The sequence below is a fragment of the Streptomyces sp. NPDC027189 genome (genome assembly GCF_055566975.1).
Window position 1 is genome coordinate 47,430 of sequence record NZ_JBVHRI010000029.1, and the last position, 56,480, is coordinate 103,909.

General features: G+C 70.5%; 49 protein-coding genes and 4 pseudogenes (1 of these 53 only partly in view). 35 read left to right on the forward strand and 18 right to left on the reverse strand.

The genetic code is table 11. The features are described 5' to 3' along the window. Positions 1-174 precede the first annotated feature (174 nt). Positions 175-924, forward strand: coding sequence for an ArsR/SmtB family transcription factor (locus ACZ4RZ_RS41880; RefSeq protein ID WP_467752804.1), 750 nt, complete (start codon positions 175-177; stop codon positions 922-924). 54 nt (positions 925-978) lie between these two features. Beyond that, on the forward strand, positions 979-1,680 hold the full coding sequence (locus tag ACZ4RZ_RS41885) for a ribonuclease H family protein (protein ID WP_467752805.1): 702 nt from the start codon (positions 979-981) through the stop codon (positions 1,678-1,680). Positions 1,681-1,695: 15 nt separating this feature from the next. Here ACZ4RZ_RS41885 and ACZ4RZ_RS41890 read toward each other — a convergent pair whose 3' ends face one another. The 3 genes from ACZ4RZ_RS41890 to melC1 all read right to left on the reverse strand — a co-directional run bounded on the left by ACZ4RZ_RS41890 (position 1,696) and on the right by melC1 (position 3,700). Then, positions 1,696-2,334 (reverse strand): hypothetical protein, encoded by a 639-nt coding sequence (locus ACZ4RZ_RS41890; RefSeq protein WP_467752806.1) that lies wholly within the window; start codon positions 2,332-2,334, stop codon positions 1,696-1,698. Between the two features lie 121 nt (positions 2,335-2,455). Then, positions 2,456-3,280, reverse strand: a complete 825-nt coding sequence (gene melC2 / locus ACZ4RZ_RS41895; protein ID WP_467752807.1) for a tyrosinase MelC2 — start codon at positions 3,278-3,280, stop codon at positions 2,456-2,458. Positions 3,281-3,313: 33 nt separating this feature from the next. Then, entirely contained in the window at positions 3,314-3,700 is a 387-nt protein-coding gene (gene melC1 / locus ACZ4RZ_RS41900) for an apotyrosinase chaperone MelC1 (protein ID WP_467752808.1), read from the reverse strand. A 338-nt stretch (positions 3,701-4,038) separates the two neighbouring features. On the opposite strand from melC1, the pseudogene ACZ4RZ_RS41905 reads away from it, so the two are divergent. The 3 genes and pseudogenes from ACZ4RZ_RS41905 to ACZ4RZ_RS41915 all read left to right on the forward strand — a co-directional run bounded on the left by ACZ4RZ_RS41905 (position 4,039) and on the right by ACZ4RZ_RS41915 (position 6,882). Further along, positions 4,039-4,746: pseudogene (locus ACZ4RZ_RS41905) on the forward strand (hypothetical protein). 100 nt (positions 4,747-4,846) lie between these two features. Beyond that, complete coding sequence (locus ACZ4RZ_RS41910; RefSeq protein WP_467752809.1) at positions 4,847-6,286, forward strand: MFS transporter; 1,440 nt, start codon at positions 4,847-4,849, stop codon at positions 6,284-6,286. Then, the gene (locus ACZ4RZ_RS41915; protein WP_467752810.1) at positions 6,283-6,882 is read left to right on the forward strand and encodes a TetR/AcrR family transcriptional regulator; all 600 of its coding nucleotides are present in this window, start codon (positions 6,283-6,285) and stop codon (positions 6,880-6,882) included. The genes ACZ4RZ_RS41910 and ACZ4RZ_RS41915 overlap by 4 nt, the downstream gene beginning before the upstream one ends. A gap of 44 nt (positions 6,883-6,926) precedes the next feature. On the opposite strand, the gene ACZ4RZ_RS41920 is transcribed toward ACZ4RZ_RS41915, so the two are convergent. Further along, the gene (locus tag ACZ4RZ_RS41920; protein WP_467752811.1) at positions 6,927-7,553 is read right to left on the reverse strand and encodes an alpha-ketoglutarate-dependent dioxygenase AlkB; all 627 of its coding nucleotides are present in this window, start codon (positions 7,551-7,553) and stop codon (positions 6,927-6,929) included. A 57-nt stretch (positions 7,554-7,610) separates the two neighbouring features. Then, on the reverse strand, positions 7,611-8,318 hold the full coding sequence (locus tag ACZ4RZ_RS41925; RefSeq protein WP_467752812.1) for an SDR family oxidoreductase: 708 nt from the start codon (positions 8,316-8,318) through the stop codon (positions 7,611-7,613). A 101-nt stretch (positions 8,319-8,419) separates the two neighbouring features. Here ACZ4RZ_RS41925 and ACZ4RZ_RS41930 point away from each other — a divergent pair, with 101 nt between their 5' ends. Then, the gene (locus ACZ4RZ_RS41930; protein ID WP_467752813.1) at positions 8,420-9,262 is read left to right on the forward strand and encodes a helix-turn-helix transcriptional regulator; all 843 of its coding nucleotides are present in this window, start codon (positions 8,420-8,422) and stop codon (positions 9,260-9,262) included. On the opposite strand, the gene ACZ4RZ_RS41935 is transcribed toward ACZ4RZ_RS41930, so the two are convergent. Beyond that, complete coding sequence (locus tag ACZ4RZ_RS41935; protein WP_467752814.1) at positions 9,259-10,149, reverse strand: aminoglycoside phosphotransferase family protein; 891 nt, start codon at positions 10,147-10,149, stop codon at positions 9,259-9,261. The genes ACZ4RZ_RS41930 and ACZ4RZ_RS41935 overlap by 4 nt on opposite strands. A gap of 334 nt (positions 10,150-10,483) precedes the next feature. On the opposite strand from ACZ4RZ_RS41935, the gene ACZ4RZ_RS41940 reads away from it, so the two are divergent. The 3 genes from ACZ4RZ_RS41940 (at position 10,484) to ACZ4RZ_RS41950 (ending at position 14,697) form a co-directional block, all read left to right on the forward strand. After that, positions 10,484-11,545, forward strand: a complete 1,062-nt coding sequence (locus tag ACZ4RZ_RS41940) for a tetratricopeptide repeat protein (protein WP_467752815.1) — start codon at positions 10,484-10,486, stop codon at positions 11,543-11,545. Then, positions 11,542-12,591: a polyprenyl synthetase family protein gene (locus ACZ4RZ_RS41945; protein WP_467752816.1), complete on the forward strand. Its 1,050-nt coding sequence runs from the start codon at positions 11,542-11,544 to the stop codon at positions 12,589-12,591. The genes ACZ4RZ_RS41940 and ACZ4RZ_RS41945 overlap by 4 nt, the downstream gene beginning before the upstream one ends. Before the next feature lie 327 nt (positions 12,592-12,918). Beyond that, positions 12,919-14,697 (forward strand): M4 family metallopeptidase, encoded by a 1,779-nt coding sequence (locus ACZ4RZ_RS41950; protein ID WP_467752817.1) that lies wholly within the window; start codon positions 12,919-12,921, stop codon positions 14,695-14,697. Between the two features lie 150 nt (positions 14,698-14,847). Here ACZ4RZ_RS41950 and ACZ4RZ_RS41955 read toward each other — a convergent pair whose 3' ends face one another. Then, a complete protein-coding gene (locus tag ACZ4RZ_RS41955; protein ID WP_467752818.1) occupies positions 14,848-15,525 on the reverse strand; it encodes an AIM24 family protein in 678 nt (225 codons plus the stop codon). Positions 15,526-15,673: 148 nt separating this feature from the next. Continuing rightward, positions 15,674-16,237, reverse strand: a complete 564-nt coding sequence (locus tag ACZ4RZ_RS41960) for an NADPH-dependent FMN reductase (protein WP_467752819.1) — start codon at positions 16,235-16,237, stop codon at positions 15,674-15,676. A gap of 118 nt (positions 16,238-16,355) precedes the next feature. Between ACZ4RZ_RS41960 and ACZ4RZ_RS41965 the strand changes: the two genes are divergently transcribed. Together ACZ4RZ_RS41965 and ACZ4RZ_RS41970 are read left to right on the forward strand one after the other, a co-directional pair. Beyond that, positions 16,356-17,015, forward strand: a complete 660-nt coding sequence (locus ACZ4RZ_RS41965; protein WP_467752820.1) for a TetR/AcrR family transcriptional regulator — start codon at positions 16,356-16,358, stop codon at positions 17,013-17,015. A gap of 32 nt (positions 17,016-17,047) precedes the next feature. Continuing rightward, on the forward strand, positions 17,048-18,175 hold the full coding sequence (locus ACZ4RZ_RS41970) for a sulfite oxidase (protein WP_467752821.1): 1,128 nt from the start codon (positions 17,048-17,050) through the stop codon (positions 18,173-18,175). A gap of 37 nt (positions 18,176-18,212) precedes the next feature. Here the strand turns inward: ACZ4RZ_RS41970 and ACZ4RZ_RS41975 are convergent, their stop codons facing one another. Together ACZ4RZ_RS41975 and ACZ4RZ_RS41980 are read right to left on the reverse strand one after the other, a co-directional pair. Beyond that, complete coding sequence (locus ACZ4RZ_RS41975) at positions 18,213-19,418, reverse strand: glycoside hydrolase family 64 protein (RefSeq protein ID WP_467752822.1); 1,206 nt, start codon at positions 19,416-19,418, stop codon at positions 18,213-18,215. Between the two features lie 552 nt (positions 19,419-19,970). Then, positions 19,971-20,216 carry a response regulator transcription factor gene (locus ACZ4RZ_RS41980; protein WP_467752823.1) on the reverse strand — a complete coding sequence of 82 codons (246 nt, stop codon included), beginning with the start codon at positions 20,214-20,216 and terminating at the stop codon, positions 19,971-19,973. Positions 20,217-20,306: 90 nt separating this feature from the next. On the opposite strand from ACZ4RZ_RS41980, the gene ACZ4RZ_RS41985 reads away from it, so the two are divergent. The 5 genes from ACZ4RZ_RS41985 (at position 20,307) to ACZ4RZ_RS42005 (ending at position 25,515) form a co-directional block, all read left to right on the forward strand. After that, positions 20,307-20,993 (forward strand): FadR/GntR family transcriptional regulator, encoded by a 687-nt coding sequence (locus ACZ4RZ_RS41985; protein ID WP_467752824.1) that lies wholly within the window; start codon positions 20,307-20,309, stop codon positions 20,991-20,993. After that, positions 20,990-22,372: a hypothetical protein gene (locus ACZ4RZ_RS41990; protein ID WP_467752825.1), complete on the forward strand. Its 1,383-nt coding sequence runs from the start codon at positions 20,990-20,992 to the stop codon at positions 22,370-22,372. The genes ACZ4RZ_RS41985 and ACZ4RZ_RS41990 overlap by 4 nt, the downstream gene beginning before the upstream one ends. Further along, entirely contained in the window at positions 22,369-24,219 is a 1,851-nt protein-coding gene (locus ACZ4RZ_RS41995; protein WP_467752826.1) for a GMC family oxidoreductase, read from the forward strand. Before ACZ4RZ_RS41990 ends, ACZ4RZ_RS41995 begins: the two co-directional genes overlap by 4 nt. Before the next feature lie 90 nt (positions 24,220-24,309). After that, positions 24,310-24,948, forward strand: coding sequence for a hypothetical protein (locus ACZ4RZ_RS42000; RefSeq protein ID WP_467752827.1), 639 nt, complete (start codon positions 24,310-24,312; stop codon positions 24,946-24,948). Positions 24,949-25,380: 432 nt separating this feature from the next. Continuing rightward, complete coding sequence (locus tag ACZ4RZ_RS42005) at positions 25,381-25,515, forward strand: hypothetical protein (protein ID WP_467752859.1); 135 nt, start codon at positions 25,381-25,383, stop codon at positions 25,513-25,515. 15 nt (positions 25,516-25,530) lie between these two features. Here ACZ4RZ_RS42005 and ACZ4RZ_RS42010 read toward each other — a convergent pair whose 3' ends face one another. Further along, on the reverse strand, positions 25,531-27,630 hold the full coding sequence (locus ACZ4RZ_RS42010; protein ID WP_467752828.1) for an alpha-galactosidase: 2,100 nt from the start codon (positions 27,628-27,630) through the stop codon (positions 25,531-25,533). 184 nt (positions 27,631-27,814) lie between these two features. Here ACZ4RZ_RS42010 and ACZ4RZ_RS42015 point away from each other — a divergent pair, with 184 nt between their 5' ends. From ACZ4RZ_RS42015 to ACZ4RZ_RS42045, 7 genes are all read left to right on the forward strand, one after another. Next, positions 27,815-28,993 carry an ROK family protein gene (locus ACZ4RZ_RS42015; protein ID WP_467752829.1) on the forward strand — a complete coding sequence of 393 codons (1,179 nt, stop codon included), beginning with the start codon at positions 27,815-27,817 and terminating at the stop codon, positions 28,991-28,993. Positions 28,994-29,011: 18 nt separating this feature from the next. After that, positions 29,012-30,325, forward strand: coding sequence for an ABC transporter substrate-binding protein (locus tag ACZ4RZ_RS42020; RefSeq protein WP_467752830.1), 1,314 nt, complete (start codon positions 29,012-29,014; stop codon positions 30,323-30,325). A 26-nt stretch (positions 30,326-30,351) separates the two neighbouring features. Continuing rightward, positions 30,352-31,272, forward strand: a complete 921-nt coding sequence (locus ACZ4RZ_RS42025; RefSeq protein WP_467752831.1) for a carbohydrate ABC transporter permease — start codon at positions 30,352-30,354, stop codon at positions 31,270-31,272. Continuing rightward, complete coding sequence (locus ACZ4RZ_RS42030; protein WP_467752832.1) at positions 31,269-32,186, forward strand: carbohydrate ABC transporter permease; 918 nt, start codon at positions 31,269-31,271, stop codon at positions 32,184-32,186. The genes ACZ4RZ_RS42025 and ACZ4RZ_RS42030 overlap by 4 nt, the downstream gene beginning before the upstream one ends. Before the next feature lie 78 nt (positions 32,187-32,264). Continuing rightward, positions 32,265-34,109, forward strand: a complete 1,845-nt coding sequence (locus tag ACZ4RZ_RS42035) for an alpha-galactosidase D (RefSeq protein WP_467752833.1) — start codon at positions 32,265-32,267, stop codon at positions 34,107-34,109. A gap of 149 nt (positions 34,110-34,258) precedes the next feature. Then, on the forward strand, positions 34,259-36,685 hold the full coding sequence (locus tag ACZ4RZ_RS42040; protein ID WP_467752857.1) for a glycosyl hydrolase family 95 catalytic domain-containing protein: 2,427 nt from the start codon (positions 34,259-34,261) through the stop codon (positions 36,683-36,685). Continuing rightward, positions 36,682-37,959 (forward strand): SGNH/GDSL hydrolase family protein, encoded by a 1,278-nt coding sequence (locus tag ACZ4RZ_RS42045; protein WP_467752834.1) that lies wholly within the window; start codon positions 36,682-36,684, stop codon positions 37,957-37,959. Before ACZ4RZ_RS42040 ends, ACZ4RZ_RS42045 begins: the two co-directional genes overlap by 4 nt. Positions 37,960-37,981: 22 nt before the next feature. Here the strand turns inward: ACZ4RZ_RS42045 and ACZ4RZ_RS42050 are convergent, their stop codons facing one another. Beyond that, a complete protein-coding gene (locus tag ACZ4RZ_RS42050) occupies positions 37,982-39,781 on the reverse strand; it encodes a coagulation factor 5/8 type domain-containing protein (protein ID WP_467752835.1) in 1,800 nt (599 codons plus the stop codon). Positions 39,782-40,155: 374 nt separating this feature from the next. On the opposite strand from ACZ4RZ_RS42050, the gene ACZ4RZ_RS42055 reads away from it, so the two are divergent. The 3 genes and pseudogenes from ACZ4RZ_RS42055 to ACZ4RZ_RS42065 all read left to right on the forward strand — a co-directional run. After that, a complete protein-coding gene (locus ACZ4RZ_RS42055) occupies positions 40,156-41,196 on the forward strand; it encodes a LacI family DNA-binding transcriptional regulator (RefSeq protein ID WP_467752836.1) in 1,041 nt (346 codons plus the stop codon). A 108-nt stretch (positions 41,197-41,304) separates the two neighbouring features. After that, complete coding sequence (locus ACZ4RZ_RS42060; RefSeq protein WP_467752837.1) at positions 41,305-42,177, forward strand: universal stress protein; 873 nt, start codon at positions 41,305-41,307, stop codon at positions 42,175-42,177. A 134-nt stretch (positions 42,178-42,311) separates the two neighbouring features. Continuing rightward, positions 42,312-42,743: pseudogene (locus tag ACZ4RZ_RS42065) on the forward strand (glycoside hydrolase family 16 protein); the annotation flags it as partial. A gap of 35 nt (positions 42,744-42,778) precedes the next feature. Here ACZ4RZ_RS42065 and ACZ4RZ_RS42070 read toward each other — a convergent pair. Beyond that, positions 42,779-43,132: a hypothetical protein gene (locus ACZ4RZ_RS42070; protein ID WP_467752838.1), complete on the reverse strand. Its 354-nt coding sequence runs from the start codon at positions 43,130-43,132 to the stop codon at positions 42,779-42,781. 94 nt (positions 43,133-43,226) lie between these two features. After that, a pseudogene (locus tag ACZ4RZ_RS42075) lies at positions 43,227-43,514 on the reverse strand (zinc ribbon domain-containing protein); the annotation flags it as partial. Between the two features lie 26 nt (positions 43,515-43,540). Between ACZ4RZ_RS42075 and ACZ4RZ_RS42080 the strand changes: the two are divergent. The 3 genes and pseudogenes from ACZ4RZ_RS42080 to ACZ4RZ_RS42090 all read left to right on the forward strand — a co-directional run. Beyond that, a pseudogene (locus ACZ4RZ_RS42080) lies at positions 43,541-43,657 on the forward strand (IS200/IS605 family transposase); the annotation flags it as partial. Positions 43,658-43,801: 144 nt separating this feature from the next. Further along, positions 43,802-44,467 (forward strand): NUDIX domain-containing protein, encoded by a 666-nt coding sequence (locus tag ACZ4RZ_RS42085; RefSeq protein ID WP_467752839.1) that lies wholly within the window; start codon positions 43,802-43,804, stop codon positions 44,465-44,467. Between the two features lie 71 nt (positions 44,468-44,538). After that, complete coding sequence (locus ACZ4RZ_RS42090; RefSeq protein ID WP_467752840.1) at positions 44,539-45,525, forward strand: aldo/keto reductase; 987 nt, start codon at positions 44,539-44,541, stop codon at positions 45,523-45,525. A 31-nt stretch (positions 45,526-45,556) separates the two neighbouring features. On the opposite strand, the gene ACZ4RZ_RS42095 is transcribed toward ACZ4RZ_RS42090, so the two are convergent. Continuing rightward, positions 45,557-48,085 (reverse strand): SpoIIE family protein phosphatase, encoded by a 2,529-nt coding sequence (locus ACZ4RZ_RS42095; RefSeq protein ID WP_467752841.1) that lies wholly within the window; start codon positions 48,083-48,085, stop codon positions 45,557-45,559. Between the two features lie 192 nt (positions 48,086-48,277). Further along, complete coding sequence (locus ACZ4RZ_RS42100; RefSeq protein WP_467752842.1) at positions 48,278-49,204, reverse strand: LysR family transcriptional regulator ArgP; 927 nt, start codon at positions 49,202-49,204, stop codon at positions 48,278-48,280. Positions 49,205-49,273: 69 nt separating this feature from the next. Between ACZ4RZ_RS42100 and ACZ4RZ_RS42105 the strand changes: the two genes are divergently transcribed. From ACZ4RZ_RS42105 to ACZ4RZ_RS42120, 4 genes are all read left to right on the forward strand, one after another. Then, the gene (locus ACZ4RZ_RS42105) at positions 49,274-49,885 is read left to right on the forward strand and encodes a LysE/ArgO family amino acid transporter (protein WP_467752843.1); all 612 of its coding nucleotides are present in this window, start codon (positions 49,274-49,276) and stop codon (positions 49,883-49,885) included. Between the two features lie 190 nt (positions 49,886-50,075). Further along, positions 50,076-51,386 carry an MFS transporter gene (locus ACZ4RZ_RS42110; RefSeq protein ID WP_467752844.1) on the forward strand — a complete coding sequence of 437 codons (1,311 nt, stop codon included), beginning with the start codon at positions 50,076-50,078 and terminating at the stop codon, positions 51,384-51,386. Positions 51,387-51,423: 37 nt separating this feature from the next. After that, a complete protein-coding gene (locus ACZ4RZ_RS42115) occupies positions 51,424-52,242 on the forward strand; it encodes a methyltransferase domain-containing protein (RefSeq protein ID WP_467752845.1) in 819 nt (272 codons plus the stop codon). 78 nt (positions 52,243-52,320) lie between these two features. Then, on the forward strand, positions 52,321-52,689 hold the full coding sequence (locus ACZ4RZ_RS42120; protein ID WP_467752846.1) for a DUF6479 family protein: 369 nt from the start codon (positions 52,321-52,323) through the stop codon (positions 52,687-52,689). 55 nt (positions 52,690-52,744) lie between these two features. Here ACZ4RZ_RS42120 and ACZ4RZ_RS42125 read toward each other — a convergent pair whose 3' ends face one another. Both ACZ4RZ_RS42125 and ACZ4RZ_RS42130 read right to left on the reverse strand, forming a co-directional pair. Beyond that, a complete protein-coding gene (locus ACZ4RZ_RS42125; protein ID WP_467752847.1) occupies positions 52,745-53,710 on the reverse strand; it encodes an ATP-dependent DNA ligase in 966 nt (321 codons plus the stop codon). Positions 53,711-53,795: 85 nt separating this feature from the next. Beyond that, positions 53,796-54,689, reverse strand: coding sequence for a Gfo/Idh/MocA family protein (locus tag ACZ4RZ_RS42130; protein WP_467752848.1), 894 nt, complete (start codon positions 54,687-54,689; stop codon positions 53,796-53,798). Positions 54,690-54,932: 243 nt separating this feature from the next. Here ACZ4RZ_RS42130 and ACZ4RZ_RS42135 point away from each other — a divergent pair, with 243 nt between their 5' ends. Beyond that, entirely contained in the window at positions 54,933-55,613 is a 681-nt protein-coding gene (locus ACZ4RZ_RS42135; RefSeq protein WP_467752849.1) for a class I SAM-dependent methyltransferase, read from the forward strand. A 134-nt stretch (positions 55,614-55,747) separates the two neighbouring features. Then, positions 55,748-56,480 carry the 5' portion of a M1 family metallopeptidase gene (locus tag ACZ4RZ_RS42140; protein ID WP_467752850.1) on the forward strand. 695 nt of this gene lie beyond the right edge of the window, so only the first 733 of its 1,428 coding nucleotides appear in the window; it begins with the start codon at positions 55,748-55,750; its stop codon lies off the right edge, out of view.

Genomic DNA, 56,480 nt, shown 5'->3' on the forward strand with positions numbered 1-56,480 from the left:
GTGGTGGGGGTGGTGTGAGGGGGAAAAGGAGGGAGGGACTGGGTGGGTTAAGAAACGTGATGGCCCACCCCACCCCCTTCCCCCCCCGAAAACCCCCCCCCCCCCCCCCCGCTGCGCCCCCTGCGGGCCCTGATTCCCGCTGCCGGCTACATCCCGGACTTCCTCACACCGCCCGTGACGGGCGGCGGCTTGTCGGCCGGCCTCGACCAGCTGCGGCGCACTCCCCGCGCACGGCTGGTCCGGGAGCTGACGCGGCTGGCCGAGTCGCGCCCCGTGCCGAACTGGACGACCTCGCTGGGCCGACCCGGCAGCGACGCGCTCAAGTCCCTGGCGGGAGCCCTCGGGATCTACTTCCGCGCCCTGCTCGAACCGTACTGGCCGCACATCCGAACGGCCGTCGGCAACGATGTCGAGCTGCGCTCCCGCGCTCTCCTCGACGGCGGCACCCAGGCGCTGCTCGACGGGCTGCGCCCGCTGGCCCGCTGGAGGGCTCCCGTGCTCGAAGTGGACTACCCCACCGAGCGCGACCTGTACCTGGAGGGTCGGGGCCTGCTTCTCGTCCCGTCCTATTTCTGCTGGCGCCGTCCGACCGCGCTGGCGGACCCGGGCCTCGATCCGGTGCTCGTCTACCCGGTCGAGAAGGCGCCCCTCGCCGTCGCGCACGGCACGGACGACGGCCTCGAACGTCTGCTGGGCCGCACCAGGGCGGCTGTACTGACGGCGGTGGCGAGCCGCACCGCCCGCACCACCTCCGAAGTCGCCCTGGCCCTGGGGATCGCGCTGCCCAGCGCCAGCTACCAGATCGGCGTCCTGCGCGACGGGGGACTCGTGACCAGCCACCGCGAGGGCAAGTACGTCCTGCACGTGGCCACTCCGCTGGGAGTGCGACTCCTTGGCGCGGGCAGTTTCTCCGGTGCCCGGTGAATCCGCGGCGGAGACCGGTGAACCCGCGGCGCCAGGCTCTGGGCGGAGCGTGGCATGATCGGGGCCATGCCTGAACGCGTTGTGGCCGCCTGTGACGGGGCTTCGAAGGGAAACCCGGGACCCGCCGGATGGGCCTGGGTCGTCGCCGACGGGGACGAGTCCCCCACCCGCTGGGAGGCCGGCCCGCTGGGCACGGCGACCAACAACGTCGCCGAACTCACCGCGCTGGAGCGCCTGTTGACGGCGATCGCGCCGGACGTGCCGCTGGAGATCCGGATGGACTCCCAGTACGCGATGAAGGCCGTCACGACCTGGCTGCCCGGCTGGAAGCGCAAGGGCTGGAAGACGGCCGCCGGAAAGCCCGTCGCCAACCAGGAACTGGTCGCCCGCATCGACGAACTCCTCGACGGCCGCACCGTGGAGTTCCGCTACGTCCCCGCCCACCAGGTCGACGGCGACCGTCTCAACGACTTCGCCGACCGCGCCGCGAGCCAGGCCGCCACCGTCCAGCAGCCCGCGGGCAGCGACCTCGGGTCCCCGGAGCCGCCGCCCTCTCCCGACACCCCGGGGCCCGCCCGCCGCCGCAATTCCACGAAGGCCGCGGCGCGGCCGAGCACGTCGAGCCGCACCATCAAGGCCAAGTTCCCCGGCCGCTGCGTCTGCGGCCGCTCATACGCCGCTGGCGAGCCCATCGCCAAGAACGGCCAGGGGTGGGGGCACCCGGAGTGCCGTACCGTCGAGACGAGCAACGCGTAGGCGCGCCCTCCCGCGTCAGGAGACTTCGCGCAGAGAGGCGCTCACGGCCAGGTCTTCGTCGAGCTTCGCCACGACCTGAGCGGCGAGCGCAGCCGGGAAGTCCCGGACCGCCCACCCCGCGACGAGGCCCAGGAACCCGGCCAGCGCGCTCCGCACGGATTCGAGCAGCGCCGGAAGCTCGCTCAAGGCCAGTTCGATGGGCAGGCCGGCCGGGCGTTCCGCGTCCGGCCACAGCCGGACGAGCGTTCCGGAGCGCTCGACGCCAGGCGTGGGGTCGTGGCCGAGCCAGGGCGTTTCGCTGTCCAGCAGCCCCTGCCAGTCCCGCCAGTTCTCCAGACCGACGCAGCAGCCGGGCGGCACGGCGACTCCGGTGGCGGAGTCCTGGACCCACAAGCCGCCCGGAGCGATGACGGATTCGACCGACACCAGACGGCGCAGCATCGCGAGGCCGTCCGCGGGGCCGGGGTCATGTCGCTTGCGCCGCGTCTTGTTGTAGCCGGCCAGGACCGCCATCGCGGTACCGACCTCGAGCGGCGACAGGTCGCCGGAGAGGACGAGCAACCGGTCCGCGGGCCGGCCGGCGGTGGGCCACAGCGTGAAGTCGGCGGCTTCGTAGGTCTCCAGTACGGGGTCCATGATCAGCACGCCTCTCATCCTGCCGATCGGCGCGGATGAGCGCCGTTCCTTTTCCGAAGGTCCAGGAAGCCCCTCGCGATGTCCGAAGATCCCGGAAGCCCCTTGCGCGAGGAGCCCCCGGGGCGGGAACCGGCCCTGATCAGGCGGCGTCGAACGTGTAGTACGCGGTGTGATCCAGCAGATCCGCCGGCCGTACGTCGTTCCAGGGCTTCATCGTCTCGCCGAGGTCGACGACGTCGGGTGTACCGGCCGTCGGCAGATAGCCCGAGTCGGGGTGGCGGCGCTGCCAGTCGGCCCACAGCTTGTCTATGTAGGCGTGGTGGAGCCAGAAGACCGGGTCGTTGGGGGAGACGCCGGTGGCCATCTGCCCGCCGACCCAGACATGGACCCGGTTGTGCAGATTGACGCCGCGCCAACCTTCGAGGTGATTGCGGAAGCCGTCCGAGGCGCTGTTCCACGGCGCCATGTCGTATGTGGCCATGGCGAGCACGGACTCCACCTCGGCGCGGGTCGGCAGCTCCCGGGCGCCGCTGCCGAGCGACCTGCGCAGGTACGTACGGCTGTCGACGCGCACGTTGATCGGCCAGTTGCCCGACGAGGCCGCGAACGGGCCGTCCATCACCCGGCCGTCCAGGCTGCGCCCGGTTCCGCCGAGGAAGTCGGGCGCCCACAGCGACGAGCGCGACGAGCGGTCGGCGCTCCAGTCCCAGTACGGCAGCGCGACGGAGGAGTCGACGGACTGCAGTGCCTGCTCGAACTCGATGAGGAATCTGCGGTGCCAGGGCAGGAACGACGGTGAACGGTGGCCCGTGCGCTCGCCGTTGTCCGTGTCACCCATGATGAAGGCATTGTGTGTCGTGACGAAGGCGTCGTACCGGCCACTTCGCTTGAGCTGCACGAGCGCGTCGACGAAACGCCGCTTCTCGTCGGCGGTCAGGCTCGCCTGGTTCTTGCGTACGGTCATGTGCGGGACTCCACGATCTGCTTGCGGGTTCGGTCAGTTGGCGTTGAAGGGGACGAGCGGTGCCCCCTGCAGCTCCACGACCGCGGCGCGGGCGGCGGCGCGCGGGGTGGGCACAGGGGCGTAGTGGCTGACGACACTGATCCAGCTGCCGTCGGCGTTCCGCATCACATGCAGCTCCACGCCGTCGACGAACACGGCGTAGCCGGCGCCGTGGTGGTGGCCGCCCCCGCTGGCGGGGCGGCCCTCTATGCGGCGGCCGCGGTAGACCTCGTCGAAGGCATCCGGCCCGCCGTGGTGGTGTTCGCCGGTCGACACCCTCGGTGCGGCGGACACAGAGGATGCGGTGACGGCCTGGGTACCAGCCACAGCGGCCAGTGCGGCCGCAGCCCCGAGGGCACGACGACGAGTGAGTTCCGGCATGCGAAGACCTCCTGCAATCAGTCCTGTTGACGACTCGGTATGCCTATCGGGTCGTCAAAGAGCGGGAGAAATCGCCGGATGTCGGTTGGCTGTGATCCAGACAATTAAGTAAATGTCGTGCAAGCTTGAACGAAGATGATCTTGCTGTCGAGGGCGGTCGTGACCCACCGGAACGTGCAATTCCTCCCGTTGGGCGCCCCGCTGTTGATGATCTTGCTGAGGCGGCCCGTCGCGAGTGGTGTGGCTCACCCCCGCAAGGTGACGTGAAATCCGGGGGTTGTACCGACTGCTGATCTTCGTGATCAATTGACCGCTTTGTGCGACAAGGGGGAGTGCGCGTGGAGATCGCGCGCGTCGGCGGCGGACCCACAAGCCTGCACTTCTCGATCCTGATGAAGCGCCAGGACCCGTCCCATGACATCGCCGTCCATGAGCGGAACCCGGCCGGATCGACGTACGGCTGGGGGTGACCTACTGGGCGGGCCTGCTCGACAAGCTGCGCGAGGGCGACCCGGAATCCGCGCTCGCCGTCAGCGAGAACTCGGTGCGCTGGAGCGACGGGGCCGCACACGTGGGCGATCGCACGACGGTGCACCAGGGGGACGAGGGATTCGGCATCGGCCGTCGCCGCATGCTCGACCTGCTCGCCGAGCGTGCGGCGTCGCTCGGCGTACTCGATCGGCGCGGGCGCCACCCTCGCCCTGGAGGACGCCCTCTCCCTGGCCGGAGCGCTGCGCGAGCAGCCGGAACTCGAATGCGCTCTCACGCATGACGAGCGGACCCGCAGATCCGCGCTCCTGCCGGTCCAGAGCGCGGCCCGCCACAGCGCCCAGTGGTACGAGAACCTCCCGCGCTACATCCACCTCCCACCGGCGCAGATGTTCGCCCTGCTCGGGCAGCGCCACTCTCCGCTGGTTCCGTACGTCCCGCCGCAGCTGTACCACCGGATCGACCGCGCGGCCGGACAACTGGAGGCGCTGCGCCGGTTCAAGCGCTGGCTGGGGCCACGAGTGGCCGGTACGGTGCACGCCCGCTCCCACCGGTAGCCGCGCGGCGACGAGTCGACCGCCCTTGGGGTGAATGGCGATTCACCGATATGGTGAATTGTCATTCACCTACTTTTTCGCGTCTACTTCTGGAGCATCCATGGCGGCCCTGCGTGACCGGCTGGCGGTCCCTGTCCTGGCGTTCGGCGGGATCCTCATGGCCGTCATGCAGACCGTCGTGGTGCCGTTGCTGCCGGACCTGCCACGGCTGACGGGCGCCTCGGCGAGCGCGGTCTCCTGGATGGTGACGGCGACACTGCTGTCCGGAGCGGTGCTGACGCCCGTGCTGGGCCGCGCCGGAGACATGTACGGCAAGCGGCGCGTGCTGCTGATGGCGCTCGGGATGATGACGGTGGGGTCGCTCCTGTGCGCCATCACGTCGGACATCGGCGTGCTCATCGCGGCGCGGGCCCTGCAGGGGGCCGCGGCCGCCGTCGTACCGCTGTCGATCAGCATCCTGCGGGACGAACTGCCTCCGCAACGCACGGGTTCCGCCGTGGCGCTCATGAGCTCCACCGTGGGCATCGGCGCCGCCCTCGGCCTGCCGCTCGCCGCGCTGATCGTCCAGTACGCCGACTGGCACGTCATGTTCTGGGCGACGACCGCACTCGGCGCCTGCGGACTGACGCTGGCCTGGTGGGCGGTGCGCGAGTCGCCCGTCCGCGAGCCCGGCCGCTTCGACACGCTGGGCGCGGTGGGTCTGGCGGCGGGACTCGTATGCCTGCTGCTGGGGGTGTCGCAAGGCGGCACCTGGGGCTGGGGCAGCGCCCGGATCCTGGGCCTGTTCGTGGCTTGCGTTCTCATCATGACCCTGTGGTGGATACAGCAGCGGCGTACCGAACGGCCGCTGGTCGACCTGAAGCTGGCCGCCCGCCCGCGGGTCGCCCTGCCGCACGTCGCCGCGCTCCTGACGGGCTTCGCCTTCTACGGGAACTCCCTGGTGACGGCGCAGCTGGTGCAGGCGCCGAAGGAGACCGGTTACGGGCTCGGCCTGTCCATCGTGGCGACCGGCCTGTGTCTGCTGCCCGGTGGCGTCACCATGCTGTTGCTCTCGCCCGTCTCGGCGCGCATCTCGGCCGCCCGCGGCCCCCGCGTGACGCTGGCCCTCGGGACCGCGATCATCGCCCTCGGCTATGTCATCCGCATCATGGACAGCCGCGACCTGTGGCTGATCATCCTGGGCGCCACGGTCTGCGCGATCGGCACGACCTTCGCCTACTCGGCCCTGCCCACCCTGATCCTGCGCGCCGTGCCCGCCGGACAGACTGCGTCCGCCAACGGTGTCAACGTCCTGATGCGCACCATCGGGCAGGCCGTGTGCAGCGCCGCCGTGGCCGCCGTCCTGGTCCACCACACGAGCCTCGTCGGCGGCGCCCCGCTACCCACGCTGCACGGCTATCTGCTGGCCTTCGCCATGGCGGGTACGGTCGCATTGGTGGCCTGCGCCGCCGCCCTCGCCATACCCGCCTCCTCCGGGGACACCCGAAGGAGCCGCGGCCGTACCGGAGCGCCCCGCGACGAGGCCCTCGAAGGAGCATGAGCACCGTGACCAGCCCGCACCCCGGTCTCACGGCACCGCCTGCCGCCCCGCCGCGCCGTGACGCCGAGGCGACGAAGGCGGCCATCCTGCGCGCGGCCCGCCATCTGCTGGCCCGGCACGCCCATGGGGACATCACGCTCAAGGCAGTCGCCGACCGGGCGGGGGTGAGTGCGCCGCTGATCCTGAAGTACTTCGGCAACAAGGACGCGCTGTTCGCGCGGGTCATGTCCTTCGAGTCCGATGCCGAGGCTCTGCTGGACGCGCCCCTGGAGGATCTCGGCCGCCACATGGTCCGCCATCTGCTGGAGGGCCAGACCCAGCGCGGCGCCGATCCCATCCTGCGGATCGTCTTCGCCCCGATCCAGGGCGAGCAGGGCGACATCCTGCGCACCAACTTCCGTATCCAGGTCAGCGACCGCCTCGCCGAGCGCCTCGGCGGCCCCGACGCGGGCCTGCGCGCCGAACTCGCCGTCGGCACCCTGCTCGGCCTCGGCGTGATGTACGGCATCGCCCGCGGCACCCGCCTGCGCGCCACCGCGATCGAGGACATCGTCGACCGGTACGCCCCGACGGTGCAGGCCCAGCTCACGCCTTGAGCCGAGGAGAGCGCGACTGACGGCTCCCGAACGCCGGTCCGGACTCAGTTCACCCCGTACGGCCGGAACTGAATGCTGATCCGCGGTCCCGCTGCCCGCGCCGACTTGGGGATGGCGTGCTCCCAGGTGCGCTGGCAGGAGCCGCCCATCACGATCAGGTCGCCGTGCCCGAGGGGGCGCCGCACAGTGTCGCCCCCTCGGCGCGGGCGCAGCAGCAGGTCGCGCGGGGCGCCGACCGACAGGATGGCGACCATGGTGTCCTCGCGCGCGCCCCGGCCGATCCGGTCCCCGTGCCAGGCCACGCTGTCCCGGCCGTCCCGGTAGTAGCAGAGCCCTGCCGTGGTGAACGGTTCGCCGAGCTCGGCGGCGTAGTGCGCGGACAGCGCGTCCCTTGCCTCGTCCAGGACCGGATGCGGCAGCGGATCACCGGCGCGGTAATAGGCGAGCAGCCGCGGTACGTCCACCGTGTGCTCGTACATCTGCCGCCGCTCCGCCCGCCACGGCACGTCGGCCGCGAGCCGGGCGAAGAGCGCGTCGGCCCCGCCGAGCCACCCGGGCAACAGGTCGATCCAGGCCCCGTCGCCCAGCACGGTGCGGCGCATCCCGTTCAGCGGACCGAGACGGAGCTCGTCGGTCTGGTCGAAGAGCGAACCCTGGAGGTGCATGGCCATGCGACCAGCTTATCCCTGTAATCGAATACGTGTTCCATACCTGGGTGGTCGCCTCGCTCACCAGGGGAGCCGCCCGTCGGCGTCGAAGTAGCCTCCCGTGGGTCCGTCCGGGCCGATCTGCGCCATCCGGACGATGATCTCGGCGCCCTCCTCGACGGACTGGGTGCCCGTGCGACCGTTCAGGTCGGTCGCCGTGTATCCGGGCTCGACCGCGTTGATCCGCATGGCCGGGAACGCCTTCGCGTACTGCACGGTGATCATGTTGACCGTGGTCTTCGACGCCGGATAGGCGACGCCTGGGTAGGCGTACGCCGGGGCGGCGGGGTCGGTGACGTGGGCCATCGAACCCAGGCCGCTGCTGACGTTCACCACGACCGGGGCGGCGGACCGCTGCAGCAGCGGCAGGAACGCGTGGGTGACGCGGACGACGCCGAAGACGTTCGTCTCGAACAGGTCCCGCATCATCTCGGCGGTCACGTCCGCCGCGCCGATCACGGTGTTCCCCGCACCGCGCTGTTCGACGCCGGCATTGTTGATCAGTACGTCGAGCCCACCTTCGGCCTCGACGGTCTTCGCCGCGGCGGCGACGGACGCGTCGTCGGTGACGTCGAGGACGACCAGCCGCGCCCCCAGCTGTTCGGCGGCCCGCCGCCCGCGCTCCGGGTCCCGGCTGCCCAGGTAGACGGTGTGGCCCGCCGCGATGAGTCGGCGTGCGGTCTCGAAGCCGAGACCCTTGTTCGCTCCGGTGATCAGTGTCGTAGTCATGTCTCCAGGCTCCGCACCGATGGCGTGGTCTGCCAGGAGTCCCGTCTTCCTGGGACTGTCAGTACCAGGCATGTCCGCGCCGGGCCGTGCACAGTGGTGGCATGGCGAGCACGGAGTTCGGGCGGACGGTACGGCGGTGGCGCGACCGGGTCGCTCCGGAAGCGGCCGGGTTGCCCGCGGGCGGCCACCGGCGCGCGGCCGGGCTGCGCCGCGAGGAGCTGGCCCTGCTGGCCGGGATATCGGTCGACTACATCACCCGCCTCGAACAGGGCCGGGCGACCAACCCGTCGGAGCAGGTCGTCGAGGCGCTCGGCCGTGCCCTGCGGCTGTCGGCGCCCGAGCGTGAACATCTCTTCCATGTCGCCGGGCTCGTCCCGCCGGGACGGGACTCGGTGCCCGCCCACATCACGCCGAGCGTCCAACGGCTGCTGGACAGGCTGGCCGGAACACCCGTCGCGGTCTACGACGCGGCCTGGACGCTGCTGCTGGTCAACCCGATGTACGCGGCATTGATGGACGATCCGTCCAGTTGGCGCGGCAACGAGCGCAACGGGGTGTGGCGCAATTTCGTCGGCCCGGGCAGCCGCGTCCGTCGCTCTCCCGAGGCCCAGCGCGCGTTCGAGGCCGCCCTCGTCGCCGACCTGCGCGCGACCTCGAGCCAGTATCCGGCGGACCAGCGGTTGCGGCGCCTGATCGCGGAACTGCGGGCGAACAGCGACCGGTTCGCCGAGCTGTGGGATTCCGGAGCCGTGGGCCGGCACGAGGCGTCGCGCAAGACCGTTCACCACCCGCGGGTGGGCCCCTTGACGCTCGACTGCGACGTGCTCAGCGTCGCCGGCAGTGACCTGCGCATCATGATCTACACCGCCGAGCCCGACACGGAGGACGCCGAACGCCTTGAGCTGCTCGGCGTACTCGGCACTCAGGCACTCGTGGAGCGCTAGCCGACGTCGTCGAGCACCTCGCGGATCACGTGCTCGGCGTTGGCCGCGATCACGGGGTTCGTCGTTCGGTAGTAGGGGAGTTGGGTCAGCGCCATGGACAGGGCCCAGCCGCGGCCGCGTGCCCACGTCGCGTCGTCGGCGCCCGCGGCCTGCCGGAAGGCGGGCCTCGCCTCGGCGGGGAGGAGGTTCCAGGCGGCGATGAGGTCGCAGGCGGGGTCGCCGATGCCCACGGTGGCGAAGTCGAGGACGGCACCGAGGCGGCCCTGGCGGGTGAGGAGGTTCATGGGCATCAGGTCGGAGTGGAGCCAGACGGGCGGGCCGGTCCACAAGGGCGCCGCGAGTGCCGCTTCCCAGGCCGCCGTCGCCGCCGACGTATCGATCGTGCCGTGGAGTTCGGCGATCGCGGAGCGCGTCTCGTCGTCGGCGGTCGCCAGCGGCCCGCCCCGGTAGGCGGCTGGCCCGCCGGGCAGGTCGACCTGCCGCATCGCGGAGACGAAACCGCCGAGGTCGGCGGCCAGCGCACCCGGGTCCGTGAGGCGGCCGGGGACAGGGAGCTCGCCGTCAAGCCAGCGGAGCACGCTCCAGGGCCACGGATATCCCTCTCCGGACACACCGACGGCGAGGACCTCGGGAATCGCGCAGGGCAGCAGAGGCGTGAGCCGCGGCAACCAATCCCCCTCCTTCTCCACATCACCGGCGCCCTCCGGGATGCGGGGAAGGCGCACGGCCATGTCGTCGCCGAGCCGGTAGAGGGCGTTGACGGTGCCGGCCGACTCGACGCGCTTCAGCGGCAGTTCGGCCCAGTTCGGGAACTGCGCGGCCAGCAGCCGTCGGACGAGCGCGTCGTCGATCGGCACCTCATGGGCGTGCATCGGGCCTGACGGCATGGGCGCCTGCTTCCTGTGGGGGAGGTCAACTTTCGCCATCCTGAGCCTCGTTCGGGCTTCCGCGCACCGCATTTTGGCCTCCTCGTCACTCCAGGCAACCTTGCGGGCGCCGCCGTCGTCTTGATCGGCAACGGGTGGGCAGCGCGTGCGCCGTGGTGAACCAGGGATTTCCAGTTGGAAATCCGGCGCACTATACCCTCCGCGTATACATGTCGTGTATACGCGGAGGGTATAGCCGGATCGTCACGCGCCGCCGACCAGCAGGAACCAGGAACGGCGCGCACCGGCGGCCGACGCGTGACCGCGGCCGACGGTGGCATACGGAAAGGCACACATGTACGGCAAGGCCTTCGCCCCGGAGTACCAGGGCGCTTTGACCACCCTGTCCGTGAACTCCTCGCTGACCGACGTCCTCGCGGCCGGCGCCGAGCAACTGCGCGCCGCCGAGCGCTCGGGGGCGCGGGCCGAGGCGGCCCGTTCAGGTCTCGCGGTTGCAGAGGCACACCGTCGCCTCGGGCAGGTGGCGGACGCCGACCGGGCATGGAAGGCGAGCTATCGCACGGCCCGCGAGGCCGGGGACAGCGGGGCGATGGCGTGGGCGCTGTGGAGCGGCGGCACGCTGGCCCGGCAGCGCGGCGCGTTCCCGCTGGCGTGGCGGCTGCTGCGCCTCGCCGCCGAACTCGGCGGACAGGCCGGCGATGTGGTCGTCCGCGGCTACTCCCTGGCGGGGATGGCGGAGACCGGCCGCATCCAGGGCGACTACGCGGCCGTGACCGCCCTGCACGAACAGCTCCTGGCCGAGGCCCGCAAGCGCGGCGAGGCCCGGCACACCGTGTGGGCCCTGGAGGGCATCGCGCAGATACACCGCAACACCGGTGCCTACGACACGGCGTACGCCATGTTCGAGGAGGCGGCCGAGATCGCCGCGCGCGCCGAGGACCGGCGCGGCCACGCCTGGGCCCTGCGCGGCCTCGCGGACATCCTCTCCGTACGCGACCAGGACGTGGACCGCGCGCTGGATCTGCTGAGCGAGGCGGAGGTGTCCTGCCGCGCGATGAACCTGTCCGGCGCGCTCGCCTACAACCACAAGATGCGCGGCAACGTTCTCTACCGGGCCGGGCGTTACGAACAGGCCCGCGAGGTCTATGCGCAGGCTCTCGCGGAGTTCGAGGCGATGAGCGAGCCGCGCGGCAGGGCGCTGTCCCGGCTCGGACTCGTCAAGTCCCTGGCGCGCCTCGGCCGTGACCGCGCCGAGACCGCCGCCGACTTGGTCGAACTGGCCCGCGTACTGGAGGGCATCGGGCTGCGCCACGCCCGGCAGATGGTCGACCGAGCGCGGACGGAGCTCGGCTTGACGCCGGAGCCCGAGGGTGCCCGCGCGGAGGCCGCCCGATGAACTCCACGGCCCTGCAGTCACCGCCCACCGCGCCTCAGATCCTGCGCCGCTGCCGTGAACTGGTCGCCCCGGCCCTCGCGGAGGCGATCGGCGGACTGCACCCCTGGGTGGCGGAAATGGCCGGATACGCGCTGGGCCGCTGTGAGGTCGGCGGCGCCCCCGCGACCCACAGTCAGGGCAAGGGCGTACGGCAGGCGCTGGCCGTACTGGGCGCGGAGGTGGCCGGAGGTCCCGGTGAGGCGGGCGTGCCGGGTGCTGTCGCGGTGGAACTCGTGCACACCTTCTCGCTGCTCCACGACGACATCATGGACGGCGACGCGCTGCGCCGCGGCCGCCCCGCGCTCTGGAAGGCGTACGGCACCGGCCCCGCCGTACTCGCCGGCGACGCCCTCTTCGCCCTGGCCGTGGAGACCCTCACCGCGGCGCCCGCGACTCCGCACGCCGCGGCGGCCGTACGGCATCTGACCACGGCCCTGCGCGACCTGGTCCGCGGCCAGGCGGACGACCTGCTGTTCGCGGACCGCCCCTGGACCGGGCCCGGGGCGGTCGGCGTGGGGGAGTACGAGACGATGGCCGAGCACAAGACCGGCGCCCTGCTCGGCTGCGCGCTGGCCCTGGGCGCCCAACTGGCGGGAGCGCCGTGGGAGACCGCCACCGCACTGGACCGTGCCGGGCGTCATCTCGGAGTGGCCTTCCAGATCGCCGACGACCTTCTGGGCATCTGGGGTGAGCCGGCCGTCACGGGCAAACCGGTCCACAGCGACCTGCGCCAGGGAAAGAAGACCCTCCCGGTCCTCGTCGCCCTGAACGCGCCCGGCCATCCCGCCCTCGCCGAACTCCTCGCCTCCCCAACCGCCCTCGACGACACCGGCGTACGCAAGGCGGCGGCCCTCGTCGAGCGGGCCGGCGGTCGTACAGCGGCTCTGCGTGAGGCCGGCGGTCATCTCGCCGCGGCGGACGCGCTGCTGGCGACGGCGTCGCTCGCGCCGCGTCCGGCCGAGGAACTGCGCTCCCTGCTGTCCTCCCTCGCCCACCGGACGATCTGACACCTCCGTGCCTCCGGACCCGTCCGCTCCGGGCCGGAGGCGCTGCGACATCCGTCACATGTACGGGTCGGCAGGCCTCGCCAGGCAACCGCCTCATCCCCCCTCACATCTGTCCGGGCGACGCGCAGTTGGTCACCTGTTGATCACCGAGAAGTGAACTTTCGTAAAGAGATCGCCCGGAAATCAATAAAAGGGATCTTTCGTCTTTACATGGACATGGCGAATCGGTGAGGGTGTCGCATCGGGGCCCCAAAGCCCCCATGGCGCCCAACAGCGCTGTGCCTCATGGCAGTTGGTGATCCCGGCTGCCCTGCTCGAAGGAATTCAGTGCGTAGACCCCACATACGCCGCGTGGCGATCGCCGTCGCGGTGACGACGGCCGCCACGCTCCCGGCGGGCCCCGTCTTCGCGGCCGCGCCCGACTCGCCCGCTCTCCAGGCGACTTCGGCCTCCTCGACGGTCGACGCCGCCCGTGCGGCCGCCTTCGCGCACGCGTCGGCGACCGGTGTCACCCAGGGCGACACCCTGCGGGCCAAGGACGTCATGACGGACCCGGACGGCAAGCGGCACGTCCGCTTCGTCCGCACCCACCAGGGCCTTACGGTCCTCGGCGGCGACATGGTCGTCCACCTCAGCAAGCAGTTGGCCTACCTCGGTGTGACCCGGGCCGCCGACCACGCGGTCAAGCCGGCCACCACCGAGGCGAAGCTCACGCCCCAGCAGGCCGAGCAGAAGGCCGCCGCGGTCGCCAAGGGCGACGCGAGCAGCGCGGAACTCGTGGTGGACGCCCGCGACGGCGCGGCCGCCCTCGCCTACCAGGTGCGCGTGACGGACAGCGAGACCGCGGAGGCCGGCGGCTCCAGCACGGTCGTCGTCGACGCCCAGACCGGCAAGATACGCAGCAACACCCCCGACAGCGACGAGTTCATCTCGCCGTCCCTCGAGGAGACGCTGCGCAAGCGGGGCGAGCAGGCGACCCCCGAGACGGGCGCGGCCACCCAGTCGTCCGGCCTGGTCGGCGCGACGGGAGCCACCCACTACCCGGTCACCGCCACCGGGAGCGGAAAGTCCCTCTTCGTCGGCACGGTCACGCTGAAGACCACCCAGACCGCGCGCACCAGCTTCCTCCTCAAGGACCCCACCCGGTGGAACACGGAGACCCGGGACGCCAGGGGGCAGGAGCTGGAGGCCTTCTCGCGCGGCAAGAAGTTCACCGACGGTGACAACAAGTGGGGCACCGGCACCACCTCCAGCCGGACCACGGCGGCGGTCGACGCCCAGTACGGCATCACCAAGACGCTGGACTTCTACAAGAAGACGTTCGGCCGCAAGGGCATCAAGAACAACAGCGCCGGTGCCCGCGCGATGGTCCACTTCGGCAACAAGGTCGGCAACGCCTTCTGGGACTCGACCTGCGGCTGCATGCTGTACGGCGACGGTGACGGCGATCTGTTCAAGAAGCCGCTGGTCGTCCTGGACGTCACCGGCCACGAGCTGACCCACGGCGTCGTCGACGCCACCGCCGCCCTCGAACCCACCCGCGTGGACCAGGACGGCAACCAGTTCGGGGAGCCCGGCGCCCTCAACGAGTCGCTCGCCGACATCTTCGGCTCGAACGTCGAGTTCGCCACCAACAACCCGAACAACCCGCCGAACTACCTCGTGGGCGAGAAGCTGGGCCTCGCGCAGAAGTTCCTGCGCCGCCTGGACCGTCCCTCCCTCGACCAGCTCGAAGGCACGATCGACTACTGGTCGCCCGCGGCCTACGACACCGAGGTGCACGCGGGTTCCGGCGTCTCCTCGCACGCGTACTACCTGCTCGCCGAGGGCAGCGGTCGCAAGACGATCGGTGGCGTGCAGTACGACTCGCCGACGTACGACGGTTCGCAGGTGACCGGCATCGGACGCGCCAAGGCCACCGCGATCTTCTACCGGGCGCTCACCCGCTACATGGTCTCCACGACCGATTTCCACGACGCGCGGAAGGCCACCCTCAAGGCCGCCGCCGACATCTACGGGGCGAACAGCACCGAGTACAAGACGGTGGACAAGGCCTGGGCCGCGGTCAACGTCACGACCGCCAACACGCCCGCCGCCGGTCGCTGACCGCCAACACGCCCGCCGCCGGTCGCTGACCGGCGACACGTCCGGGCACCGACCCGTGACGCATCCGGGCACCGGAGGGTGACAGTCCCGGGTGCCGAGGGAAGAAGGGTGCCCTGCCGTACGGCAGGGCACCCTTCGTCGTCGCTGAACTCAGTGCTGCTGCGCCTTCTGCGGCGTCGCCTCGCTGGGACGTACGACGACGTACCCCTCGCCCTCCAGCTTCAACTGCACGGCCTCGCCGGAGCCGCCGCGGATCATCGAGCCGATCGACTGCGAGCGGTGCAGCGAGGTGTGCAGGTGGGCGGTCCAGCCGACGACCGCGTCCGTGTCGACGTACACCGGCTGCTGCTGCGAGACGGGGATGACCAGCGGGTTGCCCTCGCAGATCAGCCCGAGGCCGCCATGGCCGGTGAAGACGCTGTTGAAGAGGCCGCCGCCGGTGATCCCCGCGCCCTTCACGGTCTTTATCTCGTACGACAACGTGGCGTCGAAGCACAGGACGTTGCGGCCGTTCACGGTGAACACGTCGCCCGGCTCGATGCCGACGATGAAACAGTTCTGCGCCTCGTGCGCGAACCAGACCTCACCCTGCCCGCGGACGGTCATCAGCGGGAGTCCCTCACCGGTGACCGCCCGCTTGAGCATGCCGCCGACGCCCTGGCCCTTGCGCTCGAACTGCAGATTCCCCCGGTAGGCGATCATCGCCCCCTGCCGCGCGAACATCTCGCCGTTGACGGCGTACTTGATGGACTTGGCGTTCTGGATGGTCATGCCCGGCGCGAGAGCGGGCTGCACCATGTGGTCACTGGAAAAGAGATCACCCTTCATGCGGGCATCTTGGCCCGGAGGATTTCGTTCCGCCAAGATCGTGCAGGCCATCGTGCGGACCTGAGACATTCGACGGCGATCTTGTGACAGGCGAATGACAGGCGAAAGGGCCGGTCCGGGTGAACCGGACCGGCCTTCACGGCAGTTGTCAGGCGGCGTCGGCCGCGCCGACCTGGCTGTGCAGGCGGCTGACGACCTCCGTGAGCTGCGCGGCGACCTCGGCGTCGTCGACGGGGTGAGTCTCGGCGAAGCGGGTCACGGAGCCGGGGATGGAGAGCTTGACGTCCTCCAGGACGGTGCCGCCGGCGATGCCCACGGCCTTGCGGGCCTCGTCCTGTGCCCAGACGCCGCCGAACTGGCCGAACGCGGTACCGATCACGGCGACCGGCTTTCCGGTGAAGGCGCCGGCGCCGTAGGGGCGGGACAGCCAGTCGATGGCGTTCTTCAGCACGGCCGGGATCGTGCCGTTGTACTCGGGCGAGAAGAGCAGGAAGGCGTCGGCGCGGCCGGCGGCCTCACGCAGCCGGACGGCGGTGGCGGGCACGCCGCCCTCGATGTCGATGTCCTCGTTGTAGAAGGGGACCTCGGCCAGGCCCTCGAACAGCTCGACCTCCGCGCCCTCCGGGGCGAGCTTGACGGCCGCCTCGGCGAGCTGACGGTTGTGGGAGCCGGCGCGCAGGCTGCCGACGAGCGCGAGGATACGTACGGACATGGTGATCTCCCGAAGCTGAAACATTGCCGCAATAAAACGGACCGAGGTCCGGTTAAATATGTGTACCACTAAACCGGACCACGGTCCAGTTGTCCTCGAATGCGGCTACGCTGGGTGCATGTCCACTCCACTCCCGCCGTTCCCGAAGCGACAGGAACCGTCCGACGAACCCGTGCTGATGGAGCTCACCGGCCCCGGCGAGGCCCCCCAGCTGCGCGCCGACGCCGCACGCAACCGCGCGCGTCTGCTGGAGGCCGCCGCCCGCCTGGTGGAGGAGCACGGGGTGGCCAAGGTGACGATGGATGCCGTCGCCGCCGCGGCATCAGTGGGCAAGGGGACCGTCTTCCGGCGATTCGGCGACCGCACCGGCCTGCTGATGGCGCTCCTCGACCACACCGAGCAGCGGTTCCAGGCCGCCTACATCAGCGGTCCACCCCCGCTCGGCCCCGGCGCGTCACCGGTGGAGCGCTTGCACGCCTTCGGCTGTCGCGCCCTCCGTCAGACTTCCGAGCAGCTCGACCTCTACCTCGCCGCCGAGCCGGACCCCTTCCGCCGCTTCAACTCGGCCCCGTACCGTGTCCGCTTCATGCACGTCTGCATGCTGCTGCGCCAGACCGACCCGACCACGGACATCGAACTCGTCGCCCAATCCCTGATGGGATACCTGGAACCCGCCCTGGTCCACCACCTGACCCGCCAGCGCGGCATGTCCCTGGAGCGCTTGGAGTCGGGCTGGCACGACATGGTGGAGCGGAGTACGCGTCCGGCGACCGCCTAGCGCCCCTGGGCCTCAAGGCGGACAATGCGGGCATGGGTCACCGCCTCGATGATGTGAGCGCACCCGCTCGGCTGGCCGGGCCGGAAGAAGGCATCAGTCAGGAGGAGCTGGCGCTGGCCGCACGGAATCATGGGATGCCGTTGGAGGCGCTGCGGTACGAGGTGACGCCGCCGGGGCTGCACTATGTGCTGACGCACTACGACATCCCGTATGGGGAAGAGGGGGCGTGGCAGCTCGTCGTCGGGGGCGGGGTGCGGCAGCCGCTGGTGCTCGGGATGGATGAGCTGAGGGCGTATCCCGCGGTCACGCGGCGGGTGACGCTGGAGTGTGCGGGCAATGGGCGGGCCCTGTTGACGCCCCGGCCGGTGAGTCAGCCGTGGCTGGTGGAGGCGGTCGGTACCGCGGAGTGGACCGGTGTGCCGTTGCGGGTGCTGCTTGACGCGGCCGGGGTCGAACCCGGGGCGGTGGACGTGGTGTTCACCGGCGCCGATCATGGGGTCGAGCGCGGTGTCGAGCAGGACTACCAGCGGGCCCTTCCGCTCGACGTGGCCATGGGCGGCGAGCCCGAGGTGTTCGTGGCGTACGAGATGAATGGCGGTCCGCTGCCGCCGCAGCACGGACATCCGGTGCGGCTGGTGGTGCCCGGCTGGTACGGCATGGCGCATGTGAAGTGGCTGCGCGAGATCAGCGTGACGGACAGGCCGTTCACGGGATTCCAGCAGGCCGTGGCCTATCGGCTTCGGCAGGACGCCGGGGACGAGGGTCGACCGGTCACCCGGATCGCCCCGCGCGCCCTGCTGATCCCGCCCGGATTCCCGGACTTCATGTCCAGGACGCGGGTGGTCCGGCCGGGTGTCGTGGCGCTGGAGGGACGCGCCTGGTCGGGGCGCGCGCCGGTGACCGGGGTCGAGGTCAGCACGGACGAGGGGCGTTCCTGGTACGCGGCCGATCTCGACGGGAGCGGTGACCACCGCTGGGCCTGGCGCCCCTGGCGCTTCGTCTGGACGGCCACCCCCGGCCCTCATGTGCTCAGCGCGCGGGCCACCGATGCCGAGGGGCACACCCAGCCGCTGGACCAGCCGTGGAACCGGGGCGGCTTCGCGAACAACCTGGTCCAGCGGGTCCCGGTACTCTGCCTGGACTTCGAGGATGCCGGGTGAGCGGGCGGCCGGAGCCCCGGCCGCCCTGGACCACCCGTCAGTTGAACGGGTCCAGCGTGACGTACGCCTGTTGCGGATTGCCGTCGTGGACGAGCGACTCGTAGTTCCCGACGTCGTCGAACGCGAACGCGTAGGCCTTCCCGTCGGCCATCTGCGCATGGATCTTGCGGGCGTAGTGGTTGGTCACCGTGTCCTGGTAGAAGTTCGCCGAGCCGGTGTCCGGCTGGTTGGGGTTGACCAGGAGCGTGGAGCGGTTGAAGCCCGCGCACAGGGTGCGTGAAATGGGGCCCCGCACCAGGTCGTTGGGCGCGTCGAGCCGTTTGTAGCAGCCGAAGATGCTGTCGGAGTCGGGCTTCTGGAAGCTGGTGACGACGGCTCCGGCGCTGTTGGTGAAGTTCATGACGTCGCCGGAGACCCGGCCGAAGTACTTCGTGTTCGGCTGGTCGGCGAAGGGCGTCACCGTCAGCGTCGACGTACGGTACTTCTGCCACACCCGGTTGACGTAGTCGTCCATGACCGTGCTGGGCAGCGCGCCCGCCTCGATGCCGTGACCAGGGGCGAGGGCCCGCAGCACGGTGCCGTCGGACCGGGTCTGGATCAGGTTGGCCCAGCCGCCGGGCTGACCCCGAAGGGCGTTGAAGAAGCCGTTGTATCCGCCCGCCTTGAGGTGGCCGGTGTTCTTCGTCGTGCCGTCGGCGAGCTGGACTCCGACGGCGTACGGTGCCGAGAACATATCGACCTGTGTGCTGTTGATCCACAGACCGGAGTCATTGAGTGTGTACTCGGACCAGTTGAAGAGGATATTGCGGTTGGGGTCACTCGGGTTCTGCACGGCCGGCTGCACGAGACCGCCGGTCGTCAGCCGGAAGTCGAGCTTCTGCCCGTACGAGAAGTAGATCCGTCCGGAGAACTTGGGGATCCGGATCGTCTTCGACTGCCCGTTCGCCGGACCCACGATCGACGCGTCGGGCGCGGGCGTCGGCGGATTGCCGCCCGCGGGCCAGGCGTGGAACGTGCCGTTCGCGTCGGCCCAGCCCTGCTGGCCCGTCGACAGCAGCGTTCCGAGGTCGTAGATGTACACCGGGTCGCTGCGGCCGGAGTTGTTCGTGAACTTCAGCGGGATGGTCGTCGGGACGGCCGCGTTCGCGTCGGAGGGGGCGCCGAACGTGAGAAGCGCCGTGGTGGCGGTGGCCGCAGCCACCACCAGGGCATGCCATTTGAGACTCCTGAGCCTTCTGGGCACTCGCTCTCTCCTTGGGTGGGGGGATTCCAACGAGGTCGATTCCGGCGGAGTGGAGCCGTCCGGTTCTCGTTGAGAGCGCTCTCAGAATTGCGGCGGGTGACGTACATGTCAACGATTCGGACCAGATTGGTCTGGTCCAACTCGGCCTGGGGTGGCGTCACATGGTGATGTCCGAGGCGGTTCTGACGGGCAGCCGGCGGAAGTGGTCACGATTGCCGTGGGAGGGCGGCTGAGCTGCTCGTCGATGGCCGCGCGGCCCTCGTCGTGAACTGCATCGGACGTTCCCAGCAGGACATCGGCGACGGCCGGAAGGACTGGATGGAGGGGACTCGCTTTGGGGAAATGCGCGGGGGCTGAGGGGCGGTCCCAGGGAAACGGCCCCAACAGAAAACGGCCCTGAGGGATCACACGGCGGGCTCGCGCTGCAGGGCGAGCTGCCTTCCGGCCCAGCCCGTCATGGTCGTGCACGGCGTGCGCATGGCTCATTCCCATCGTCCACCGGCTCGGTCTCTCCACTCGTCGGAGGGCATCGTGGAAACGTGATCCGGCAATTCAGGACGTGCGCGTGCGGCCGGCCGGCAGCCCGGGGCTGACGAGTCCGCTCTCGTAGGCAATGGTGACCAGGTGGGCGCGGGAGGAAGCGCCGAGCTTCCGCAGGATCTGGTTCAGATGGGACTTGACCGTGGTTGCGCCCGGCGGCGTACATGTCAACGATTCGGACAGGGTTGGTCTGGTCCAATCGTGCTCGGGTCGTGGCCGGTGACCGCTGGCGAATCGAGGACTTCGACCTCGTGCCAACGGCCGTCTCCCGGCGAAGGGTTGACCGGGGAAGGGCCTCGCTGGTTCAGTGGATCAGCCACTCATCCACTTGCCCTGGAGGGGAGAACCGTGGAGGCACTGCCCCGCGAGACCATCGTGGACGTCCTGGAGGACCGGCTGCGCACGGACATACTCGACGGCCGTCATCCCGCGGGGAGTTATCTGCCCGCGGAGCGCCAACTCGCCGACGGCTACGGAGTCACCCGCACCACGCTCAAGCACGCCTTCGGCCGACTCGTCCAGGCGGGCCTGCTCGAAACCCGGCACGGAATCGGGACCAGGGTGCGCGACTACGCGCGGCTGGGCGGGGCGGACCTGCTGCCCATGCTCGTGCGGCACGACGCGAAATGGGTCCACGAGGTCTTCGAAGTGCGGCGCGGTGTCGGCGCGTTGATCGCCGAGCGGGCCGCGTCGAGGGCCACCCGCAAGCAGTGCGGGGAACTCCACGCGCTGCTGGAGGCCGTACGGGAGGCCGACGACGCCGACGCGGTGCAGCTGGCCGACGTCGAGGTGCACCGCGCACTCGCCAGGGCCACCGGCAACCGCGTCTACGTCCTGCTGACGAACACGCTCTTCAACGCCTACCTGCCCGTCCGCTCCCTGCTCAAGGGGCCCTTCACCGACCCCGCGGTGGCCTACGAACGGCTGGCGCCGGTGGTCGCGGCGGTGACGGCCCAGGACGCCCGGCAGGCGCACGCGGCGGCCGATGCCTATCTGCGGGCCACCGAGCGCATCATGCTGGAGGGTCTCGCATGAGGGGCACGGCGTTCACGGAGACGATGCTGGGCACGGTCCGGCTCGACGCCGAGACACGGGAGCGCCGCATACGCCTCGACCTGCGCGCCGAAGCCGACGGCATACTGCGCCCGCACCGCACGACACCGGCACGCCTGACCGGCCGGGTGCGGATCGCCGGGTTCGCCGACGACCCGTGCGCCGAGGGCGAGTTGGAGGTGTCACCGCTCGCACGCCGCCGCATCCGCTATCAACTCGCGTTCACGGCCGACGGCCGCCGCCTCACCCTGGACGGCTGGAAGTCCGTGACCGCGCGCCGACCGGTCGAGTCGATGACCGTCCTGCCGTTCGCGCTGTACGAGGGCGACGCGCGGGTCGGCGAAGGAGTGCTCCGCTTCCCGCTGGCGACCGGCCTCGCGCCGTTCCTCCTCAGCTTCCGCTTCCCGCGCCGTGAGAGCGGTGCGGAGCACTTCCCACCGCGCTGGAACGGCGCACCGGGCCGCACCGAAGTCTGGTACACCACGCTGACCGATCCGGCGAGCGGCACCGGCGTCTGGCTGCACCACGAAGTGACCGCGCCCGCCGACGGATCCGAGCCGTTCGCCCACGGATGGGTCGCGGCGTTTCCCCGCGAGGGCGCGGTGCGCCATGCCCGCTTCGGGCCCGTTCCCTGGACCCGGCCGGCGGACGGCTTCGCGGGAGACAACGTCACGGTCACCCCGGGCCAACTGACAGGAAGCGCCGGTGACTTCCACTGGAAGCTCACCGAATGCCCCCATGGGGCACCGCTGTTCACCTTCCCGCGCTGGTCCTGGCGTCGGCCGCTGCTGCCCGCCGCCCAGATGCTCCCGGCGGTGCGGGCCACGTACGAGGGAGAATTCTCGTACGGTGAACAGACCTTGACCCTGCGCGGCGCCCCCGGCGCCTCGGCCCGCATCTACGGGCACGGCAACGCACACCGGTGGACCTGGCTGCACGCGGAGTTGGGCGGCGGCGACGTCCTGGAGATCGTGGCGGCCGTGTCCACCCGGCCGGGCCTGCGGCGGCTTCCTCCGCTGGTCTTCCTGCGCCTGCGCCGGCGGGGCCGGACCTGGCCGCGCCGGGCGGAGCGGTCGGCGGTCGGCTGGCTGGGCGTGGGACGGTTCCGGGCCGTGTTCGGTCTGCCCAAGTGGTCGGTGACCGGCCGGACGGCACTGCGCCGCATCCGCGTCGAGGTGGACCAGCCCGCCGAGCGAACCCTCACCCTGGAGTACCGCGACCCGGACGGAGCCCGTGCCGTGTGCCGCAACAGCGAGTCCGCCGACGCCCACATCGTGCTGGAACGCTGGTGGGGCCGCTGGCGCCCGGAGGCCACCTGGCTCCTGGACGGCACCGCGCACGCCGAGGCGGGCGAGCGGTGACCGCCGACGGGTTCGTCGCGGCGCTGCTGGCCGACACCGGCGACGAGGACTGGCCGTCCCGCGTACCGAACCGGCTGGACACGGTGCTCGCCGCGCTGCCCCGGCCCGCCCGAGCCGGGGTGCACACCGCCGTCGCGGCCCTGGACACCTACGCCGTCCTGCGCACCGGCAGACGCCTGGCGGCACTCCACCCCGACGAACGCGAGAGCGTGCTCGGCTCGCTGGCCGCACGACCCCGGCTTGTCCCGCTGCTCGACGTCCTCAAGGTGCCCGTGATGCTCGCGGCGGGCACCGAGAGGATGCCGGCCGCGCCCGTTCCTGTGCAGGCTCCGGAGGACCCGCCCCTCGACTGCACTCCCGCGCAGGAGTGGCCCACACGCTCCTCCGCCGACGTGGTGGTCGTCGGATCCGGCGCGGGCGGCGCCGTGGCCGCCCGGACGTTCGCGCTGGCCGGACTGAGCGTGGTCGTCCTGGAGGAGGGCGAACACCACTCGACGGCTTCCTTCGGCCGCCGGGCGCCGCTCGACAGATTCACCGAGCTGTACCGGGACGGCGGCGCCACGGTGGCCGTCGGCAACCCGCCGCTCCTGCTGCCGTCCGGCCGCGCCGTCGGCGGCACCACCGTGGTCAACTCCGGTACCTGTTACCGGACTCCGGACCATGTGCTGGCCCGGTGGAGCCAGGAGTACGGGTTCGGCCTCGCCGAGAGCCTCGGGCCCCGGCTGGACGAGATCGAGCGCACCCTGCGCGTGGCCACCCAGCCGCTCGACGTGCTGGGCAACAACGGGCGGCTCGCCCTAGCGGGGGCCGACCGGCTCGGCTGGCGGTCCGGACCACTGCGCCGCAACGCGCCCGGCTGCAAGGGCTCGTGCCAGTGCGTGGTCGGCTGTCCCACCGGCGCCAAGCAGAGCGTGCAGCTGTCCGTGCTGCCGGACGCGTGCGCCGCGGGAGCCCGGATCGTCACGGGCGCGCGGGTCCGCCGCGTCCTGCTGGACCACGACGCACCGGGAGCGCCGCGCGCCGCCGGAGTACAGGCGCGCCGGCCGGACGGCAGCGAACTGGAGATCCTCGCCCCACTCGTCGTGACGGCGGCCGGAGCGCTGCAGACACCGCCCTTGCTGCGCCGCTCGGGCCTCGGCGGACATCCACGCCTGGGCCGCAACCTCAGCGTGCACCCGGCCACGAGCGTCGCGGGACGCTTCGCCGAGCCGGTCACCGCGTGGCAGGGCGTGCTGCAGAGCGTCGGGGTCGAGGAACTGCACGCCCGCGGCGTCCTCATCGAGGCGACCGCGAGCCCGCCCGGCATGGGAAGTTTCGTCCTCCCCGGCCTGGGCCGCGAGCTGCGCCGCGAGCTGGAGGACACGGACCACCTCGCGACCCTCGGCGCCATGATCGCCGACCGGCCCTCCGGCCGGGTCCAGGGCCGGGAGCGCACCCTCGTCCGCTACGACCTGGACCCCGGTGACGGCAACCTGCTCATGACGGCCGTACGGGCCATGGGCAGGCTGCTCTTCGCGGCGGGCGCCGAGGAGGTCCTCACCGGAGTCCCGTCCGCCCCGCGCGCCCGATCGCTCCACGAACTCGACGCACTGCTCACCTCGGTGAACGCTCGGAACCTGCACCTCTCGGCCTTCCACCCGACCGGCACGGCGGCCGCGGGCGCCGATGCGCAGCGGGCACCGGCCGACCCGGAGGGCAGGCTGCGCGGCGTCCACGGAGTCCTGGTCGCGGACGGCTCGGTGCTGCCCGGCTGCCCCGAGGTCAACCCGCAGCTGAGCATCATGGCGGCCGCCCTGGCGATCGCGGAGACCTGCCTCGAGAGGGAGGGCGGCCCGGCCGCGCGCTGAGTCACTCAGATGGTCCGCGCCGTTCGCCCACCCCGGGACCGGCGCGGAGCATGAGGGGAGTCCCGTACGCCAGGAAGAGGACGAGCCCTCATGAGCACACGCATTTCCGACGGCCGAGACCGGTCGAGCCGACCACGCCGGATCGCCGTTCTCCTGGCCGTGGTCGCGTGCGGGTCCGTGCTGGTCTCGTGCGGCACGGACAGCAACAACGACAGCGGCGCCTCCACCTTCAGCCCGCGCCCGACCCCGCCGAACAAGTCCGACTTCAGCGGTACACCGGCGTCCGCCCTGTCCTCGGCCGCCTCCTCGATCATCGGCTCCGCGCGCGCCTCGGCGTCGGCGGCGGCCTCTTCCGCCTCCGCCGCGGCATCGGCATTCGAGGCGTCGGTCTCGGCCGACACGGCGCGCGCCTCCGCGGCCGCGGAGAAGGAGCTGAAGGACGTGAAGGGCAGCGGCAACGCGCTGTCCGACGTCGCCATGACGGGCCTGCCCAGGGCAGAGACCGGCGGGCTGCTCGCCGTGCTCGTCACCATCACCAACAAGACCGACAACAAGGCCTCGTACGCCGTGCAGATCGACTTCAAGAATTCCGACGGCAAGGTCGTGGAGACCAGGTTCGTCGGAGCGGAGAACCTCGACCCGGGGAAGCGGGCCCAGCCCATCGCCATCAGCAGGCAGCCCGCCGAACCCGTACTGACCCCGCGGCTGACCAAGGCGCAGCGCTACTGACGCCGTCGCCGGCCCACGCGCCCGCACTCCGGGTGGCAGCTCCGCCCCGGCCACCGATTCGAACCGCCCCTGGTCCACGCTCGGCCGGATGATCGACGACGGCCACCGCCTCGTCGTCTTCAAGGAGCGGGCCGACGGCCCGGCACCCTGGTACCGGAACTCCTGCCAGTAGGGCATGGAAACCGTTCCCAGGGACTGAGCGGTAGTGCGTCCTGTTGCCAGGACTGCTGCTCAGCCGCGTGCTCCGAACGGTGTTGGGCACGCTGTCGCCCGCTTTCGCGCCGCTACCGGGCGGCACGCATCTGGTGCTGGTCCGGGAATGCGGGGGCGGGGTCCCTCACGCCGCCGGGTCTCCGGTCCGGCATGGGCGCTCCGATGCCCGTAACGATCGCTCTGGTCGTTGCGGGGCGGAGCCGTCCGTCGCCGGATCGGATGCCTGAGGGCACGTCGGAGTACGAGCGGGAACGCGGCCGTCCGGTCAACTTTGTCGCCGTGGACTGCACGACGATCGGGGACACGCGGGGTGCGGTGGACGCGCTCAATGCCGAGCGGCGGCAGGGGCGTTGACCGGCGGCGGACTTCTCACTCACGTACCAGGTGCACCACCGTGCTCGCCCAGTCGCCCGGCGGCAGGTCGAGGTGGAGACCGTACTCGCGGAGCACGGTGGCGTGATGGACGGTGCCGGTGCGGGTGTCGCGGTAGCGGGAACCCGGGGTGAGGGCGCGCAGACGGACCGGTGGCTGGGGTGCTCCGTGGCGGGTGACACGGCGGTACGCGAGAAGGAGGGCTTCAGAGGCGTCCGGTGCCGTGTACTGCACCACCGAGACGGAGTCCTCGGCAGGCGCCGACAGGCGGTCCAGCCTGCCGTGCTGCACGAGATGGCGCACCTTCTTGTACTCGGCCACCAGGGCGGCTCCCTCCCGCAGTTCCTCCTCGGACCAGCGTGTGAGATCGCCCCCGATGCCGAGCGCTCCGGCCATCGCGACATGGAAGCGGAAGCGCAGCGGGACCGTGCGGCCGGTGAGCTGGTTGGGTACGTCCGTGACCCACGAGCCCATGGTGCGCGCGGGATAGACCTGGCCGTAGCCGTGCTGGATCCACATACGGTCGGCGGCATCTGTGTTGTCCGACGCCCACGCCTGGTCCGTGCGGGACAGGATGCCCAGGTCGACCCGGCCGCCCCCGCCACTGCACGACTCGATCCGCAGCGCCGGGTGGTCGGCGCGGAGTCGGTCGATGACGTCGTACAGATTGCTCACGTACTGCGGTCCGAGGCGGTCGGCGCCGTCCTGCCGGCCCGGCCAGCCGGCCTCGCTGAACGCCCGGTTCATGTCCCACTTGAGGAAGTCGATGCCGTGGTCGCCGACCAGCCGGGTCAGCCAGCCGTAGGCCCAGTCGGCGACGTCGCGGCGGGCGAAGTTGAGGACGAGCTGGTTACGCAGCTCGGAGCGGGGGCGGTCCGGGAAGTGCAGGACCCAGTCCGGGTGTTGGCGGTAGAGGTCGCTGTCCGGGTTCACCATCTCGGGCTCCACCCACAGGCCGAAGCCCATCCCGAGCCGGTGCACCGCCTCGACCAGCGGTGCCAGCCCCTCGGGGAAGCGGTCGGGGGCGGGCGTCCAGTCGCCGAGGCCGGCCCGGTCGCTGCGGCGCGCCCCGAACCAGCCGTCGTCGACGACGTACAGCTCGACCCCGAGCTCCGCCGCGCGCTCGGCGAGCGCCTTCTGGCCGACCTCGTCGACGTCGAAGCCCGTGGCCTCCCAGGAGTTGTAGAGCACCGGCGCGAGCTCGTGCGGGTGCGGCAGGACATGGGCCAGGGTGTACGCGTGCCAGGCACGACTGGCCGCCCCGAAGCCGCCGTCGCTGCACAGGCCCGCGAACGGGGGAGAGGTGAACTCCTCGCCGGGCGAGAGCGGCACGTTCGTACCGTCGTGGCCCACGCCTGCGGTGAATCCCGCGCGGCCGTCCGGGGTGCGCTGCGCGGTGATCCGCCAACTCCCGCTCCACGCGAGGGCGGCGCTCCACACCCGGCCGTGCTCCTCCGTCGCCTCGCCCGAGTCCAGCATCACCCAAGGGTTCGCGTGGTGGCTGGTGATCCCACGGCGGCTCGTCAACACGGTCTCGCCGTACGGGAGTTGGCCGCGCCGCAGTCGGCTCTCGGCGGACCACTGTCCGGTGACATGGCTGAGCCGGTAGTCCCGGAGCGGGGGCAGGGTCCACGCGGCCGAGTCGGTGCGCAGCAGGGTGACGGGCTCGTCGCCGGCGTTGCGGACCACGGTCCAGCGCTCGATGACGTCCGTGTCGCCCCGTACGCGGTAGTGGAGCGCCACATGCAGGGGGTAGCGGCGGTCGCGGAACGCCAGTTCCAGCTCGCCTTCGTCGACACGATGGCCGGTCGGCTGCCACTCGAAGGCGCGGGATCCGTCCGCGAACCGGACTTGCAGCGACGGCGGCCCGTAGCGCGTGCCGCCGTCCACCGGAAGTTCCTCCCCGACGGGGGGTCTTCCCTCGAAGCTGCTGGTCGAGGCGGGCCGGGGCACGGCGAGTTCCTCGGCCTCGGCGAGCGTCAGGCGTGGGCCCCAGGCGAGGTGGCAGGGCGCGCCGGTCTCGTCGACGCGCAGCGCGTACGACGTGTGCGGTGTGGCCAGCAGCCAGACCCCGGTGTCCGGGGCGAAGGAGATCATCGACAGGGATCCTCACGTTCCGGTAGTGCCACGAGATGGTCGAAAGCCAACCGCGACCTTCGATCACATGTCAACACTTCGCGTGTATCTGCCATTTGCAGGCTGCGTGCCCATCAGTAGAGGCCCTCAAGTTAATCCTGCTTCTTTCATTGACAGCAGAAAATAAGGGACTTAGGTTCCGGCCATGCGCTCGACCTCTCATGCCGAGGCGTTCCCGGCCCATACGCCGGCCGCCTCCCAGATCTTCACCACCGTGCTGTCGCACGGCCCGCTCACCCGCTCGGAGATCGCCGCACGGACGCGGCTGTCGGCGGCGGCGGTCACCAAGGCGGTGCGGCCGCTGATCGAGGCCGGTTACCTCCTGGAGGACGTCGACGAGGACACCCGGCAGCCGTCCCTCGGGCGGCCCGCCAACCCGGTGCTGGTCGACGGAGGCAGGGCGCTGTTCATCGGCGTCAAGATGACGGGCGACGAACTGATCGCCGTGCTCACGGACTTGTGCTGTCGCATCAGGGTGGCCCGGCACGTACCGCTCACCACCCACGACCCCAAAGCGGTGCTGGCCTCCACCGCCGCCCTCGTCCAGGAGCTGATGACCGAGGCCGACGGCTTCGGAGTGCGGGTCCAGGGACTGGGCATCGCGGTGTCCGGCGACGTGGACCGTGCGGCCGGCGTGGTGCGCTACTCGCCGTTCCTGGAGTGGCACGACGTTCCGCTCGCCGAACTGGCCGCGATGACCACCGGGTTGCCGGTCACCGTCGACAACGACGTCAGGGCGCTGACCGTCGCCGAGCAGTGGTTCGGCGCCGGAGTGGGCCTGTCCGACTTCGCGGTGGTGACCGTCGGCGCGGGCATCGGCTGCGGCCTGGTGGTGCACGGGCAGGTCGTGTCGGGGGCGCACGGCGTGGCCGGCGAGATCGGGCACGTCGCCATCGACCCGGCCGGTCCTCTCTGCCACTGCGGCAACCGGGGCTGTGTCGAGGCGATCGCCGCGGACTCGGCGATCGTCGGCAAGGTCCGTGAGGTGACCGGCGTCCAAGTCGCCGATGCCGCCGCGGCTTTGGACCTGGCCCACGAAGGCGACCCCGGAGCGCGGGAGGTGTACGCGCGAGCGGGGGAGGCGATCGGGCGCGGCATCGCGACCGTGGCCAACCTGCTCGGCCCCGAGCGGGTGATCATCTCGGGCGAGGGCCTGGCCGCCTACGACCTGTTCGCCGAGCAGATCCGTGACGCGTTCGCCGCGGCCGCCTTCGGATCGGCCGCACGGTGCGACGTACAGACCCGCCCGCTGCCTTTCGAGGAGTGGGCGCGCGGGGCCGCGGCCACCGCGATCCAGTCCTTCATCAGATCAGACACGTACTAGTACGCACGAGGAGTAACGATGACGCAGCAGAGCCGCCATCACCTGGCTGCGCGTGGCCCGGGTCGGCGCAGCGTGGTCGGTGGGCTGTTCGGACTCGGTGCGGCCGCGCTGGGGGCACCCGTCCTGAGTGCCTGCGGCAGCGGGGCGGGCGCCGACCCGAAGACGGTGACCTTCGGGTCCAACGGCGCCGACGCCACCCCCAAGAAGGCCTACGCCGCCCTGACCGGGGCGTTCGCCAAGGACAGCGGTCTGAAGGTGAAGACCAACACCGTCGACCACGACACCTTCCAGAAGAGCATCTCCACCTATCTGCAGGGCACCCCGGACGACGTCTTCACCTGGTTCGCGGGCTACCGCATGCAGTACTTCGCCAAGAAGAATCTGTGCAGCCCCCTCGACGACGTGTGGGACAAGATCGGCGCGGGCTTCAGCGACGCCACCAAGCAGCTCTCGCGCGGCGAGGACGGCAAGTACTACTTCGTACCGCTGTACAACTACCCGTGGGCCGTCTTCTACCGCAAGAGCCTCTTCAAGGAGCGCGGCTACCAAGTCCCGCAGAAGTGGAGCGAGTTCATCGCGCTCGCCAAGCAGATGAAGAAGGACGGCCTCGCCCCGATCGCCTCCGGCTACGGCGGCGGCGACAGCTGGAGCATCCTCGGCGCCTTCGACTACCTCGACCTGCGGGCCAACGGCTACGACTTCCACATGTCCCTGATGCGGGGCAAGGTCTCGTGGACCGACAAGCGCACCGTCGCGATCCTCGACCTGTGGCGTGAGCTGACCCCCTACTACCAGCCGAGCGCCGGCGGCCGCTCCTGGCAGGACGCCGCCCAGTCCCTGCTGGACAAGAAGTCCGGCATGGCCGTCATCGGACTCTTCCTCGGCCAGCAGATCACCGACGAGACGATACGCGCCGACATCGATTTCTTCCCCTTCCCCGAGATCGACGGCACCCATGGACAGGACGCCGTCGAGGCGCCGACCGACGGCTTCATGCTCAGCCGCAGGCCCAAGAACGAGGACGGCGCCAAGAAGCTCCTCGAATTCCTCGGCGGCGCCCACGCCGAAGAGCTGTACATGGGCGTCGACCCGAGCAACCTCGCCGTCAACGAACAGGCCAAGACGGACTCGTACAACGCACTCCAGAAGAAGTCCGCCGAACTCATCGCCTCCGCCAAGCACATCAGCCAGTTCGCGGACCGCGACAGCGACCCGGGCTTCATCTCCACCGTCGTCCTGCCGGGCCTGACCGAATGGCTCGGCCACCCCGACGACGGCTCCGGCACGCTGAAGAAGATCGAGTCGCAGCGCTCGCGTTTCTTCACGGCCTGACCAGGACCGGAAAGGCCGCACTCACCGTGTCCTCCGCCACGCCCCGGACTCGCCCCCGCCGTCTCGGCCCAGGCGACCGGATCTTTCTCACCGTCATCATCGGCATCCCGCTCGCCGCCCTGCTCTTCTTTGTCTGGCTCCCCGCACTGGCCTCCCTGGGGCTCTCCTTCACCACCTGGGACGGCATCGACCTGGCCGACATCCACTGGATCGGCCTCGACAACTACCAGGAGATCTTCAACAACTACCCGCCGTTCTGGCCCGCGGTGCGGCACAACGTGATCTGGCTGCTGTTCACGGCCGTGCTGCCCACACCGTTCGGCATCTTCCTCGCCTACCAGCTCGACCGGAAGATCCGCTTCACGAGGATCTACCAGACCGCGATCTTCCTGCCGATGGTGCTCTCCCTGGCCGTCGTCGGTTTCATCTGGGAGATCATCTACAACCCGGACACCGGACTCCTCAACGGCATCCTGAACGCGGCCGGTTCGGGCCACCACATCGACTGGCTCGGCAACCCCGACCTCAACCTGTGGGCGGTCCTCGTCGCCTCCGGCTGGCGGCACACCGGCTACATCATGATCCTCTACCTGGCAGGGCTGAAGGGCTTCGACCCGGCGCTGAAGGAAGCCGCCGCGCTCGACGGCGCCAACGGCCGCCAGACCTTCCTGCGCGTGGTCTTCCCGGCGCTGAAACCGGTCAACATCATCATCCTCGTCGTCACGGTCATGGAGTCCTTGCGCGCCTTCGACATCGTGTACGTCCTCGGCGGCGGTGTCGGCAGCAAGCCCGGCATGGAGCTGCTCTCCCTCCTCATCACCGACAACATCATCGGCGAGTCCAGTCACATCGGTTACGGCTCCGCCCTGGCGGTCGTCCTGCTCCTGGTCTCCCTGGCCGCCATCGGGACCTTCCTCGTCCAGACCTTCCGCAAGGAGGACCAGTGACCACCACGGTGACGCGGCCCGCCTCCCGGGTGCGTGAGTCCCAGACGCGGAACACCCCTTCGGCGCCCCGGCGCCAGACCGGCCGCCATCTGATGCTCGCCGGCATTGCCCTGCTCTGGCTCGTCCCGCTCCTGTGGGCCGTGTACACCTCGCTGCGCCCCTACTCGGACACGGCCAAGCACGGCTATCTGTCCTGGCCGCGCAGCCTGGGCCTCGGCAACTTCACGGACGCCTGGAACCAGTCCGGGATGCCGCACTTCTTCTGGAACTCCGTTCTCATCACCGTCCCTTCGGTCCTCGGCACACAGCTGTTCTCGGCCGCCGTCGCCTTCTTCGTCTCCCGCTTCGACTTCCGCTGGAACATCGTCCTGCTGATGCTCTTCACCGCGGGCAACCTGCTCCCGGCGCAGGTCCTCATCACCCCCCTGTACCGGCTCTACCTCCTCATCCCGCTGCCGCAGTGGATGAGCGACTCGCTTCTCCTCTACAACTCGGCCTGGGGCATCATCGCGATCCACATCGCCTACCAGTCCGGGTTCTGCACCTTCGTCCTCAGCAACTACATGAAGACCATCCCCAAGGAGATCTCCGAGGCGGCACTCGTCGACGGGGCCCCCGTCTGGCGGCAGTTCTTCCAGATCATCCTGCCGCTGTGCCGCCCGGCGTTCGCCGCCCTCGCGACACTCGAATCGATCTGGATCTACAACGACTTCTTCTGGCCGCTCGCGCTGATCGAGAGCGGCGACAAGCGCCCCATCACCTCCGCCCTGGCCAACCTCCAGGGCGCGTACTTCACCAATCCCAACCTCATCGCGGCCGGTGCCTTGATGACCGCGATCCCCACGCTGCTGGTGTACTTCGCGCTCCAGCGCCAGTTCATCAGCGGACTCACCATCGGCTCGGGCAAGGGCTGAGCCGCCGCAACGCCGGAGCACGAGCCGCCCCCCGCGCCTTCACCGCCCCCGCTGACACCGTCCCAGGAGGTCCGACCCATGCGGTCATCCTCGTACATCGCCATGCCCGGAGCCGCCCCGCGCTCCGGCCGTCGCTCCATAAGAGCCGTGCTCGTCCTCGCTCTCACCGCGGGCGTCGCGACGGCCGTCCCGGCCGCCCAGGCCGACACCACCGCCCCGGCCGTCCAGGCCGACACCACCGCCGCTCCGGTCGCCGCCAAGCCGTACATGGGCTGGTCGAGTTGGAGCATGCAGTCGTCGAAGTACCCGGGGCTCAACCCGGACGGCGACTACAGCTACCTCACCGAGGCGAACGTCCTCAAGCAGACGGACGCCCTCGCCGCAAAGCTGAAGAAGTACGGCTACGACCACGTCAACATCGACGCCGGCTGGTGGATGGACAAGAGCTGGAAGACCGGGTTCGACCAGTACGGCCGGCAGACGCCGGACCCGGTCCGCTTTCCGCACGGCATGAAGTCGGTCGCCGACCACATCCATTCCAAGGGCCTCAAGGCCGGCATCTACCTGCCCGTCGGCCTGGAGAAGGGCGCGTACGGCGACGGCAAGGTGCCGATCTGGAACGCCGCCGGCTGCACCACCGCCGACGTCGTCTACTCGGACCTGCGTACCACCAACGGCTGGGACAACGCCTACAAGCTGAACTTCGACAACCCCTGTGCGCAGAAGTACATCGACTCGCAGGCGCAGCAGTTTGCCGACTGGGGCTACGACTTCCTCAAGCTGGACGGTGTGGGACCGGGCTCGTTCAAGTCCGGTGACAACTACAACAACGTCCTCGACGTAGCCGCCTGGCAGAAGGCCATCGCCGCCGCAGGTCGCCCCATCCACCTCGAACTCTCCTGGTCGCTGGACATCGGTCACGCGGCCGACTGGAAGAAGTACTCCAACGGCTGGCGCATCGACACCGATGTCGAGTGCTACTGCAACACCCTTGTCACCTGGGAGAACTCGGTCAACGACCGCTGGGACGACGCCCCCGCGTGGAGCCGCAAGGCAGGTCCGGGAGGATGGAACGACCTCGACGCCATCGACGTCGGCAACGGTGAGATGGACGGTCTCACCAAGGCCGAGCGGCAGAGCTACATGACCCTGTGGGCCATCAACAAGTCGCCCCTGTTCACCGGTGACGACATCACCAGGCTGGACAGCTACGGCATCTCGCTGCTCACCAACAACGAAGTCATCGCCGTCGACCAGAACGACTCGCCCGTCGCGCGCCCGGTCACCCCAGTCGGCGACCAGCAGGTCTGGGGCACCAAGAACGCCGACGGCAGCTACACCGTCGCCCTGTTCAACCTCGGCGACTCGCCCGCCTCCGTCACCGCCCACTGGGCGTCCTTCGGCTTCACCGGCAACGCCTCCGTGCGGGACCTGTGGAACAAGGCGAACCTCGGGACCTACAAGAACAAGATCACCGAGGCGCTGCCGGCCCACGGCTCGCGGCTGTTCACGATCAAGCCCGGCGGCAGCACGCTCGCGACCACGAGCTACGAGGCCGAGGACGCGGCCAACACCCTGTCGGGCAACGCCTCCGTCGCCGGCTGCGACGCCTGCTCCGGCGGCAAGAAGGTCGGCAACCTCTACCTGGGCGGCAAGCTGCGGTTCAACGACGTCACGGTGAAGAAGGACGGGATCTACACGGTCGAGGTCGCCTACGTCAGCGGCGATCCCCGTTCGGTGACCGTCTTCTCCAACAGCGGTAACGGCACCAGCGAGAAGTTCCCCTCCACGGGCGACTGGAGCACGGCCGAGACAGTCAGCGTTCAGCTGGCACTGAAGGCGGGCACCAACACCATTACCTTCGACAGCGGCAGCGGATACGCACCCGACATCGACAGGATCGTCGTTCCGCAGTCCGTCTGACCTCGCTCAGTCCGTCCGACCCGCTCCCGCGGGGCTCGGTGACACGACCCGGGCCCCGCGGGGACCGGCCCCGCGCCGACGGTTCGCAGCCGTCGTCCCCGCACGAGCCGTTCCCGCACGAGCCGTTCCCGCACGAGCCGTTCCCGGATATGGAGTGCACCACCGTGGACATCCAGCACACCGACGACAACAAACCCAGCCGCAGAGGCTTCCTCGCGCTGGCCGCCGCTGCCGGCGCGGCCACCGCACTCGGCGGTCTGCCCGCCTTCACCGCCTCGGCGGCTCCCCTGCGCCCCACCGAGTCGCCCCTGCTGTCCGCGGCCGACGCCGCGAAGAACCAACTCTGGTGGCAGGCACCCGGCTCCTCCCACTCCATGATCGAGCAGGGGCTGCCGGTCGGGAACGGGCGCCTCGGTGCGCTCGCGAGCAACGACCCCTCCAGCGAACTCCTGATGATCACCGACGCCACCCTGTGGACCGGCGGTCTCAACGACAAGCTGCAGAGCGACGGCCAATTCCCCTACGGCCGTGACGACTTCGGCTCCCTGACGCTGCTCGCCAAGCTCGCCGTAGCCATCCCCGACCACGACCTGGGCAACGTCAACAACTCCCGTCGCACCCTCGACCTGGCCCAGGGTCTGGTCAGCACCTCGTACGACATCTCGGGCGTCACCTACCGGCGGCAGATCTTCGCCAGCCGGCCCGACGACGCCATCGTGCTGTACTTCTCCCAGCAGGGCGGCGGCTCCTACACCGGCACTGTCTCTCTCGTCGGCACCCACGGCGAGTCCACCACCGCCAACAGCGCGGGCCGCTACGCGTCGTTCGGCGCCGCCTTCGCCAACGGCCTCAAGTACGGCGCCGCCGTCACCGCGTACAGCGGCACCGGCAGGGTCCGCGTCGACGGTACGTCGATCGCGTTCAGCGGCTGCAAGGACCTCACCGTCGTCGTCAGCGGCGGCACCAACTACGCGCCCGACGCCGCCGCGAAGTTCCGCGACCCGTCCGTGGTCCCGGAGCGCCTCGCCAGGACCAAGGTCCTGAACGCGGCCCGGCACTCGGCGAGCACCCTGCTGCAGACGCATGTCGCGGACTTCCGCGCCGTGTTCGGGCAGCTGGACATCAACTTCGGTACGTCGTCCGCCGCACAGCGCGAACTGGACACCTGGGAGCGGGTGCAGGCGCGCCATCGGGACGATGTCCCCGACCCGGAACTCGAGGCCGCCTACCTGCAGTTCGGCCGCTATCTCATGATCTCCGGATCGCGGGGGAGCCTGCCGATGGGCCTCCAGGGCCCGTGGCTGGACGGCAACGACCCGGACTGGATGGCCGATTACCACACCGACATCAACATCCAGATGAACTACTGGATGGCCGACCGGGCGGGCCTGTCCGACTGTTTCGACGCCTTCACGGACTACTGCCTCGCGCAGCTGCCCTCCTGGACGGACGTCACCCAGCGGCTGTTCAACGACTCCACCAACAGATATCGCAACTCCAGCGGCAAGATCGCCGGCTGGACGGTGGCCATCTCCACCAACCCCAATGGCGGGGGCGGCTGGTGGTGGCACCCGGCAGGCAACGCCTGGCTCTGCCAGAGCCTGTTCGAGCACTACGAGTACACACAGGACCGCGCCTACCTCAACAGGATCTACCCCCTCCTCAAGGGCGCCGTGGAGTTCTGGGAGGCCCGCCTGATCACCACGACCGTCGCCGACGCGTCCGGAGCCTCCCGCGAAGTCCTGATCGCCGACAGCGACTGGTCGCCCGAACAGGGACCACTCGACGCCAAGGGCATCACGTACGCCCAGGAACTGGTGTGGAACCTCTTCGGCAACTACCGCACCGCGACCGAGGTGCTCGCCAGGGACGCCGCCTACAGCAAGACCATCGACGGTCTGCGCCGGCGCCTGTACCTGCCTGTGGTCAGCCCCAAGACCGGCTGGCTGGAGGAGTGGATGTCGCCCGACAACCTCGGTGAGACCACGCACCGGCACCTCTCCCCGCTCATCGGGCTCTTCCCCGGCGACCGGATCCGTCCGGACGACTCCACGCCGAAGGACATCCTCGACGGCGCGACCGCCCTCCTCACCGCGCGCGGTATGAACAGCTTCGGCTGGGCCAACGCCTGGCGCAGCCTGTGCTGGGCGCGGCTGAAGAACGCGGAGAAGGCGTACCAGCTGGTCGTCAACAACCTGAAACCGTCGGTCAATGGCGGCAACGGCAGCGCGATGAACCTCTTCGACATCTACGAGGTGGAGTCGGGCCGCGGCATCTTCCAGATCGACGCGAACTTCGGTACCCCGGCCGCGATCGTCGAGATGCTGGTCTACTCGCGGCCCGGACACGTCGAGTTGCTGCCCGCCCTGCCCGCGGCCTGGGCGGCATCCGGCTCGGTGTCCGGCGTGGGCGTCCGCGGCGGCTTCGTCGCCGACCTCAGCTGGAAGAACGGCAAGGTCACCCGGGCGACGCTGAAGAGTATTGGCGGCATCGGCACGACCGTTGTTGCCAACGGCGCCTCGCGGACGATCAGCATCAAGCCCGGTGAGTCCGTCACCCTGCGGGGCCTCGGATGAGCGCCGCCCGGTTCCGGCGCCCCGCGGTGGGTGTCGCATCCGCGCTGGTCATGGCGCTCTGCGGACCTCTGACCACGTCGACGTCGGCGCAGGCGCAGGAGCAGGCGCAAGAGCAGGCTCAGCCGCAGGCCCCGACGGTCATGGCGACGGCCCCGGCCGCCGCGAAGGGCAAGCACTCCGTGGTCACTTGGGGCGCCAGTGCCGACCGACAGGGCGCAGGGCCCGCCGACCGCAGCTATCGGCTGATCGTGCGCACCAGCGTCGGCGGCACGAACATGCGTATCCGGCTGTCCAACGCCTTCGGCGACCACCCGGTGACGTTCGCGAGCGCGTACGCAGGTCTGCAGAAGCAGGGGGCGGAGCTGGTCCACGGCTCCAACCGGCAGCTGTCGTTCGGCGGGGCCGCGTCCGTCACCGTCCCGGCCGGCGAGACCGTGCTGAGCGATCCGCTGCCCGGAAAGCTCGCCGCCCAGGCCAATCTGGTCATCAGCCTGTACGTGACCGGCGCCCAGGGACCGACGACCGGTCACGGCATGGCGATGCAGACCAATTACGCGACGTCCGGCAACCACGCCGCCGAGGAGGGCGCGGCCAACTGGACGGATCCGATGGGCTCCTGGTACTGGCTGGACGCCGTCGATGTGGAGACGCCCGCGGCGATCGGTTCGGTGGTGACCCTCGGCGACTCCATCACCGACGGCTGGGCCTCGACCACGGACGAGAACCGCCGCTGGCCCGACTATCTCTCCCGGCGGCTCCAGGCCGCATCCGGCATCACCGTGAAGGGAGTGGCGAACGAGGGCATCTCGGGCAACAAGGTACTCGCGGACGGCGCCGGGCAGGCCGCGCTGAACCGGCTGCAGCGTGACGTGCTCTCCCAGCCCGGGGTCCGCACGGTCTTCCTCTTCGAGGGCATCAACGACATCAAGGCCCACAGCGGCGTCACGGTGGACGACATGATCGCCGGGTATCAGGAGATCATCGACCGGGCCCACGCGGCGGGCAAATGTGTGGTCGGCTCGACCGTCATGCCGTTCAAGGGCTGGTCCGAGTACGACGCCGCGGCCGAGGCCGTGCGTCAGGGCGTCAACGAGTGGATCAGGAACAGCGGCGCGCTCGACGCCGTGACGGACTTCGACAAGATCACGCGTAGTCCCTACGACCCGCAGCTGATTCTGCCGTTCTTCGACGGCGGCGATCACCTGCACCCCAACGACAAGGGGATGCAGGCGATGGCCGACGCGGTGGACCTCGCAAGCCTGACCTCCTGCTGAGGACAGGCTCCATGCAGGGCTGTCAGGGATAGGAGACCACGGTGGACGGCACCGTCGAGGTGCCCGAAGTCGGTGCCCCTGTCTCGTTGACGACGTGCTCATACTGTCCCTGGCCGCCCAGCGAGACGACCAGCAGGTCGTGGAACTTCACGCCCTGCGTGTTCGGCGCCGCGAACCCGTGGTGCTGGACGATCGTCGGATCGACGTTGTAGTAGCAGTAGCTGCCCAGGCCCCATCCCTCGTGCGTGGTCACGGAGTCGGCGACCTTGTAGGCCGCGTACCCCTTGACTCCGCCGTTCTGGATGGCGGCCTGGTTCGGCGCGTCGTACGCCTTCTCGTTCTGGAAGAAGACGGTGCGGCCTCGCTGGCCGTACCACTGGACGTCGTACTTGTTGAAGTGTTCGACGAACAGACCGGTGGCCAGGACGTCGTCGCCGTTGACCCGGATGCCGTAGTCGGCCCGGTTGGTCTCCCAGCCGACGCCGGTGCCGTGGTCGGCGCGCCAGACCCAGGTGTGGTCGATGATCGTGTGCCGGCTGTTGATGACCATGCTGGTGGTGGCCTTGCCGGAGCCCGCGCCGCCGATGCGGATGAAGACGTCCTGGACGGTGGTCGGGTTGGCGGAGTGGTTCGCCGTGGCCCCGGCGGGGCCTACCTCCAGCAGCGTCGACGAATTCACCGGCCCCGCGTCGATGAGGAATCCCGCGAGCCGCACGCCGTCGACGTCGGCCGTCTTGAGCGCGGTGACGCCGTTGTCCGGGATCAGGGTGGCGTAACCGAGCCCGAGGACCACGGTGTTGGCGCGGTTGACCTGGACCGGCTGGTCGAGGTGGTAGATCCCCGGCGTCAGCAGCAGGTGGAGGCCCTGCGCGAGCGCGGCGTTCAGGGTGGCGGCGGTGACGCCTGGCTTGGCCACGTAGAACTGGGTGAGCGGCAGTGACGAGCCGCGCGGGGTGCCGCTGCCCCAGGTGGTGCCGCGCGCGTTGGTGCGCCGCGCCGGCAGGAAGACGCGGTACTCGCTGCCGTTGAGGTAGAGGAACGGCTTCTCCCGGGACACCGGAGTGGTGTCGAGGGTCGTGTAGGGCGGGTTCGGGAAGGACTGCGCGGGAGCGCCCTGGACGCCGGAGAAGACCATGTTCCAGACGGCGTTGACCCAGCCGCCCACCGAACTGTCGCGGGTGTACCACTGCTGCTGCGAGTACGGTCCGACCGAGCCCTCGATGCGGCTGTCGGCGATGTAGCCGCCGCTGGCCCAGCCATAGCCGGTGGGGGAGAGGTTGAGACCGCCCTTGACGTGCATCCGGCGGAAGGGGGCGGCCTGTGCGACCGCCCAGCGGTTAGTGCCGCTGACCGGGTTGAGGGCGAGATTCTCCGCCGAGCGCCAGAAGTTCTGGGTGGCGTTGCCGTTGAACCAGCCCGCGTCGACGGTCACGTCACCGTTGATCGTCGTGTCGTCCGGGGACATACCGAGGCCGGCGATCGAGGTGTAGAAGCCGAGTTGGGCATTGAGCCCGTTGTACGTGCCGGGCTTGAACAGCAGCGCGAATCGGCCGGTGCCGAACTGGGCCGACTCCTGTTGTCCGAACACCTCGTCCAGCTTGGCCTGGATGCCGGACGTCGAGGGGTCGAAGACGATGACGTTCGGGCCGAGATCGCCACCGCCCGGCAGCGCTCGCGGCTTCTTGACGGGCGCGGCGGACGCCGGCGAGGACAGGCCGAGCAGCGCGGGCGCGGCCGCGGTGACGGCCATCGCACCGAGAACGGACCGTCTGGCCAGCGGGGACCGGCCGGAGTCCGGGGAATCCGTGGGGAGTTGGGGCATGGGGGCGACTCTCCTTGTTCAGGAAATGAACGGTGGGAGGTGTGGGGAGCGCTCTCTTGCCGATGCATGCTTCATCCGCGTGAACACAGCGTCAAGAGTTGTCGCAGGAGTCCCGCATATTGTTGCCCGATGAAGGTCAACTGCCATGCATTTTGCGGTAGTTCGAGGATATATAGGCCCTGCCAAGTCCGCGAGGTCGTGGGCGATTGTGTTCAAGAGGTGCTCGCGAGGCAACGAGCGCCTCGCCGGCGCGGTCTCTCGACTCGCCCCGAGGAGCGGCGCCGTGACTCTCGGCGCGACCAAGTGCCGGTGCGGCGCCGTGGTTCGAGAGAGCGCTCTATGGCGTCCGAGCGCCGGACCGATAGGCTGCGGGGATGAACGGACGGGCCCCCACGCTGGAGGATGTCGCACGGGAGGCCGGCGTTTCGCGTGCCACCGTGTCCCGGGTCATCAACGGCGTTCCCACCGTCGATCCCGCCCTTCAGGACGCGGTGCGCCAGGCCGTCGAACGCACTGGATACGCTCCCAACCGGGCCGCCAGGTCGCTGGTGACACGGCGGACCGAGACGGTCGCACTGATCGTCTCCGGCGCGGGCGACGTGTCCGCTGAGGAGCGGAACGCCTTCACGACAAGGGTGTTCGCGGACCCGTTCTTCGGCCGGGTCGTCACCGGGGTGGTGGACTACTTGCGTCCCCGGTCGATGCATCCGCTGCTGATGTTCGCCGATTCCGCACAGACGCGACAGCAGGCGCTGAACGACCTGCGGCAGGGCAGCGCGGACGGCGCGCTCGTCGTCTCCAGCCACGCCGATGATCCGCTGCCGGCGCTGCTCGCCGACGCCGGTCTGCCCGCGGTGCTCTTCGCCCGGCCGTCACGGCCGGTGCCGCTCAGCTATGTCGACCTGGCACACCGGGACGGCGCCCGCATGGCCGCCGAACATCTGCTGGACCGGGGGTGCCGGCGGATCGTCACCGTCACGGGGCCACTGGGTGTCTCGGCCAGCCAGGACAGGCTCGCCGGGTTCCGCGACACGATGGCGCGCAGGGGACATCCGTACGTACCGGTCGCCGAGGGCGGCTTCACGCTCGACAGCGGCATGGCCGCGATGTCCGGGCTGCTGGCCGAACACCCTGACGTGGACGGGGTGTTCGCGGCCAACGACCTGATGGCCCAGGGGGCGTGCCAAGTGCTGCGGGAGCGCGGCAGAAGGGTGCCGGACGACGTCGCGGTCATCGGCTTCGACGACTCCAGCGCCGCGACGGCCTGCCGTCCGCCGCTGACCACCGTGCGGCAACCGGTCGAGGAGATGGCCTCCACGATGGCCCGACTCCTCGACGAGCACCTCCGCGGCGCGCGTACCGAGCCCACCTCGGTGATCTTCGATCCTGAACTCGTGGTGCGCGAGTCGGCGTAGGCCGCGCTCGGCCCTGCGCGAGTCGAGGGCGACGGTGACCGACACTGGACCGGTCAGCATGGGCGAGGGCCGGCACGGCGAACGAGCCGGCGACGGAAAGGCAGGCGCATGACCGACCGGATCACCGTGGGCGTGGACGGATCTCCCGAAAGCCGGGCCGCACTGGCCTGGGCGGGCAGGGAAGCCGTCCGCCGCGGGCTGCCCCTTCGCGTGGTGTACGCCTGGCAGTGGCCGCACCACGAGATGCTCCGCGGTGGAGACCGGGAGGATCAGGCGCGCTGGGCGCGGGACATGGTGCAGGACGCGGTCCGCACCGTCGCCGATCGGCACACGGACCTGCCGGTGACGGCCGAGGTCCTGGACGGCGCCGCGGTGGACTCGCTGCTGACCGAGGCCGCGACGACCGGAACCCTGGTCCTCGGATCCCGTGGATACGGCACGATCGTCGGCTTCCTGCTCGGTTCCGTCGGACAGCAGGTGATCGCCGAGGCGCCGTGTCCGGTCGTGCTGGTGCGGGCCGATGACCGCGCCGCGTCCGAAGCGGGAGGCCGGGAGATCGTCGTGGGCCAGCAGGGTGGTCCGGACGACAGCGCGGCCGTCCTCCGGTTCGCGTTCGAGACCGCGGCGGCGCGTGGCGCCGGGTTGCGCGCCGTACGAGCGTGGAGCCTGCCCCCGGTTTTCGCCTACAGCCCGGGCTCGCTGAAGCTGCTGGACGAGGTCGGGGGCCTGGAACCGTACGAGAAGAAGGCACTGGCCGATGCGCTCCAGCCGTGGCGTGAGCGCTACCCCGGTGTGGCGGTCACACAGCACGTCGAGATGGGCAGCGCGGGGCAGGTACTGCTGTCGCTGGCCGACCGGGCCCAGCTGATGGTCATCGGCCGTCGGGCCCAGCGTTCGGCGGTGGGGGCACGGATCGGTTCGGTGGCCCACGCGGTGATGCATCACGCACCCTGTCCGGTGGCGGTGGTTCCGCACTCGTGAGGAGGGGGGGTACGGGCGGCGCCCGGGCCGTATGACCGGGCAGATCGGTCGGGCTTCGGGCGTGTTCAAGTTCCGAAGACAATGAGGGTGTTGGAGCGGGCGCAGGCAATCTCGGTGTGAAGTATTGACGGCCATGGCCGGCGTCCGGTGAGACGGACATCATGGAGAACATCGGCTACGCGGACTGGACCAGCATGGCCCTGCACGGCCCCGGCTACTCGGCCGACGGCAACATCGGCACGCGCCAGACATACCCCGCGGGGGGCCGCGCCGACCAGTGGCACACCCATGCCGTGGAGTGGACACCGACGGCCATGCGCTTCTACGTCGACGACGCCCTGGTCCAGGAGACGACCCGCAACAAGCTGGAGTCGACCCGCGGCCCATGGGTCTTCGACCACAACCAGTACGTCATCCTCAACCTCGCCCTGGGCGGCGCCTACCCGGCGGGATGGAACCAGGTCACCACCCCGTACTGGGGGCTGCCGCAGTCGAGCATCGACGCAGTCGCGGCCGGCGGAGTGCAGGCCGAGATCGACTCGGTGCGCGTCGAGCGGAAGAGGTGACCGGGCCGCCGGGCGGGCTCCTGCGCGACTGATTCCTATGAGTTGTCCGCCCTCGACATCCGCAGGGCGAGGTCTTGCAGCAGGTCGGCGGTCTTGATGTCGGTTCGTCCGGAGTCGTGGAGGTCGGCGAGTTCGGAGAACAGGAACGCGAACGCGCCCACGAGCGAGATCGTGGCGGGCAGATAGGCGTCCGCGACGGCCTGGCCCGCCTCAGCGGGTCCGGCGTCGCCGGGCACCTCGACCCTGGGGAACACCTCCGTGACGAGTGCGCCGAGTTGGGTCTGTGTCGATTCGACCTCGGCGTCCTCGTCCTGGGCGATCCTGCGCACCATCGCATTGGTCTCGGTGAGGACGCCGATGGCGCGCAGGATGATCTCCGTCTGTTCCATGCCGTGAGCCTAGACGGGCGAAGCCCCGCTGTGGCCTCGGTATTCGGTTCGGGATGTTGAAGTGCTCTCCTGGCTGAGGCCGGGAGATTCCTGCCTACCTTGCGGTGGCGGGCTTGACGCCACGGGGACGCCTGACGACTGCCCTCCCGGCAGCCGGGGTAAGCGCGTGGCCCATGCGGTACAAGTGCAGGACGTCCCGGGCTGCGTTGTGGTCGGCGTTGCCGCACCATCCGCAGTCGGGGTTTTTGCACACGAACGTGGCCTGGTCCTCCCGACTGCCCGGTGTGGTCAAGCTGCAGGCTGAGCAGCGCTGGGCGGTGCCGGGGGCGGGGACCTTGTGCAGGGTGCCGCCCTGGCGGGCGGTCTTGTACGTCAGCAAACTTCAACACTGCCTGGGCGGCCTGGAAGCAGTTCAACGGCGGCGAAGACCACGTACACCTCCTGGAGCACTACCCGCCCACGGTCCAGCTCTCCAGGCTGGTCAACTCCCTCAAGGGCGTCTCCTCCCGGGCCCTGCGCAAGGAGTGCGACGCCCATTGGTGCCAGGCTGAGGTCAGAGCAGTTTTGGGACGCGCTTCACCTCACCCGTAAACGGGGGAGAACTGCGCAAGATCAAAGGTAGATATCGGCCATGAACAACTTCTCCCGCTCCCGTCCGGTCGGCGCGCGATGACCGCGGGCATCGACACCCCGGACCGCCGCGGCCGGACCGGACTCGACCGCGTCGGCCGCGATCTGACCGGCAACCCCCGGGTCAAGGTTCGCGAGGTGACACTCCTGTCCTGTCACTGGTACGTGGAGCGCACCACCACCTTCGACTTCCGGCACGCCGACGGCACCTGGAGCACCCAGGAGCGCGAGACGCACGACCGCGGCAACGGAGCCACTCTCCTCCTGTACGACGCCGAGCGCGAAACCGTTCTGCTGACCAGGCAGTTCCGCTACCCCGTATACGTCAACGGGCACCCGGACGGCATGCTCATCGAGACACCGGGCGGGCTGCTCGACGAGGAGGACGAGCATCCCGAGGTCGCCGTGCGGCGTGAGGTCATCGAGGAGACAGGACACACCGTCGGTGAGGTCCACCATGTCTTCGACGTCTATATGAGCCCCGGCTCGGTCACCGAGCGGGTGAGTTTCTACGCCGCCTCGTACGGCCCCTCCACGCGAACCCACGAGGGCGGCGGGCTGGACGAGGAGGGCGAGGACATCGAGATCATCGAACTGCCCTTCCGCAGCGCCCTCGACATGATCCGCACCGGGGAGATCGCCGACGCGAAGACGATCATGCTGTTGCAGTGGGCGGCCCTGGAAGGACCGTTCAAGAAGGCTTGACTTGAAGAGCACTTCAAGTTCCAGACTCCCGTTCGGGCCCGCGGATCTCGGGCCCGAACGGGAGGGACACCATGGAGTACCGCACGATCGGCACCGACCCGAAGACCCGCCGTGAGGTGAGCGTGCTCGCGCTCGGCGCCATGCTCTTCGGCTCACGGACGGACGAGAAGACCTCCTTCGCCGTACTCGACCGCTACGTCGAGGCCGGTGGGAACTTCATCGACACATCCGACAACTACGCTTTCTGGACCGACGACAGCCAGGGCGGGCAGAGCGAGGCGCTGCTCGGACGCTGGCGGCGCAGCCGCGGCATCGGCGACGAGATCGTCATCGCGACCAAGCTGGGCGCGCGGCCGCTGGCCCCCGGCACCGGTTACATCGACAACCCCGAGGGCCTGTCCGCCAAGGTGATCCGCGAGGCGTCCGAGCGCAGCCGGGAACGGCTCGGTGTGGAGAAGATCGATCTGCTGTACGCGCACATCGAGGACCGCACCGTCGCACCGCGGGAGACCGTGGAGGGGTTCGGTGAACTCGTCGCGCAGGGCAGCGTCGGGCTGCTCGGCGTGAGCAACCACGCCCTGTGGCGCGTGGAGCGGGCCCGCGCACTCGCCGCAGCTGCGGGCCTGCCCGGCTACGAGGTGCTGCAGTACCACCACAGCCTCCTGCGCCCCCGCGCCGACGTGCCCAGCGGCCTCTTCCCCGAGGGCAACCTCGGCGCGGCGACCGGGGAGCTGCTCAGCTACCTGAAGGCCGAGCCCGCCCTGACCCTGGTCGCCTACTCGCCGCTGCTGACCGGCGCGTACGTACGGCAGGACAAGCCGCTGCCGTCCGACTACGACCACCCGGGAACCCCGGTGCGGCTGGCCGTGCTGCGGGACGTGGCGAAGGAGACGGGCACGAGCCCCAACCAGGTGGTGCTGGCCTGGCAGATCGGGGCGGAGCTGCCGGTGATCCCGCTGGCCGGGGCGTCCTCCGTTGCGCAGTTGGAGGAGAACCTGGCCGCGGTGGAGCTCGAACTGACGCTGGACCAGCGGGCCCGGCTCGACGCGGCGCACTGAGGGGGGACCCGGCGGGAGCCCTGCTGGACGCCTATCGGTAGCCGTCGTGCGGAGACCGGCGTTTTGTGAGGAGAAGCGCGATGTCGTCGGGGCGCTCGGTGGCCTGCCGGGCCTCCGCGGTGAGCAGGTCGGCCGCACTGGACAGGGAGGGGCTGCCCGGGGTGCCCGCGCGGGACAGGGTCGCTCGGAGGGTTTCGATGCCCTCGTCGATGTCGGTGCCGGGGCGCTCGACCAGGCCGTCCGTGTAGAGGGCCAGGACGGCGTCGGGTTCGAGGAGCAGGTCCGTGACGGGGTACCGGGCCTGCGGGTCCACCCCGAGTACCACCCCGCCGCGCAGGTCCAGGACCTCGGTGCGGCCGTCGGGATGGCGCAGCAGGGGCTGCGGATGCCCGGCCCGGGCGGCTCGGGCGACGCCCGTGACCGGGTCGAGCCTGACGTAGCAGCAACTGGCGAACTGACCCGGATCGAGGCCGATGAGCAGCCGGTTGGTGCCGCTCATCACCTCGTCCGGGGAGTGGTCCCCGAGCGTGAACGCTCGTACCGCGCTGCGTAGTTGGCCCATGGTGGCCGCCGCCTGGACGCCGTGCCCCTGCACGTCGCCGATGACCAGGGCGAGCCCGTCGCCGGCCTCGACGACGTCGTACCAGTCGCCGCCGACGTCCATGCCCAGGGTGCCGGGCAGATACCGCCCGGCCGTCTTCACCAAGGGGTGCGCCGACAGGCGGTGCGGCAGCAGGGCCTCCTGGAGCCCGCGGGCGAGGGCGGCCTCGTTGTCGTAGCGCCGGGCCCGCTCCAGAGCCTGCGCGATCAGTCCGGCGAGGGCCGTCAGCACCGTACGCTCCTCCGTGCTGAAGCCGCGGGAGCGGTCGAAGCCGAGGATGCAGGAGCCGACCGGCCGTCCCGAGGCGATCAGCGGCAGGAAGGCCCTGGCCCCCTCCTTGGCGTCCAGCGGGATGCCCGGATAGTCGGCCGCCAATTGCTGCATCGACTCGAAGTAGAGCGGGCGGCCACCGGTGAGTGCCTCGACCCCGGGCAGCTTGGCGTCCAGACCCACCCCGTCGAACGGGGCGAGGAACCCCTGCGGGAAGCCGGTCTCCCAAGCCAGGTACAGGCGCCGGTCCTGGAGCAGATAGATGGCGAGGCGGCGTCCGCCGAACGCGGGCAGCAGCTCCCGCATCACCACCTCGGACACCTGGCGGGCCGTCACCGCCTCGGACAGCGCGATGGCGAGCACGATGGGCCGGTACTGTGGCGGCGTCGTCGGGACACCGGTCACGGGCTCGTCGGCCTCGGTCTCTTCGGCTGCCACCCTCGCGTCGAACGGGATGGCCTCAGCGGTGTCCGCGGCCCGACCCATCGACACGATCTTGCACGTCAGGCCGCCGGCCCCGGGGTAGAGGGACAAAGACAGCCAGGCGCCTCCCGTGCGTCCCAAGGGCACCTCGCCTTCGCCCCCTCGCGGGCGTCTGACCTGGAACTGCACCGGATCCGGCGAGATCAGCGCCCCACGCAGATGATCCTCGTACGCCGGCCGGTCCAGCCAGGGCACCGCCTCCCACAAGGGCCGCCCCAGCAGCTCCGTGCGCGTTCGGCCGAGCAGCTCGGCGGCGCGCGGATTGGCGTACGTGATCAGTCCGAGCCGGTCGACCGCGAACACGCCCTCCGGGAGCAGATCGGCCGCGCAGTCCGCGGCCGGTCCCGGGCCCGGATCGACGACCACGCCGCTGACCCGGTACGGCGGGGCGGGCGCCGAACCCGAGGTCCACAGCTCCAGCAGCCGCAGTCCGCCGTCCGCGGTATGAACCGGCAGCGGGTGTGGCGGCGGCCGCCCGGCAGCCGTCTCGCGCAGCGCGGCCAGCAGCAGGCGGGGATCATCGCGGGCGACCGCGCGGGCCAGGGCCTCCGGCGTTCCGGCGAAGCCCTCGCGACTGGTGCCGAGCAGGGTCCACAAGGCGTCGTCCGCCATGACCGCGCCATCGGCGGGATCCCAGGTGAACCCTCCCGCACACCGCGACGAGGGGCCATCGGCCGGTGGCCGCGTGCACACCGGCTCCCCGTCCCACAGGACGCCGGGCCCGTCCTTGTCCAGCGCCGCCAGAGCGGTACCCAGTTCCTCCGCCACCGCGGTCATCCGGTCACGATCCGGCAGTACCTCGGTGGCGTCCGAGGCCGGCGGCCGCAGCACCGTCAGGACGCCGAACGGCGTCGAGGCCCCCACGACCGGCACGTACAGCGAGCCGAACTGGAAGGGCAGCCCCGCGGCGAGTTGCGGATAGCGGCGCATCGTCTCCGTGGGATCGGTGAGCAGCACCTCCACGCCGAGCCGATGGGCGTCGGCGACGGGGAAGGGACGGTCCATGTGCATGCGCCACCAGGGGCGGAACAGCTTGCCCGGCAGCCCCGCGAGCACGGCCAGCCTCAACAGCCCCGGTGTGCTCGAGCGCAGATATACGCCGCCGGCGAAGCCGCGGGCAGCCCGTATCGCGTCCGCCACGGCGGCGCTGAGCAGGGCGGCCAGGCTTTCCAGCGCCCGGTCCGCAAGCTCGGCGCTCCCACTCATCGGTCTGCCCTCGTCCGCCCGCCGCCAGGGGGGTAACACAGCAAGAATGCGCCTCTCAGGCCCCTGGCCGCACCTCGACGCCCTTGGGGGCACTGTGTCGCGCGCCGCTCGTCGCCGCCGCGCTCGGCTGTGTGCCCAGCGCGAAGATACCGGGTCATACGGCGTTCGGGAGCCGCCCGGGAGCGAGGTGATTCAAGAACCCGGTGCGACGGCGAGCGTTTCTGCGGCGACGGCCGCCACGGCCTCGGCCACCGCCGCGAGCGCGGAGAAGTCGAGCTTCCATTGCTGCCAGAACAGCGGAACGTCGACGCCCAGGTCCGGCGCGAGACTGACCAAGCGCCCGGCGCCCAGCAGCGGTTCGGCCTGCGCCTGGGGCATCATGCCCCAGCCCATTCCGGCCACGACGGCGTCGACGAACCCCTCCGACGTGGGCACGAAGTGCCGGAGCGCGCTCGCCCCGGGACCGCCCCGCAGGGCGCGGACGAAGTTGTCCTGGAAATCGTCGTTCCGGTCGAAGGCCACCACCGGAGCGTCGGAGATCAGAGCGCGCAGGGGCGTGTCCGTCCCCTGGCCGAGCCACTGCTCGGCGAACCCCGGGCTCGCCGTCGGCAGGTACCGCATCCGGCCGAGGGCGCGCACGGAACAGCCCGCCACCGGGTCCGGCGACGACGTCACCGCAGCCATCACCACCCCCTCGCGCAGCAGGGCGGCCGTGTGGTCCTCGTCCTCGCGGCGCAGCTCGAAACAGAGCCTCAGCATTGACGGTATGCGGGTGAGCGCGGGCAGGAACCAGGTCGCCAGCGAGTCGGCGTTCACCGCGATCGACAGCCGCGTCGGCTCCCCGGAACCGGTCATGCCGAGCTCGGCGTGCGCCTCGCGCTCCAGCCGGGCCAGTTGCCGAGCGAAGCGCACCACGACCTCGCCGGATTCGGTCGGCCGCACGGGCTTCGTCCGCACCAGCAGAACCCGGCCCGTGCGCTGTTCGAGCGCCTTGACGCGCTGACTGACCGCCGACGGCGTCACATGGAGCGCGGCGGCAGCCGCGTCGAAGGTGCCCTCGTCGACCACCGCGACCAGGGTGCGTACCTGATCGAGGGGGAGTTCTGGCAGTTCCGTCATCACGAGTGCTAATGGTACGTAAGAATCTTTAGCTGTACTCTTGACGATCAGTTTTCTAGCGTCGATGTCATGACAGCCGCCCTGACCGCCGTGGCCGCCGGATTCGGCACCGGCCTCTCCCTCATCGTCGCCATCGGAGCCCAGAACGCGTTCGTGCTGCGCCAGGGCATCCGCCGGGACGCGGTACTCGCCGTGGTGGGCATCTGCGCCCTGTCCGACGCGGTGCTCATCGCGCTGGGCGTCGGCGGTGTCGGGGCGGTGGTCGTGGCCTGGCCCGCCGCACTCACCGCGGTGGGTCTGGTCGGCGGTGGATTCCTCCTGGTGTACGGATTCCTCGCCGTACGCAGGGCGCTGAAGCCTTCGGCCCTCCAGGCGGCGACCGTGTCGACGGGCTCACGGCGCCGCGCCGTGTTCACGTGCCTGACGCTGACCTGGCTCAACCCGCACGTCTACCTCGACACGGTGTTCCTGCTCGGCTCGATCGCGGCCAACCGCGGGCCGCTGCGCTGGACCTTCGGACTGGGCGCGGCCCTGGCCAGCCTGTGCTGGTTCGTCGCGCTCGGCTTCGGCGCCCGGCTGCTCAGTCGCTTCCTGGCCCGGCCCTCGTCATGGCGGGTGCTGGACGGGCTGGTGGCCGCGACGATGATCGCGACGGGTGCCACGCTGATCGCCGGAGCCTGAGACCGGTCGCCGCTGCTCATCGCCGGAGCCTGAGACCGGTCGCCGCTGTCCGTGGCGCCGCACTCAGGGCCCGCAAGCCCCTGAGGCCGCACGCTTGGCGCACAAGTCCGATACCCCAGGGACGTGTTCCGCTCCCGCTCGGTCATAGTGATCCCTGAACGGAAAGATGTATCGAGCAGCCAGGACGAGCGTGGACACGAGTGAGAGCAGTACGGGCAGCACCCCCGCCGAGCACGACGGGGCACCCGGACCGGAGCGGGCGAACCGGCGAGGCTGGCGCCGCTGGACGATGGACACCCGGCCGCTGCGCCGCCCCGCCTACCGCCGGCTGTGGTCCTCCACCATCGTCACGGCGGTGGGCAGCCAGCTCACCGCCGTCGCCGTGCCCAAGCAGATCTACGACATCACCGGCTCCTCGGCCTGGGTCGGCTACGCGAGCCTCGCCGGACTGCTGCCCCTCGTGGTGTTCGCGCTGTGGGGCGGTGCGATCGCCGACAGCATGGACCGGCGCAAGCTCCTCCTCATCACCAACAGCGGCATAGCCGTCACCTCGCTGCTCTTCTGGATACAGGCGGCGACCGGACTCGACTCGGTGCTCGTCCTGATGGCGCTGCTCGCCCTCCAGCAGGCGTTCTTCGGCCTCAACTCCCCGGCCCGCAACGCCTCCATCGCCCGGCTGGTCCCCGCGGACGAACTGCCCGCGGCCAACGCCCTCGGCTCGACCGTCATGCAGACGGGCCTGGTGGCCGGACCACTGCTCGCCGGCGCGCTCATCCCTGTCATCGGCCTGCCCGAGCTCTATCTGATCGACGCGCTCGCCCTGTGCGTCACCGTGTGGGCCGTGGTCCGGCTGCCTGCCCTGCCGCCCCTGACGGAATCGGCTGCCAAGCGGGCAGGCTGGCGCGAGGTCGTCGCCGGCTTCCGCTACATCTCGCTGCACAAGGTGCTCCTGCTGTCCTTCCTCGCCGACATCATCGCCATGGTCTTCGGCATGCCCCGCGCCCTGTTCCCGCAACTCGCCGCACAGACCTACGCCCCCTACGGCGAAGGGCTCGCGCTCGGCCTCCTCTTCGCGGCGATCCCCATCGGCGCGGTCATCGGGGGGCTGATGTCGGGCACCTTCTCCCGCGCCCGCAGACACGGCCTCATGGTCATCGTCGCTGTCGCGGCCTGGGGCGCGGCCATCACGGGGTTCGGGCTCAGCACCAGCCTGTGGGTGGCGGTGGCGTTCCTCGCCGCGGCCGGAGTGGCCGACATGGTCTCGATGGTCTTCCGCGGCGCCATCCTGCTGTCCGCCGCCACCGACGAGATGCGCGGCCGGATGCAGGGCGTCTTCACGGTGGTCGTCGTGGGCGGCCCGCGCCTCGCCGACGTTCTGCACGGCACGGTCGGCTCGGTCCTCGGGGCACGCGCCGCGGTAGCGGGCGGCGGGCTGCTGGTGATCGCCGCCGTACTGGGTCTGGCCGCCGCGACACCGGCCCTGAGGCGTTACACGATCTGACTCCGTCGGCGGCCGTGCCGGTCCTAGAGTGACCGGCATGGGGGACACACGACCTACCTCGGAATTCCACGCGCGGAACATCACCGCCGAGAGCGCCGCACGGCTGGCGGCGGTGCTCGACGCGCAGGACATCAATGACGGTGTACGACGGTTGCGGGCGTGGGCGCATGCAGCGCTGGCCGCGCGGCCCGGGGAACGGGCGATCGACATCGGCTCCGGCACCGGATCGCAGACCCGGCAACTGGCGGCCGCCGTGGCTCCCCGGGGCGAGGCCATCGGGATCGAGCCGAACCCCGGGCTGCGTGCCGTGGCCGAACAGCGGGCGGCCGAGGCCGGCAGCGCGGCCCGCTTCGTGGACGGCGACGCGCTCACCCTGCCCGTGCCCGACTCCTCCGTCGACGTGGTGTGGTGCGAACGGGTGCTCCAGCACCTCCTCGAACCGGAGAAGGCAGTCGCCGAGATCGCGCGCGTGCTGCGCCCCGGCGGGCGGGTCGCCCTGCTGGACACGGACTGGGCGACCACGATCCTGCATCCCGGCGACCCGGAGACCGTCGCGGCCCTCGCCTCCGGCGCGCTGTCCGCGGCCGCGGACCCGTACTCCGGACGCAAGCTGGTCGGCCGGCTGACGGCGGCCGGTCTGGTGATCGACGACCGGGGATCGCAGGCGCTGCTGCAGGACCACACGTCGGTCGCCTGGCCGCTGATCCGCATGCTGGGCGAGTCGGCGCTACGCCGTGACCTCATCAGCGAGGCCCAGCGCGACCGCCTGTACGCGGACCTCACGGAGGCTGCCGCCCAAGGCGCCCTGCACATGTCGGTGACCATGTTCGGAGCCGTGGCGCACCGTCCGGGATGAACCGGAATACAATGGAGAGGCCGTCGCTGACGGAGACACCACTCAGGTTTCCCCTGGTATTGGGGGTACACGAGCACAATGAACACCGCGAGCTATGAACTGATCGCAGCGAACTCGACGGTCAACGCGGTCGCCGCCTTTGTCGGTGGCCTCTTCATCGCCGGTGCGCTCGTCTGGGCCGTTTTCCTGGGCATCAGGGTGCGGCGCAAGGAGTCGGCCCCGCCCCTTCCGGAGGAGCAGCCCAGGCTGCCCGACACCGGAGCAGTCCATGAGGAACGGGAGATGCGGGAACCCGACGAGGTACCGCACGCCGCGGAGGAGAGCGAGCGGCTGATGCCGTACAACCTCCATGCCGCGGGGAGCAAGCACGCCGACGATCAGCAGCGAAAGCGCTGGGTCCCCGGATCCAGCGGCTCCTTCGGCAGCGGCGGTCCTGGAAGGACGTAACGGGGCCGCGGCAGGACATGACCGCCCCACGGGGCGGTCATGTCGTTCGTACCCACTAGGGCAGGTCCGCCGCGGAGTCCTCGGGGGCCAGGTCGGGGCGCAGGCGCAGCCACGACGGCTGACGCAGCAGCCCGGCCCGGGTGCGGGTGCTGTACCGGACCTCGCCGACCAGCCGGGGCACGACCCAGTGCGCTCCTGCCACGCGCGGGACGTTGTCGAAGGGGCAGTGGTCGGTCCCGGCGGCCCGTAGGAGCCGGGCGAGTTCCGATCGTTCGACCTCGCTCCAGCCGGTCCCCACGCTCCCGACGTAGCGCAGCCGCCCCGCCTCACGCTGTCCCACGAGTACGGCGCCGGGCAGCCCCGACAGCCGCCCCTTGCCGGGGACCCAGCCGCCGACGATGACGTCCACGGTGCGTATGTTGCGGATCTTGATCCAGGCGCGTGAGCGCACCCCGGGCTCGTACACCGAGTCCAAGCGCTTGCAGACCAGCCCCTCCAGGCCGCTTTCCCGAGTCGCCCGCAAGGCCAGCTCCCCATGGCCGACGAGCGCGGCCGGCGTCGACCAGAACGGACCGCTGAGCGCGAGCCCCTCCAACTCCTGGCGCCGGCGCGTGTAGCGCAGACCCGTCAGATCGCCCCGCAGGTACATGATGTCGAACAGGACGAGATGCGCGGGTGCCTCCGCCGCACGACGGGCCGCCTTGCCCGGGGACCGGGCCAGCCCCATACGGGACTGGAGCAGCTGGAAGTCACCGCGCCCCTGCTCGTCGAGGACCAGGACCTCGCCGTCCAGGATCGCCGGGGTCGTGCCGAGAACACCGCCCAGGGAACGGAGTTCGGGATACGCGGCGGTGATGTCCTCCCCCGACCGGGCACGCAGCAGCACGCTTCCGTCGCCGGGCAGGTAGACCACGGCACGCTGCCCGTCGTGCTTCGTCTCGTACGACCAGTGCATGTCCTGCCCGGCGGTCGGCAGGGTGCCGGGTGTGGCGAGCATGGGAGCGATCAGCGGCAGTCTCACAGCTGTGTTGTCGACACACCCTGGGATGCCCACGCACCCCGGCACCCCGTTTCGCCTGAACGGCGTCGCGTTCCGGGAGAGTGCCCTAGCTCTCCAACGCCCCGGCCATGAGGGTCTGCAGATACAGCCCCCGCTGGACATCGAGCGCGCCCGACCGCCCCGTCCGTACGGCGGTGGCGAACTCCTGGCGCAGCACCGGCCAGGACTCCTCGTGGTCGAGCGCGCCGCTGTCGAACACGAGCTCGGGGTGCCGGCCGAACAGCTCGACCCGCGTCATGCCCCGCTCGAGCTCGACCGATCCCGACAGGGACGCCTGGCTCACGGCACCGCTCTCGTGTTCGCAGGTGAGCTCGATCCAACGGCGTACGTCTCCGGCGCCGCGCACACGGACGATGGGCCCCAGGGCCGCGTCCAGCAGATCCAGAATGTGCGGCCCCAGGTCCAGCAGAGCCCCGTGTTCGAGGCGCCACGGGGTCGCGAAGTCGCCGCCCAGGAAAGCACCGCTCAGACAGCAGGACCGTGCCCCCACGGCGTCGATGCCCTGCGCGGCCTTCAGGAACTGCCGGGTGACCGGGTGGTAACGGTTCGTCAGGACCAGCTGGGAGACGACACCGGCGGCATCGATGGCGTCCACGAGGCGCTGGGCCGACGGCAGGTCCAGCGCGATCGGCTTCTCCAGGAGCAATGCCTTGCCCGCCTTCGCGGCACGCGCCGCCAACTCCGCCTGCACGGCGGGCGGAACCGCGAAGGCGACCGCCTCGCAGCCGTCGAGCAGCTCCTCGAACGTCGCGGCGACGCCGGCACCGTAGGGCGCCGCCGTTTCGCGTGCCGCCTCGGGACGGCGGGCCCACACCGACGTCAGCAGCGTCTCGGGTCCCGCGGCGAGCACACGCGCGTGCACGGCGCGCGCCCATGGACCCGCACCGACGAGCCCGACCCTGACCGGTGCATGGGGCCAGGCCTGCGAGGTTCCGGTCACGAGAATGCTCCTCTGCGGTGTGCGGGGCTGGGATGTGCACGAACTTCACCACGATGTCGGGGTCCACGGCCAGGGGGTGTGGTTTTCGAGAGCGGGCGTTCCTGACGCACTGGTCCGGGGGCATGGGCGCAGGGCCCGGCGGAGGGCAAGGGGAGTACGCCCGGCCACCGCCCTGGGTATGACGACAGAGCCGTCCACCAAGGGTCGGCTCCCTGCCGGACCCAGCCTCGGAGGAGCCCCGCGTTGTCCGACATCGATCAGAGCACGTACGACGCCCACCTCAACGCGGCCACCTGGAACCTCATCGGGCGACCCAACCGCGACCGCCCGAAGGCGATGGAGTGGATGTTCCGGACGGCGCCGGGTCCCGGACCCGAACTGCTCGGCGCGCTCGCCGGTGCGTGCGTCGCCGAACTCGGCTGCGGGCACGGGGCCCAACTGGCGGGTCTCGCCGGGCACGGCATCGCCCGCGGGATCGGCATCGACGTCTCCCCGGTCCGCATTCATCACGCTGCCACCAGCTTCCGTGACGTCGACACGCTGGAGTGGTGGCTCGGAGACGCCGTCGCCATCGCGCCCCACCTGCCGCCGCTCGACGCGGCGTTCTCCAACTACGGCGCCGCGTGGTTCTCCGACCCGCACCGGTTGCTGCCCCGCATCGCGCAGCGGCTCAAACCCGGCGGACGGCTCGTCCTGTCGTGCCTCACCCGCTCCTACGGCATGCCCGAGGGGCGCCGCCGCACTCTCGTACGCACCGGCCCGGCGCAGTCGATGTGGACCGTCCGCTGGATGTACAGCGTCGCGGGATGGCTGCGCATCCTCTCCGAGTCGGGCTTCAGCACCGAGTTCGTCTTTCGGCCCACCGACCGGGTCAACGCGTTCTGGGGGATGGCCGTGATCCAGTCCAGGCGTAACTTGACCTGATTGAGGGCTTCGGCGGGCGAGTTGGCTCATAGGCTGAGCGCTCGTGATCACCGTTGACCCGTGAATGACCATCACTGGCCCACGAGTGCTTACCCAGGACCCGTGAGTGATCTCCATCGACCGGAGGAGCGAACGTGACGCCACGCCCGCAGCAGGCCGCCGCCAGACGCACAACTGTCCTTCGCCGAGAAACCGTTGTCGCCGCCGTCCCCTTCGCACTGGCGGCCCTGCTCGCCGCTGGCGGACCGGCCACGGCCGGGACGGGGGGCTCCTCCGGCGCGGGAGACCCGTACTTCCCCCTCGAGGGCAACGGCGGCTACGACGTCCATCACTACGATCTGACGCTCGGCTACGACCCGCAGAGCCGCCACCTGGACGGCAAAGCCGTCATCACCGCCCGGGCCACCCAGCGACTGACCCGCTTCGACCTCGACTTCAAGGGGCTGAAGGTCACGGGCATCACCGTCGACCACGCGAAGGCGGCGTTCCGCCGCGACGGACAGGAACTCGTGGTCACCCCACGGGACGCTCTGTGCGAGGGGCAGGAGTTCCGCGTCACCGTCACCTACTCCGGCACGCCCAAACCGGTCACCGATCCCGACGGCTCCCTCGACGGATGGATTCCCACCGACGACGGCGCGTTCGTGGCGGGCGAACCGCAGGGCGCCATGACGTGGTTCCCCGCCAACAGCCACCCCAAGGACAAGGCGTCGTACGACTTCACGCTGACCGTCCCCAAGGGGCGCACCGCCGTCGCCAATGGCGTCTTCCTCGGGCAGAAGACCGCCCACGGCCGGACCACCTTCCGCTGGCGGCAGTCCGAACGGATGGCGGCGTACCTGGCCACAGCGACCGTAGGAAAGTTCA

Bases quoted from the DNA above. Each gene is read 5' to 3' on its own strand.
- ACZ4RZ_RS41885 (WP_467752805.1), top strand. From the start codon at position 979: ATGATCGGGGCCATGCCTGAACGCGTTGTGGCCGCCTGTGACGGGGCT.
- ACZ4RZ_RS41890 (WP_467752806.1), bottom strand. From the start codon at position 2,334: ATGAGAGGCGTGCTGATCATGGACCCCGTACTGGAGACCTACGAAGCC.
- melC2 (WP_467752807.1), bottom strand. From the start codon at position 3,280: ATGACCGTACGCAAGAACCAGGCGAGCCTGACCGCCGACGAGAAGCGG.
- melC1 (WP_467752808.1), bottom strand. From the start codon at position 3,700: ATGCCGGAACTCACTCGTCGTCGTGCCCTCGGGGCTGCGGCCGCACTG.
- ACZ4RZ_RS41910 (WP_467752809.1), top strand. From the start codon at position 4,847: ATGGCGGCCCTGCGTGACCGGCTGGCGGTCCCTGTCCTGGCGTTCGGC.
- ACZ4RZ_RS41915 (WP_467752810.1), top strand. From the start codon at position 6,283: ATGAGCACCGTGACCAGCCCGCACCCCGGTCTCACGGCACCGCCTGCC.
- ACZ4RZ_RS41920 (WP_467752811.1), bottom strand. From the start codon at position 7,553: ATGGCCATGCACCTCCAGGGTTCGCTCTTCGACCAGACCGACGAGCTC.
- ACZ4RZ_RS41925 (WP_467752812.1), bottom strand. From the start codon at position 8,318: ATGACTACGACACTGATCACCGGAGCGAACAAGGGTCTCGGCTTCGAG.
- ACZ4RZ_RS41930 (WP_467752813.1), top strand. From the start codon at position 8,420: ATGGCGAGCACGGAGTTCGGGCGGACGGTACGGCGGTGGCGCGACCGG.
- ACZ4RZ_RS41935 (WP_467752814.1), bottom strand. From the start codon at position 10,149: ATGCCGTCAGGCCCGATGCACGCCCATGAGGTGCCGATCGACGACGCG.
- ACZ4RZ_RS41940 (WP_467752815.1), top strand. From the start codon at position 10,484: ATGTACGGCAAGGCCTTCGCCCCGGAGTACCAGGGCGCTTTGACCACC.
- ACZ4RZ_RS41945 (WP_467752816.1), top strand. From the start codon at position 11,542: ATGAACTCCACGGCCCTGCAGTCACCGCCCACCGCGCCTCAGATCCTG.
- ACZ4RZ_RS41955 (WP_467752818.1), bottom strand. From the start codon at position 15,525: ATGAAGGGTGATCTCTTTTCCAGTGACCACATGGTGCAGCCCGCTCTC.
- ACZ4RZ_RS41960 (WP_467752819.1), bottom strand. From the start codon at position 16,237: ATGTCCGTACGTATCCTCGCGCTCGTCGGCAGCCTGCGCGCCGGCTCC.
- ACZ4RZ_RS41965 (WP_467752820.1), top strand. From the start codon at position 16,356: ATGTCCACTCCACTCCCGCCGTTCCCGAAGCGACAGGAACCGTCCGAC.
- ACZ4RZ_RS41970 (WP_467752821.1), top strand. From the start codon at position 17,048: ATGGGTCACCGCCTCGATGATGTGAGCGCACCCGCTCGGCTGGCCGGG.
- ACZ4RZ_RS41990 (WP_467752825.1), top strand. From the start codon at position 20,990: ATGAGGGGCACGGCGTTCACGGAGACGATGCTGGGCACGGTCCGGCTC.
- ACZ4RZ_RS42000 (WP_467752827.1), top strand. From the start codon at position 24,310: ATGAGCACACGCATTTCCGACGGCCGAGACCGGTCGAGCCGACCACGC.
- ACZ4RZ_RS42005 (WP_467752859.1), top strand. From the start codon at position 25,381: ATGCCTGAGGGCACGTCGGAGTACGAGCGGGAACGCGGCCGTCCGGTC.
- ACZ4RZ_RS42010 (WP_467752828.1), bottom strand. From the start codon at position 27,630: ATGATCTCCTTCGCCCCGGACACCGGGGTCTGGCTGCTGGCCACACCG.
- ACZ4RZ_RS42015 (WP_467752829.1), top strand. From the start codon at position 27,815: ATGCGCTCGACCTCTCATGCCGAGGCGTTCCCGGCCCATACGCCGGCC.
- ACZ4RZ_RS42020 (WP_467752830.1), top strand. From the start codon at position 29,012: ATGACGCAGCAGAGCCGCCATCACCTGGCTGCGCGTGGCCCGGGTCGG.
- ACZ4RZ_RS42035 (WP_467752833.1), top strand. From the start codon at position 32,265: ATGCGGTCATCCTCGTACATCGCCATGCCCGGAGCCGCCCCGCGCTCC.
- ACZ4RZ_RS42040 (WP_467752857.1), top strand. From the start codon at position 34,259: ATGGAGTGCACCACCGTGGACATCCAGCACACCGACGACAACAAACCC.
- ACZ4RZ_RS42045 (WP_467752834.1), top strand. From the start codon at position 36,682: ATGAGCGCCGCCCGGTTCCGGCGCCCCGCGGTGGGTGTCGCATCCGCG.
- ACZ4RZ_RS42050 (WP_467752835.1), bottom strand. From the start codon at position 39,781: ATGCCCCAACTCCCCACGGATTCCCCGGACTCCGGCCGGTCCCCGCTG.
- ACZ4RZ_RS42055 (WP_467752836.1), top strand. From the start codon at position 40,156: ATGAACGGACGGGCCCCCACGCTGGAGGATGTCGCACGGGAGGCCGGC.
- ACZ4RZ_RS42060 (WP_467752837.1), top strand. From the start codon at position 41,305: ATGACCGACCGGATCACCGTGGGCGTGGACGGATCTCCCGAAAGCCGG.
- ACZ4RZ_RS42070 (WP_467752838.1), bottom strand. From the start codon at position 43,132: ATGGAACAGACGGAGATCATCCTGCGCGCCATCGGCGTCCTCACCGAG.
- ACZ4RZ_RS42085 (WP_467752839.1), top strand. From the start codon at position 43,802: ATGACCGCGGGCATCGACACCCCGGACCGCCGCGGCCGGACCGGACTC.
- ACZ4RZ_RS42090 (WP_467752840.1), top strand. From the start codon at position 44,539: ATGGAGTACCGCACGATCGGCACCGACCCGAAGACCCGCCGTGAGGTG.
- ACZ4RZ_RS42095 (WP_467752841.1), bottom strand. From the start codon at position 48,085: ATGAGTGGGAGCGCCGAGCTTGCGGACCGGGCGCTGGAAAGCCTGGCC.
- ACZ4RZ_RS42100 (WP_467752842.1), bottom strand. From the start codon at position 49,204: ATGACGGAACTGCCAGAACTCCCCCTCGATCAGGTACGCACCCTGGTC.
- ACZ4RZ_RS42105 (WP_467752843.1), top strand. From the start codon at position 49,274: ATGACAGCCGCCCTGACCGCCGTGGCCGCCGGATTCGGCACCGGCCTC.
- ACZ4RZ_RS42115 (WP_467752845.1), top strand. From the start codon at position 51,424: ATGGGGGACACACGACCTACCTCGGAATTCCACGCGCGGAACATCACC.
- ACZ4RZ_RS42120 (WP_467752846.1), top strand. From the start codon at position 52,321: ATGAACACCGCGAGCTATGAACTGATCGCAGCGAACTCGACGGTCAAC.